Source organism: Nostoc sp. UHCC 0252, assembly GCF_034931145.1.
GTDB lineage: Bacteria > Cyanobacteriota > Cyanobacteriia > Cyanobacteriales > Nostocaceae > Nostoc.
The window spans coordinates 27,209-84,879 of record NZ_JAYGHE010000023.1; the positions used below are offsets into that span (position 1 = coordinate 27,209).

General features: G+C 39.0%; 26 protein-coding genes (1 of these 26 cut by a window edge). 3 read left to right on the plus strand and 23 right to left on the minus strand.

Annotation, left to right across the window (positions count from 1 at the left end):
* Positions 1-49: 49 nt before the first annotated feature.
* Entirely contained in the window at positions 50-769 is a 720-nt protein-coding gene (locus VB732_RS15380) for a DUF4142 domain-containing protein (RefSeq protein ID WP_323231731.1), read from the minus strand.
* Positions 770-1,560: 791 nt separating this feature from the next.
* On the opposite strand from VB732_RS15380, the gene glf reads away from it, so the two are divergent.
* Positions 1,561-4,014, plus strand: a complete 2,454-nt coding sequence (glf, locus tag VB732_RS15385) for a UDP-galactopyranose mutase (protein ID WP_323231732.1) — start codon at positions 1,561-1,563, stop codon at positions 4,012-4,014.
* Between the two features lie 85 nt (positions 4,015-4,099).
* On the opposite strand, the gene VB732_RS15390 is transcribed toward glf, so the two are convergent.
* Positions 4,100-4,387 carry a hypothetical protein gene (locus VB732_RS15390; protein WP_323231733.1) on the minus strand — a complete coding sequence of 96 codons (288 nt, stop codon included), beginning with the start codon at positions 4,385-4,387 and terminating at the stop codon, positions 4,100-4,102.
* A 397-nt stretch (positions 4,388-4,784) separates the two neighbouring features.
* Here VB732_RS15390 and VB732_RS15395 point away from each other — a divergent pair, with 397 nt between their 5' ends.
* Together VB732_RS15395 and galE are read left to right on the plus strand one after the other, a co-directional pair.
* Complete coding sequence (locus VB732_RS15395; protein ID WP_416235751.1) at positions 4,785-7,049, plus strand: family 1 glycosylhydrolase; 2,265 nt, start codon at positions 4,785-4,787, stop codon at positions 7,047-7,049.
* A gap of 223 nt (positions 7,050-7,272) precedes the next feature.
* Positions 7,273-8,259, plus strand: a complete 987-nt coding sequence (gene galE / locus VB732_RS15400; RefSeq protein ID WP_323231735.1) for a UDP-glucose 4-epimerase GalE — start codon at positions 7,273-7,275, stop codon at positions 8,257-8,259.
* Between the two features lie 45 nt (positions 8,260-8,304).
* On the opposite strand, the gene VB732_RS15405 is transcribed toward galE, so the two are convergent.
* From VB732_RS15405 to VB732_RS15505, 21 genes are all read right to left on the minus strand, one after another.
* Positions 8,305-9,333, minus strand: a complete 1,029-nt coding sequence (locus tag VB732_RS15405) for a sucrase ferredoxin (RefSeq protein WP_323231736.1) — start codon at positions 9,331-9,333, stop codon at positions 8,305-8,307.
* Between the two features lie 36 nt (positions 9,334-9,369).
* Complete coding sequence (locus VB732_RS15410) at positions 9,370-10,749, minus strand: cytochrome P450 (RefSeq protein WP_323231737.1); 1,380 nt, start codon at positions 10,747-10,749, stop codon at positions 9,370-9,372.
* A gap of 34 nt (positions 10,750-10,783) precedes the next feature.
* On the minus strand, positions 10,784-14,860 hold the full coding sequence (locus VB732_RS15415) for an amino acid adenylation domain-containing protein (protein WP_323231738.1): 4,077 nt from the start codon (positions 14,858-14,860) through the stop codon (positions 10,784-10,786).
* Positions 14,861-14,911: 51 nt separating this feature from the next.
* Complete coding sequence (locus VB732_RS15420) at positions 14,912-19,471, minus strand: polyketide synthase (protein ID WP_323231739.1); 4,560 nt, start codon at positions 19,469-19,471, stop codon at positions 14,912-14,914.
* Positions 19,464-24,113, minus strand: a complete 4,650-nt coding sequence (locus tag VB732_RS15425; RefSeq protein WP_323231740.1) for a type I polyketide synthase — start codon at positions 24,111-24,113, stop codon at positions 19,464-19,466. Before VB732_RS15425 ends, VB732_RS15420 begins: the two co-directional genes overlap by 8 nt.
* 15 nt (positions 24,114-24,128) lie before the next feature.
* Positions 24,129-25,769 carry a pyridoxal-dependent aspartate 1-decarboxylase PanP gene (gene panP / locus VB732_RS15430; RefSeq protein ID WP_323231741.1) on the minus strand — a complete coding sequence of 547 codons (1,641 nt, stop codon included), beginning with the start codon at positions 25,767-25,769 and terminating at the stop codon, positions 24,129-24,131.
* A gap of 60 nt (positions 25,770-25,829) precedes the next feature.
* Positions 25,830-29,135 carry an amino acid adenylation domain-containing protein gene (locus VB732_RS15435; RefSeq protein WP_323231742.1) on the minus strand — a complete coding sequence of 1,102 codons (3,306 nt, stop codon included), beginning with the start codon at positions 29,133-29,135 and terminating at the stop codon, positions 25,830-25,832.
* Positions 29,135-35,374 carry a type I polyketide synthase gene (locus tag VB732_RS15440; protein WP_323231744.1) on the minus strand — a complete coding sequence of 2,080 codons (6,240 nt, stop codon included), beginning with the start codon at positions 35,372-35,374 and terminating at the stop codon, positions 29,135-29,137. Before VB732_RS15440 ends, VB732_RS15435 begins: the two co-directional genes overlap by 1 nt.
* Positions 35,375-35,378: 4 nt before the next feature.
* Positions 35,379-38,858: an amino acid adenylation domain-containing protein gene (locus VB732_RS15445; RefSeq protein WP_323231745.1), complete on the minus strand. Its 3,480-nt coding sequence runs from the start codon at positions 38,856-38,858 to the stop codon at positions 35,379-35,381.
* Complete coding sequence (locus VB732_RS15450; RefSeq protein ID WP_323231746.1) at positions 38,855-41,602, minus strand: amino acid adenylation domain-containing protein; 2,748 nt, start codon at positions 41,600-41,602, stop codon at positions 38,855-38,857. The genes VB732_RS15445 and VB732_RS15450 overlap by 4 nt, the downstream gene beginning before the upstream one ends.
* Before the next feature lie 58 nt (positions 41,603-41,660).
* Positions 41,661-42,911 carry a diaminobutyrate--2-oxoglutarate transaminase gene (ectB, locus tag VB732_RS15455; protein WP_323231748.1) on the minus strand — a complete coding sequence of 417 codons (1,251 nt, stop codon included), beginning with the start codon at positions 42,909-42,911 and terminating at the stop codon, positions 41,661-41,663.
* Between the two features lie 62 nt (positions 42,912-42,973).
* The gene (locus tag VB732_RS15460) at positions 42,974-43,864 is read right to left on the minus strand and encodes a cupin-like domain-containing protein (protein ID WP_323231749.1); all 891 of its coding nucleotides are present in this window, start codon (positions 43,862-43,864) and stop codon (positions 42,974-42,976) included.
* A 246-nt stretch (positions 43,865-44,110) separates the two neighbouring features.
* Complete coding sequence (locus tag VB732_RS15465) at positions 44,111-45,526, minus strand: condensation domain-containing protein (protein ID WP_323231751.1); 1,416 nt, start codon at positions 45,524-45,526, stop codon at positions 44,111-44,113.
* An 11-nt stretch (positions 45,527-45,537) separates the two neighbouring features.
* Positions 45,538-50,058 carry a type I polyketide synthase gene (locus VB732_RS15470; RefSeq protein ID WP_323231753.1) on the minus strand — a complete coding sequence of 1,507 codons (4,521 nt, stop codon included), beginning with the start codon at positions 50,056-50,058 and terminating at the stop codon, positions 45,538-45,540.
* Positions 50,059-50,219: 161 nt separating this feature from the next.
* Positions 50,220-51,290 carry an HAD-IIIC family phosphatase gene (locus tag VB732_RS15475; RefSeq protein ID WP_323231755.1) on the minus strand — a complete coding sequence of 357 codons (1,071 nt, stop codon included), beginning with the start codon at positions 51,288-51,290 and terminating at the stop codon, positions 50,220-50,222.
* Between the two features lie 3 nt (positions 51,291-51,293).
* Entirely contained in the window at positions 51,294-52,478 is a 1,185-nt protein-coding gene (locus VB732_RS15480) for an acyl-CoA dehydrogenase family protein (protein ID WP_323231757.1), read from the minus strand.
* Between the two features lie 32 nt (positions 52,479-52,510).
* Positions 52,511-53,470, minus strand: a complete 960-nt coding sequence (locus VB732_RS15485; RefSeq protein ID WP_323231758.1) for a cupin-like domain-containing protein — start codon at positions 53,468-53,470, stop codon at positions 52,511-52,513.
* A 73-nt stretch (positions 53,471-53,543) separates the two neighbouring features.
* Positions 53,544-53,795: an acyl carrier protein gene (locus VB732_RS15490; RefSeq protein WP_323231759.1), complete on the minus strand. Its 252-nt coding sequence runs from the start codon at positions 53,793-53,795 to the stop codon at positions 53,544-53,546.
* Positions 53,796-53,811: 16 nt separating this feature from the next.
* A complete protein-coding gene (locus tag VB732_RS15495) occupies positions 53,812-54,666 on the minus strand; it encodes a 3-hydroxyacyl-CoA dehydrogenase family protein (RefSeq protein WP_323231760.1) in 855 nt (284 codons plus the stop codon).
* 53 nt (positions 54,667-54,719) lie between these two features.
* On the minus strand, positions 54,720-56,123 hold the full coding sequence (locus VB732_RS15500; protein WP_323231761.1) for an acyltransferase domain-containing protein: 1,404 nt from the start codon (positions 56,121-56,123) through the stop codon (positions 54,720-54,722).
* Positions 56,124-56,154: 31 nt separating this feature from the next.
* A protein-coding gene (locus VB732_RS15505; RefSeq protein WP_323231762.1) for a non-ribosomal peptide synthetase crosses the window boundary here: on the minus strand, positions 56,155-57,671 show its 3' portion. 3,838 nt of this gene lie beyond the right edge of the window; only the last 1,517 of its 5,355 coding nucleotides appear in the window; its start codon lies off the right edge, out of view — the gene reads right to left on this strand; the stop codon is at positions 56,155-56,157.

Here is a 57,671-nt window from a genome sequence, read left to right on the forward strand (position 1 = left end):
ATTGCTATGCCCTTACTTTGCTACTATCAGTTCTTGTAGATATAGTGTTTTATTGAGGTATTCTAGTACCTCCTCCTGTAGGCGAAGGATTGTTTTCAGGTAGGCTATCGCCTCCTTCTGTACGTCTAGTATTGCCTTGAGGGACTGATGCACCAGAATTAGTAGGCAGATTATTATATGTCCGTGCAACCTGGCTGAATTGATATTTTGTGATCGCACTAGCAGTGTTGAAATGGCTCCTGATGGTTGGTAATCCGCGATTCGCCAATGCTACAAGGTCGGGATTCTGCCCAAGTGCTGCTTCGCGTTGGAAAAGGGCTGCGTTTTCCAGATGAGCATTTACACCGCCCTCATCCATATAGGCTTGGTCAAAGCGATCGCCCTGTAGCTGAGACAGTCGCGCCTGTCCTGCTCGAAATTTTGGCGCAGGAGCATTGGGAGGATTTACACCTAATCGTGAACCAATCCGTGTCAAGTCATTTTTCACCTGTGTTTGCTCTTGAATCTCTGCTGTAGCAAATTGTTTGACTTGAGGATTAGTCGAGCGCTGCAATGCTAATTGCCCCAGCGCGATGTTACCTAAGCCTGCTTGACCTGCATCTATAATGAACTGCCGATCAACCTCGTTAACTTGGGTATTTTGGGTTGGTGTTGTTCGATTGGTTTGAGCGTTCACAAACTCACTATTTGGAAGTAATGCTGAGTATCCCAATGAGACGAAAAATCCGACTGCAACGAGAGCAATAGTAACTAAGGTTCGTTTAATCATGATCCGTTCCTAAGAAAGCTTGGCTAAACCAGCGTGTATTTCCACTAGATCGTTTGCTCAAAATTTTTTTGCGAGATTGATGATTGTGCAAAGAACCTAATATGCCTGGAAAATTACGCTATTTCCAATACTCTTGTCCTTGGGATAAATATCCATCTTTCTTGAGGCATGTTTAGAACCCCAAATAAAAGGTAATTTTTTCTCAAATCAACTTTATCCAATCAAACGATATAAACCATGTTGTTGAGCAATTGCTCAAAAGTCACTATCCAGACCAGACAAATTACACAATATTAGTTAGTTTAGGCGATCGCCAAGAAGTCTAAAATTTATATATATACAATTTAATGTCTTTAGTTTTGAATTGTTAATATCCTATTATTTGAAGGATAAATCGAGTGGAAGCCTTGCTTAAACTGGTTTAGTATCAGAATTTATTAATAATTTTTGGATTGGACATCATCAAATATTTCTGATCTGTAACTATTGTAGTGGATACTTAAACCAGTTAATGTTTTTATACTTCTAATTTACTTTGTTTTAATCTTTACTTACAAAAGTAACGTTCATATAAGCCTTTTGGCGTATATCTAATTATATATTTAGTTAAAAATAACATAGAATTAAGTATTGTTAACGTTATAATTTTAATACTTAAGAATAATACAGTAGTTTTTAATTACTATATTTAGATAGATGAATATGTAATTAAAAAAAGCAAATAATAAGACTAATTCTTACGAGAAACAGAACTTGTTAGTCCAATATTCTGCAAGTTGAGTTAATAATCTATGTCAAGCAATAAAGTGCAATTACAAAACAACGGTGTGAGTCATATCGTGTCACCAACGGTAAACGAAGCAAAATCATCCGAGACAGCGAAATCACAATCGCTAGGCACATCAAAAAATTTATCCTCATTCAACAAAAACTCTCGGTCAACAAAAGCTTTTACCGATACACCTGATATAGTTTGCTTATCTCATCTGCGTTGGAATTTTGTATATCAAAGACCACAACATCTTTTAAGTCGCTGCGCTCAAAAAAAGAGGGTGTTCTTTATTGAGGAGCCAATTTTTAACCGGGAACCATTGGGGCGATTGGATATTAGTGAAGACAAAAGTGGAGTAATAGTTGTTGTTCCATATTTACCAGAAGGTTTAAGTGAAGAAGCAGTAAACGCAGATATAAAAGTACTGCTTGATAGGTTATTTGCAGAACATAATATCTCTAAGTACATTTGTTGGTACTATACGCCAATGGCGATCGCATGGGCAAGCCATTTAGAACCTGAAGCTGTGATCTACGATTGCATGGATGAATTGTCTGCCTTTAAAGGAGCATCCCCTACTTTAAAGAACTATGAAGCAGAACTATTTCGTCGAGCAAACCTAGTATTTACAGGCGGACAAAGCCTTTACGAAAGTAAGGTAAACCAGCATCCAAACGTTTATGCCTTTCCCAGTAGTGTAGATGTACCCCACTTTGGCCAAGGAAGAACCGTTAAAGAAGAACCAGCAGATCAAGCAAATATTCCTCATCCCCGCCTTGGCTTCTTTGGTGTAATTGATGAGCGGATGGATATTGAATTACTAGCTGGAATTGCCGAGGCTCGTCCTGATTGGCATTTAGTCATAATTGGGCCGGTTGTGAAAATAGACCCAGCAACTCTGCCACAGCATGAAAATATTCATTATCTCGGTGGTAAAGACTATAAAGACTTGCCAGTATATCTAGGGGGTTGGGATTTGGCAATGTTGCCGTTTGCGCGAAACGAGTCAACACGTTTTATTAGCCCGACTAAAACACCAGAGTATTTAGCCGCAGGTAAACCTGTAGTCTCTACCTCGATTCGAGATGTGGTGCGTCCTTATGGAGACTTGAAGCTAGTACGAATTGCAGACACGACTGAAGATTTCGTTGCCGCAGCAGAACAAGCATTGCAAGAAGATACCCCAGCATCAGGATGGTTGAGTCGGGTAGATGCATTCTTAGAGCAGATTTCTTGGGATCGGACTTGGGGATCTATGATGCAGTTGATCGATTCTGCGATCGCAACCACACCAGATACCACAACTAATGGTAAAAATGGGAAATCTCCCATCTCAACAGATATCCCAGAAGCACCAAGCATCGTTACCAGAGACTTTATATTTGATTACTTAGTTGTTGGTGCAGGTTTCTCTGGCAGCGTTATCGCCGATCGCTTGGCGAGACATTCCGGTAAAAAAGTATTGGTTGTAGACAAGCGCAACCACATTGGCGGTAATGCTTACGACCATTACGACGACCACGGGATTCTCGTACATAAGTATGGCCCTCATATCTTTCATACCAGTTCCCGCGAAGTATTTGAATACCTCTCACAGTTCACTGCTTGGCGTTCTTACGAACATCACGTTCTAGCCAGCGTAGATGGACAACTCGTTCCCATCCCCATTAACCTTGACACCATCAATAAACTCTATGGAATGAACCTCAACTCATTCCAAGCAGAAGAATTTTTTCAGTCAGTTGCAGAACCGAGAGAACACATCCGTACCTCTGAAGATGTAGTGATTAGTAAAGTTGGTCAAGAACTTTACGAAAAATTCTTCAAAAACTACACTCGCAAGCAATGGGGACTCGATCCTTCAGAGCTTGACAAAACAGTAATTGCCCGAATTCCCACCCGTACCAACCGCGACAGCCGATATTTCACAGATAGTTACCAAGCAATGCCACTGCACGGCTTTACCCGGATGTTTGAGAATATGTTAAATCATCCGAACATTAAGGTAATGCTCAACACCGATTACCGCGAAATCGAGAAGGCTATACCCTGCCGCGAGATGGTTTACACTGGGCCAGTTGATGAGTTTTTTGATTGTCGCTACGGTAAACTACCCTATCGCTCATTGGATTTCAAACACGAAACGCATCACACCCCTGTGTTTCAGTCAGCGCCAGTAATTAACTATCCCAACGAACAACTTTATACCCGCATCACCGAATTTAAGTACCTAACCGGACAGGAACACTCCAAAACTAGTATTGTTTACGAGTTTCCCAAGGCAGAGGGCGACCCCTATTATCCAGTGCCACGTCCTGAAAATCAGGAAATTTACAAACAATACAAAGCCTTGGCTGAGTCAACACCAGGTGTGCATTTTGTGGGACGGCTAGCTACATACAAATATCTCAACATGGATCATTGTGTGGCGCAGGCTTTAGCAACATACAAACAAATAGCGGTTAAGGCTTAAGTTTTTTGATGTTGCTCGTGGGCAGCTGCTGCCCAGCCTACACTTTTTTAAAGTAGAGACGCGATGAATTGCGTCTCTACAAAAGTCAGGTTGGCAATTTTATGTGACTGGCAGATGATTTAGTGGTTACTAAGTACAGCATTTCATTAATTCGTAGCGAATTAAATTTGGCAATACCCTGCAATGCCAATGCATCAACTAACAACGCCAATGTATTGCCTGACAATGGCAATGTATTGCCTGACAACGCTAATGCATCGTCTGACAATGGCAACGTATCGGTTGACAACGCTAATGCATCGTCTGACAATGCCAATGCATCGACTGACAATCCTAATGCATCGATTGACAATCCTAATGCATCCCCTTGCATTAAAAACGCAACGCTACGATTTTATGCAAAGCTGTACCATAGCGGTTCCCATTCAGATGTGGTAGAGCATTACATCACGAGGTGTAGGGGCACGGCAGTGCCGTGCCCCTACGGGTGTACCTCACCTAAACGAGAACCGCTATAAGAAACTGTTGGATCTGAGTATTTCACTAATTGATTCTGAATTCTGTATTTTTCTTCATGCTTTTGTGGTCAACATCCGCAAGTGATAGATATTATATCTGCGTTATCAAAACGCGGAACTATTAAAGTAAGACTTACGCAAAATTACACGCTGTACGGGCAATTCACGAATTGCCCGTACCTGAAAATGAGGTTTCGGCTATTGTTTGCGTAAGTCTTGATAAAAGTAATAAAAGCTTTAGTTGTGTAAATTATGTCTTTTTTCTTTAACTCAAGTGAAGACGTGACAAATAACGTTTTGAGAGAGAATAATTCACAACTCCCCTTGGAAGTGTGGGCTGGTGTAGAGTGTACAGTTAATCGCGTGGGTGATGAGTATTTAGACCAGTTGGAACGCAATGGTCATGCAACGCGCTTAAATGATTTAGATTTGTTTGCAGAACTAGGGATAAAAGCTATCCGCTACCCTGTATTGTGGGAGAAGATAGCACCTAATGGGCTAGAAAATGCCGATTGGTCTTGGCCTGATGAAAGGCTGGGGCGCTTGCGCGAACTTGGCATCCTTCCAATTGTGGGATTAGTGCATCATGGTAGTGGCCCACGAGATACGAGTTTGGTAGACCCAGAATTTCCAGAGAAACTAGCAGTGTTTGCGCGTGCGGTTGCCGATCGCTATCCTTGGGTCACACATTACACACCTGTAAACGAGCCATTGACAACGGCGCGATTCAGTGGAATGTATGGTCACTGGTATCCTCACGGGCGGGATGATTTAACTTTCGCCCGTGCTTTGTTGGGAGAGTGTCGCGCAGTAGCCTTGGCAATGAAGGCAATCCGGGAAGTCAACCCTAGCGCTCAACTAGTGCAAACCGAGGATTTAGGTAAGATTTACAGTACACCTAAACTAGAATATCAAGCAGAATTTGAGAACGATCGCCGTTGGTTGAGCCTTGATTTATTATGCGGTCGAATTAACCCGACTCATTCAATGTGGGGTTACTTAAAGAAGTGTGGTATTAGTGAGGCTGAACTTGAGACATTTTTGCAAAATACCTGTCCTCCTGACATCATCGGGATTAACCATTATTTAACCAGCGAACGTTTTTTGGATGAGCATACAGAAAATTATCCAGCTTGGACGCACGGCGGTAATGGACATGACAAGTATGCAGATGTAGAGGCGGTGCGAGTTTGTGCTGAGGGTTTGGCAGGCCCACGTACATTATTACTAGAGACATGGGAACGCTATCACCTGCCCCTTGCTGTCACCGAAGCTCATATTAGCTGCACCCGTGAGGAGCAGCTACGCTGGCTTTATGAGGTGTGGAATGCGGCAAAAGAATTACAAGCTGAGGGTGTGGATATCCGCGCTGTCACTGTTTGGGCGCTCCTTGGCAGCTACGATTGGAATAGTTTAGTTACAAAAGCTAGCGGCTACTACGAGCCAGGGGTATTTGATTTGCGTTCGCGTAGCGTCTCCTCTGGAGAATCGCCACATCCTCGACCAACAGCGATCGCAAAAATGGTGCAGAATCTAGCAAATGGGCATGAACTAAATCATCCGCTACTTGAAACCCCTGGCTGGTGGCATCGACAACAGCGCCTCTTATACCCTGCAATAAGTTGCAGTGCAATGATAGGGAAAGCGAGGAAAAAAACTTCCTCAATGCCCCCCGCCTCTCCTCGTCCTCTGGCGATCGTCGGTGCTAGAGGAACTCTCGGAAAGGCTTTTGCTCGGTTGTGCGAAGTGCGCGGAATTTCATATCAACTGCTGACGCGCCAAGAAATGGATATTACCGATCCTGCCTCTGTGGATGCGGCGCTTACCCAGTTGAAGCCGTGGGCGGTTGTGAACGCTGCCGGATACGTGCGGGTGGACGATGCCGAAAATGAACCCCATGTTTGCTTACAGGTGAACGCCGAAGGCCCAGCGATTCTAGCTGCCGCTTGCGCTCAACATAACGTGCCACTGCTGACTTTTTCCTCAGATTTAGTATTTGATGGTGCTGTATCTAATCCTTATGTTGAAACTGATACTGTTGCCCCTCTTAATGTATATGGGTGCAGCAAAGTTTTGGCAGAAAAGCTGGTATTGCAGGCTTATCCTGCATCACTGGTGATTCGCACAAGTGCATTTTTTGGCCCGTGGGATGAGTATAATTTTGTCACGATCGCTCTGCGTCAGCTTAGTGCTGGTAATAATTTCATTGCCGCAGAGGATGGAATTGTTTCACCTACTTATGTACCAGATTTAGTTCATGCCAGCCTAGATTTATTAATTGACGGCGAGTGTGGGCTGTGGCATTTGGCGAATAAGAGTGCGATCGCTTGGGCTGATTTCGCGCGGTTAGCGGCTAAACAAGCTGGAGTCAGTATCACCAATCTGGTTTCTGTGCCTACAGAACAACTTGGTTTAACTGCTCCCCGCCCAACTTACAGCGTTCTTGGTAGCAGCCGAGGTGAATTTATGCCATCCCTTGACCATGCAATTTCTCGCTACTTGGAAGAAAGAATCTAGTGGTTCATATCATTAATTTAGATGAGTTTGTAGTAATCACAAAGCGTGCTTCTTTGAAAACTAAAGTCCTCACTACAACCATCTACAGCAGTCCTAAATCATTCGTGAAAAGTTAGATCCCCGACTTCTTAAAGAAGTCGGGGATCTGGACACTGAGAATTTTCACAAATCAAACAGGATTGCTTATATTAACCAAATTTATCTTTACCCCCAAGCCCCAATTATGTCAACCATTTTAGTAACGGGAGGAGCCGGATATATTGGCTCCCATGCTGTATTAGCTCTGAAAAATGCAGGTTATGAAGTAATTGTTCTGGATAATCTATCCAATGGACATCGTGAACTTGTAGAAGATGTTTTGCAGATAAAGTTGATTGTTGGCGATATGAGCGATCGCGCCCTGCTTGATAACATATTCTCAACTCACAATATAGAGGCAGTAATGCATTTTGCTGCTTATATTGCCGTGGGTGAATCTGTCACCGACCCAGCTAAATATTACCAAAATAATGTTGCAGGAACCCTGACACTTTTAGAGGCAATGCTTGCTGCGTCAGTTAAGAAATTTATTTTTTCTTCTACCTGTGCCCTTTATGGTGTACCAAAGTTTGTTCCCCTTACCGAAGAACATCCGCAAGATCCCATTAGTCCTTACGCTACTAGCAAGTGGATGGTAGAACGAATTTTATCTGATTTTGATACAGCTTACAATTTAAAATCTGTACGTTTCCGTTACTTTAACGCTGCCGGTGCTGATCCCAATGGGTTGTTAGGTGAAGACCATGAACCTGAAACTCACCTTATACCATTGGTACTATTAGCTGCTTTGGGTAAACGCGAATCTATTTTTATTTTCGGCACTGATTACCCTACCCCAGACGGTACTTGTATCCGGGATTATATTCACGTAACTGACTTGGCGCAAGCTCATATTTTGGGTTTGGAATATCTACTCAAAGGTGGAGAAAGCGAAGTATTTAATTTGGGTAATGGCAGTGGTTTTTCCGTCAGAGAAGTGATAGAAACTGCTCAAGAAGTAACAGGCAAAGAAATCAAAATAGAGGAACGCGATCGCAGACCAGGCGATCCTCCTATTTTAGTTGGGAGCAGCGACAAAGCAACTAAAGTTTTGGGTTGGCATCCCCAGTATCCCAACGTTAAGGAAATCCTCACCCATGCTTGGCAATGGCATCAACAACGGCATAGATAGGATGTTACAATCCTGCGCTTAAAAGCGTGGGATTCCCTCTAAATCTTATATCTTAACTAAACGGCTAACATGATACTGCTTAACTGCTTTTAGTTCCATCTCTTTTGCTGAGTTCAATGCAACCATCACCTGACCACAAACTTCAACTCTAGCTTCATAAGCACCTGATTCATTGCTACCTGGAACTGTAAAATCAATCCGAACTTCTGCCCAATCAGCATCATCTTCTTCTCCTTGAGCAACCTCTTCTATTGCAAGCAATTGTCCAACTTTCAAGTAGTGAAGCCAAGTCCAACCTAATTGCATCCAAATTTCGCGTTCAGCAATTTGCTCAAATTTGCTCAAACCTGCCCATCCTCGGTAAAACTGACGCAGACCAAAAACCGAATCATCTCTGTTTACTAATAAATTAAGGACTTCTGGTTCTAAATGTCCCCAGAAACACCCTTGGGGAAAATCAGCTAAAGTGGGGGCAAATTGATGACCACCAAAGTGATTGGTTTGCCAAACTCTTAACTTTCCTTGAGAAAGTGGAGCATATTCTTTACGCAATCGCCGATATATAGGATTGCCAAATCTCCCACAAGCAAGGTCAACTTGAGCATGGGTGCAAACCATGAGTTCACGAATGTGACTCGTTTGTTGCTCATACTCGTGAAACTGTGATAAATCGTTGGGCTGTTGCATCAACTGTTTGAGTATTGCCGTTACTAGAACAGTTGCTTTCTGTTCTGGAACAACAAACTCTTGTTTCTCAAACTGAAAAAATAATTTGGCAGGACGATAGTAGTACAGCACACGGGTAAAGCCAGGGTGAGAGTACTCACTATCAGGGGCAATTAACATTGGTCGTATGTTGATTCCCTGCTCCTCAACCTCTTGGAACAAACTTATTAATGCCTTAATTGTTGGATTTTCATAATAAATTTCTTCCGGCCAAGGTTGGGGGATTTCCATAATTAGCCAATAGTCAGAAGCCCCTGCTGTACCAATAGGATCTTCTCCGTTGGCTTTAGAAACTAATGAGCAAAAACGACAATCTGTTGTAAGGGATTGGTGAGTGTTTTGATGCATGTACAGCAGATTTCCTTGGTATTGCATTAAAATTTACTAAACTGAACTAAAAACTGACAGTTTTGACTGCTCTTGATGTTTCCGCCGTCCATGCAGGATCATTTTTACACCACTAGCAGGGGAGCAAAGAAGACCGCCAAACTTGGGGCGTTCTGGCCGTTTACTTACTAGTTCTAATTGATAGCGTGATATAATTGTTGCTAATACAAGCTTCATTTCAAATAAGGCAAAACTTCCACCAATACAAACACGAGAACCACCCCCAAAAGGGAGAAATTCGTAAGGTGAGAACTGTTTTTCTAAAAAGCGTTCTGGCTTAAATTCTTTTGGCTCTGGGTATAAATCTTCGCGTTGATGCGTTGAATAAATATTACTAATAAGTACTGTACCGGGATGTAATTCATAGCCCATCACTTCAACAGGAGATTCTACTAATCGGGGAAATGCAAACAACTGAGTTGGATAAATTCGTAAGGCTTCGTTGCAAACAGCGCTTAGATAAGGTAGTGCAATAATGCTCATCGGGTCTGGGTTTTCACCAAGGCTATCAATTTCTTCAAGCAGTCGTTTGTGAATAGCAGGTAAACGGTGAATCCAATATAGTGACCAACTAATTGCAGTTGCTGAAGCATCTTGAGCCGCGAATATGGGTGACAAAAGTAGGTCACGCACCTCTTCATTACTTAATGGCTCACCTGTTTCATCATGAGCAAATATTAAATCAGAAAGCATGTCAGTGCGTGAAGAATCAGCCACTCGACGACGTTCTTTAACTTCCGAATATAGCAATTCAAAAATCTTCTCTCGAAGATCAAGCATATATCCTTGGGGACTCCACCGACCTAAATCTTGGTTTCCTAAAGGTAATTTTGATATAAATTGAAAGAGTTTGGATTGCTCAAACTTGAACATCGAAACAAACAAATGTTTGATTTTATTGTAGAGTTCGCCTTCACGTAATCCCAGCACAACCTCTATACCTATTGGCAGAGTAATTTCTTCTATGATTGGGTAAGCAACAAAAGGTTTGCCAACCATTTGTTGATTCATAATTTTTTCCGTAAGTTCGCAGATACTTTGCCCACAGGCTTGCATTCGTGTTCCATGAAAAGCCTGCATTAGTAACTTACGCCGATTTTTATGAATTAAGCCATCTAGCTGAAGAACTCCTTGATTTCCTGTGAATAAAGCGAAATCTTGGTTCAATTTTCCAGAAGCTGTAATTTCTTTAGTATTGGTAAAAATTTGCTTGTTACCTAAAGGATTACTAACATAAACTATGGGTGTAGAACCAAGCGTTATCATTACTATGTCACCATAGCGTTTAAAAATAGCATCCATATAGGCAAATGGATTAGCCTCAAATTGTAGATATAGTAACCAAGAAGGAGTTCTAGGTTTTGGGGGTAGTTTCATTAGTATTTATTACTCGCATTGTTTACAACAGATTTCACACAACATTATCGATACAACTTCTAAGATTTTTAGCTAAGTCTTGAATATAAGGTTCGACAAACATCGAAAAATGATCGCCTGTAACTTCAATTACTTCTATAGGCTGTTGAGAAAATTTACCCCAGCCTAGAAATGGATCGTCAGTATACCATTCTGAACTTTCAAAATCGTGAATTATAGCCTCATTCGCTCGCAATAAAGTCATTTTGCCAGAATAAACCTTTGGAATATAATTTCGCATTGCTTGGACATGACCTTTGAAACCTTTATAATGGCGGAGAAAATCTTTAATTTCTGTATCGCTAAAAATGAAGTTTGCTTTTTTATTAATCAAATGAAGCTGCTCATTTAATGGCAAATCTCGTAGTTCTTCAAAAGGTACTGAAAAGTCTATATTATTATCAGTTTTTATTGATTCAGCCATACGGAGTAAAAATTTTGCATCATCATCTTTTGTAAATTCAATGTGTGTTTCTGATAATATGGCATCGATAACAACTAATAAACTTACAGTTTCACCCTGGCTTTGCAATTGCTGGGCTATTTCAAAAGCAAGTACACCCCCGTAACAATGACCACCTAAAAGATAAGGGCCATTTGGTTGCACCTGACGAATTTCTTTCAGGTAACGAGTTGCTGTTTCTTCCACTGAACTAATTTCTGGTTTGTCTCGATCTTGGGTATCCTCCAATGCATAAAATTGATAATCTTCACCAAGTCTTCTGGATAGGTTAAAGTAGTGACTAATACCTCCACCAGCACCATGTATACAGAAAAAAGGTATCTTAGAACCAGAGGAGTTAATTGTAACTAAAGGAGAGTTAGAACTCTGACGGGATGGCTGACTAACAATGGTTGCTAGTTGTTCAATTGTGGGATTTTCAAAAAGAGTGGATAGAGGAAGATTATGCTCAAATCTGTCATGAATTTGAGCCATTAAGCGTACAGCTAAAAATGAGTGCCCACCTAAGTCAAAAAAGCTATCTGTCACCCCAATCGGGTTAGTATTTAAGATATTTTCCCAAAGTTTTACTAATGATAACTCTGTGAAATTACGAGGAGCAACAAAGCTGCGAGTAGTATTTGAGCAAATAACTTCGTCGGTTTTCAGAGAACGCTTGTCTACTTTGCCATTAGGTGTAAGTGGTAGTGCATCCAGTACAACAAAGGCAGAAGGTAACATATAATTAGGCAATTTCTGTTGCAAATAAGGCAAGATTTGTAGAGATATGTCTGGTTTATTTGTTACCAAATAAGCAATCAAACGCGGATTACCTTGAAGATCGTTGCTGGTAATTACAACAGATTCTTGGACATCTGGATGCTGTGTAATGACAGTGGCAATTTCGCCTAATTCTACTCGAAAGCCTCTAATTTTTACTTGTTCATCGCGGCGACCAAAATACTCCAGATTCCCATCCTTGAGACAACGAACTAAATCACCCGTTTTATAAAGCTTTGTTCCTGAAATAAAGGGGTTATCAATAAATTTTTCGTGGGTTAATTCAGGACGATGTAAATAACCCATCGCCAATCCATCACCACCAATGTAAAGTTCACCAATACATCCCAAAGGTGTTGGTTTTAAGTAGCGATTTAACACATAGACTTGGGTATTGTCAATAGGGCGACCGATAGGAATACTGTTTCCTTCTTCGGGGAATAAACTGGTGTCGTAATAGGTGGCATTTGCAGAAACTTCTGATGAGCCGTAAAGGTTAATTAGTTTGGCAAATGGCATTAAGTCTCGAAAATTTTGAGCTAATTTGATTGATAGTGCTTCTCCACTAGTTATCCAAAGTTTTAGCTCTGATAATTTATTAGTTAAATGACTGTAATTATCTAGAAGTAAACGCAGTAATGAGGGAACAAGTATTATCCGAGTAACTTTGTGATGCGCCAGAGTTTCTATAAATAATTGCGGGTCTATTACAGTTACATCATTAATAATTACAAGTGGAATTCCCTTAAGTAAAGGAGCAAAAATTTCCCAAATAGAATCTACAAAGCTAATAGCAGTTTTCTGACAACAAATCTCTCCTGGGGTGAAAGGATAAGTTTTCCAGAGCCAGTGTAAGCCATTGATTGTACCGCGATGAGTGCCAAGAACGCCTTTAGGAGTACCAGTTGAGCCTGAAGTATAAATAATATAGGCTAAATTACCAGCAGTGTTAGTGGGATTTTCTTGACTTTCTTGAGCAATTTCATCTTGGTGGATATCTAAACAAACAGTTTTAGCTGAAGATAATGATATTTTTTCTAATATCTGTTGTTGGGTAATTAGCACCGATGCTTGAGAATCGGATAGCATAAAGCTTAGACGTTCAACTGGATAAGTAGGATCAAGGGGAATGTATGCACCACCAGCTTTGAGGACAGCTAAAATTCCCACCACCATATCTACAGAACGTTCCAGACACATAGCGACGAGGGTTTCATTTCTGACACCCTGTTTTTGTAAATAATGTGCAAGCTGATTAATTCTCTGGTTAAGTTGACGATAAGTAAGTTTTTCAGAGTGGCTAGTTAATGCTAGAGAATCTGGTGTTAGTTGAACTTGTTCCTCAAATAATTGATGCAAAAATACATCTTGAGGATAATTAACATGAGTTTGATTAAACTTAAATAATAGTTGTTCTTGCTCAGAAGGTGTTAGCAGGGATAACTCACTCAAATGTTGCTCTGGATTAGCAACAATATTTGCCAACAAAGTTTGAAAATTGTTGATAAATTGGATAATAGTTGTTGAGTCAAAAATATCTGTATTGTACTCCAAACACCCTGTTAATCCTTCTTGGGATTCAGACATTGATAAGAAAATATCAAGTTGAGCCGTACCACTATCAAATTCCAAAGTACGCAAAGTTAAACCAGACACTTCTTGCACAGTCGTTGGAGTATTTTGCAGCACAAACATGACTTCATAAAGGGGATTCCGACTTAAGTCACGTTCGGGTTGCAATTTTTCTACTAGCATTTCGAAGGGCAAATCTTGATGTGCATAAGCATCGAGAGTTACCTCACGCACTCGATGGAGAAATTCCCGAAAAGTGGGATTACCACTGAGGTTATTACGTAATATCAAAGTATTCACAAATAAGCCCAGCATCCCTTCTAATTCGGCTCGGTTGCGGTTCGCAATTGGAGAACCAATTAAAATGTCTTCTTGGTCTGTATAGCGATTTAATAATATATTAAATGCTGCCAGCAAACCCATAAATAATGTAGCGTCTGCTTGCTGGCTCAATTGTTTCAATGCATCAGTTAGAGATTTTGATAATGTAAAATATTGTTTGGAACCAGTAAAAGATGTAACGGTAGGGCGTGGACGGTCTGTAGGTAATTGTAGTATGGGTAGCTCACCTTGAAGTTGTTGCTGCCAATAATTTAGTTGAGTTGCAAGGAATTCACCTTGAATGCGATCGCGTTGCCAAATTGCAAAATCCCCATACTGTATGGTAAGTTCGGGTAAGGGGGAAGGCTGATTTGTAGAGAAAGCAGCGTACAGCGTTGACAACTCCCGCAGGAACACATCACAAGACCATCCATCTGTAATAATGTGATGCATAGTAACAAGCAAAACATGCTCTTCTTGACTTAAGTGCAGTAAAGTTGCTCTGACTAAAAGTTCTTTAGCTAAATTAAAAGGTTTTTTTGCTGATTCTGCTACAAGTTGCTTCACCTCAGATTCCCAGTTTTGACCTGATAAGTGTTCAAGATTAATGATAGGTAAATCGCAAGTTGATTGGGCTAGAATCTTTTGCGATGGTTCTCCATTTATAAGTTGAAAATTTGTCCGCCAAACTTCATGACGATTGATAATTTCATTCAGACTTTGATGAAGCGCTGTAATATTCAGTTGTCCTTTGATATGGAAAGCAATAGGAATATTGTAGAAAGCACTCCCGTGATAAAGTTGGTCAATAAACCATAACCTTTGTTGAGAAAAAGATAAGGGAATATTTTCAGATGTTTGACGTTTGGGAATAGTATCAGTTTTAGATTTTCCTCCCTTCCATTTCTCTAAAAGGGCTTTTTTCGCAGGTGATAAATTAGAAGATTGTTTATTCATAGTAATAATTATTCGTGAACTACTTCGCTTACTTACTGATTGATGCAGGTATTATGAATTATTTAAAAGTAACTCGACTTCTTCTTCAGATAATTCTTCTATTCTTTCTAACAGAAGTTCTTCAATCATTTCTGTTTGTTTAGCTGGGATCATTGCTTGCAATAAGAATTCTCGTAGCGGTAAGTCTACAGGAAATTTTGCTCGTAATCGAGAAACTAATTGAGTTGCAATCAATGAATCTCCCCCTAAATCATAGAAGTTATCATAGATACCAACTTCTGTAATTCCAAGTACCTCTTGCCATATTTCGGTAATTTGCTTTTCCAACTCATTTTTTGGAGCGATATAGGCATTACTAAGATTAGGTCTAGAATAACGTGAGGATGACTCTAATTTAGTTAAATTTTTGGAATTTTCTAGACGATCAACATTAATTATGTAATTTTTTCTAGTATTAATATCTACTGGAGAAATTAAAATCTGAGTTCCTCTCTCTAGAGAAAATATTCGCTTAAATACTTCTATAGCTTCCGTAGCACCAATCCCTAATTCTGGCCCAGATGATTGACTGGAATTTATTTCTAATTCATCCCAGTTTATAAGATACCACGGCAAAGAATTGTTTCGATTGTGTCGGGTTGTAAAAGTATCTACAAAATGATTAGCTGCCGAATGTAAACCTAATCCAAATCCTCCTAAAATGGAAGATAAAGAAGAAAAAATGATACAAAAATCTAACTTTTGATTCTCTAAGATTTGTTCTAATATATGAAGTCTATCACGTTGAAACTCGAATAATTTTTCCGATTCTATATTGTCAATTTCTGGAATTGAGCCAAAGATATGTTCGCTTTTGATTCCAGTTGAATAAATCACCCCGTTAATTTGACCAATATTCTCAGATGAAAGGCTTTGATGAATTTGTTTCTCATTACTTGTGTCTATAGGGATAACGAACACTTCAGCACCTAATTTTTCTAAAGCTACTAATTTTTGAATTTTGGAACTCACTTCATCTTGCTGAGGATGAGTTTCTAGCCATTGCGAAAAATCATTCTTTTCTGGAAAATCTGAATCCTCAATAAATATGAGTTTTGCTTGTAGAGCTTTTGCTAAATATTCTACAATTACAACTTCTATACTTTCTAAACCACCAGGGAATAGGTAAACACCCTCTTTTCTCAATGGTGTTTTTTCTTCATCTCTGGACTCTAAAGGAATTGGCTCAAATGTTTGTACCCAGCGATATGAATCGCGGTAAGCAACAACCAAATCTGAAGATACAGCCGTTAATTCATTTACTAGTTGCTCAATAATAATACTGTCATAATCTCTTTCTCTTCCCTCTGTGTTCTCTGCGTCTCTGCGGTTCGTAAAACCAACATCAATACATCGACAAGTAATATTAGGATACTCTTGAGGAATTACCTTAGATAAACCTAATATAACTGCTTTCTCAGGGTCAAGTTTTTCATTACCATTAACATCTTGAATGTTATTTGATATAATACAAAGCTGTAAGTCGCTGTTAATATTTAAATTACTAAAGCTCTGTGTTACGAACAAAAGACTATTAAATTCTAAATATTTTTTCGATTGCCGATTTTCAAGTTTGTTAATACTCCATAAATAAGCGATGTTTTGGGGTATTCTACCATGCGAATTTAGCTCCTGGAACAAAGCTTCATAGTCTGCATATTTGTATGGATTAATCGTATAAACTCCATCGCTCAGTTTTTTAAATTGCTCTGCTTGCTTAACCGTAATGATATTTATATTTTGATGAATCAATCGATTAATTAATTCCTCACCTATTCCCAAGTTATCAGTAAAAAATAGCCACGATTCTTTTTGAGAGTTGAATAAATTAGGCAGCAAAGAGCGTTTCCATGAAGGAATATAAAACCAGTCGGCAATATTTTGCTTATTTTTTAAAGAAGGCGATAGTGATTTGACATCAATCCAGTATCGTTGTCGCTCAAAAGGATAGGTAGGTAAAGGTAAACGATGACGTTGCTCGTGAGCATAAAAACCTGACCAGTCTATATCTACACCAGAAAGCCACAAGCGACCTAATGTTTGTAATAAAAAGCTAATATCAGATTGTTGCTCTTTAACATGACGCAATGAATTCAACACTTGTTGTTTAGCATTTTTCTCCAAATGCTGTGTCGTTAAATTGCTTAAAGTTCTTCCTGGCCCCACCTCTAGAAAAACACCTTCAAACTGCTTTATTAATTGAGATATGCCATCAGAAAATCTCACCGTTTGGCGTAAATGTTGACCCCAATAGTTGGGATTTATCGCTTCGGTATCAGTAATCCAATTGCCTGTAACATTAGAAATAAACTTGATTTTTGGGGAATGGAGTTTGCATTGTTTCACCAACTGCACAAACTCTTCTAATATCGGCTCCATCATCGCCGAATGGAAAGCATGAGATGTATGCAACAAGCGACATTCAATCCCTTGAGAAATTAATTGCTTTTGCAGTTCTGCAACTGCTGAATTTGTACCAGAAACAACACATGAAGATGGACTATTAATAACTGCTATTTCTAAGTTTTCTTTTAATAGTAACTGGACATTATTTGCTGGTAATCCCACTGCTAGCATACTTCCTTCAGGCAACTGTTGCATTAATTGCCCTCTTTTTGCCACAATCAGTAAAGCAGACTCTAAGGAAAATACACCTGCGATCGCAGCAGCAACATATTCCCCGATACTATGCCCAATCATTGCTTGTGGTTGCACACCCCATGACATGAATAACTGAGCTAGGGCGTACTCTGTAACAAATAACGCTGATTGGGTGAGGGCTGTTTGTTGTAGTTGCTTTGAAGCGGTTTCAGTATCTTCTTCGTTGGGATAAAGTAGGGAACGGATATCTAGATTAAGGTATGGTTGCAAAATCTCGGCGCAAGTATCTACGTGTTTAGCAAATACTGATTCAATTTCGTACAGTTCTCGCGCCATGTTTGCATATTGCGCTCCCTGTCCTGAAAACATGAAGATGACTGGACAGTGACTTGACTTATGGTGATAACTAGAAATACGTTGAGGATCAAGGAAAGCCAATGTTTTTACTGCATCTTCTGAGTCATAGCAAACTACTGCGCGACGATGCTCAAAAGCCCAACGACCTACTTGTAAAGTATGAGCAACATCAGGTAGGTTAATATCTGGATTTTGCTCCAAATGAGTACGAAGTTGCGCTGTTGCAGTTTCTAGAGCTGTGCTGGTTTTGGCTGAGAGTAATAATAATTGCCAAGGACGTGACGGACTCGAAGCTTCGATTACTGGCGCTTCTTCTAAGATGATATGAGCATTAGTTCCGCCGATTCCGAATGAACTTACACCTGCTCGGCGTGGTGTGCTGTTAGTTTTCCACTCTGATAATTTAGTGTTGACATAAAACGGACTATTGGCAAAGTCTATCTCAGGATTAGGATGTTCAAAGTGCAAACTAGGAGGTATTTCTTGATGTTTTAATGCCAGGACTGTTTTAATTAATCCTGTTACACCTGCTGCTGTATTCAAATGCCCGATATTGGTTTTTACCGAACCAATAGCGCAAAATCCCTTTTGTTGAGTGCGGGCTGCAAACGCCTTTTTTAAAGCACTAATTTCAATAGGATCTCCCAAGGCTGTACCAGTTCCGTGAGCCTCAATATAAGTGATGGTTTCTGGAGCAACCCCTGCGATCGCCTGAGCCTCGGCAATGACCTCAGCTTGACCAACCACACTAGGAGCCGTATAACCTACCTTAGCTGCGCCATCGTTATTGATGGCTGAACCTTTTATTACTGCGTAAATATGATCACCTTCTGTCAAAGCATCTTCTAATCTCTTAAGGACAACCAGACCTATTCCATCCCCGAAAATAGTTCCTTTTGCTTGAGCATCAAAGGCACGACAGTGACCATCAGGAGAAGTTATATCCCCTTCTTGATAAAAATAACCTTGCTTTTGGAGAGATTCTATAGAAATACCACCTGCCAAAGCCAGATCGCACTCGTAGTTGAGCAATCCTTGGCAAGCTGAGTGAACAGCAACTAATGATGTAGAGCAAGAAGTCTGAATATTGATGCTTGGCCCCTTCAGATTCAATTTATATGAAACTCGTGTGGCAGCAAAATCCTGACTGTTGCCGTATGCAATTAAATCCGTCAATTTCATCAATTCAGGGTGGGAACTCAAATTACTCATAAAGTAATTACTCATATTGGTTCCCACATAAACACCAGTCAAACCTTTATCAGATCCAGGTTCATAACCAGCATTTTCCAATGCTTCCCAAGCGCATTCAAGAAGAATACGGTGTTGGGGGTCGATGATTTCAGCTTCTCTTGGCGAAAAATCGAAGAAAGAAGCGTCAAACATCTCAATATCTGACAGACTAGCGCCAGCTTTTACATACTGAGGGTTACTTAGCCACGCTGGATCTACGCCTGAAACTTTTAATTCTTCATCGCTGAAGAAAGAAATTGATTCTTGCCCTTTGCACAAGTTTTTCCAAAATTCGCCAACATTTTTTGCTCCTGGAAAACGACCAACTATACCAATTATGGCTATGCCTTTAATAGAATTGTCCATTTGTTGATTAGACATCTATCTTTCTCCTTTGTTTCATTAACTGTCGTTTTTCCTGCATAGCCGCTTCTTTTTTGCTGGCACGTTCATCAGCTTGTTGAAATATTGGTTTTTCAATTTTATTTCCACTCATATATTCAGCCAAAGCACTTATGGTTGAATATTCAAATAGATCGGCAACTGATAAATTTTTGTTTAATATTTTTAGAATTTTATCTCGAACCTGAATTAGTAAAAGTGAATCTCCTCCTAATTCAAAAAAATTGTCATATAACCCTATATTCTTTATTCCCAGAAGTTCTTGCCAGATAGTAGCTATGTTTTGCTCGATTTCATTTCGAGGAGCAATATATGGATTCTGCAAATCTGGTCTAGAATGTAACAATAGATTGGTTTTTTCTTCTTGCAATGATTCTAGTTTGATCCATTGTTTAATTCTATCTTGAATTTCTCTAGTTGAAACAACAATATGATCACATTGACAATTATTTAAAATAGCTTCAAAAGCTTTTAACCCTTCCTCGAAATCAATGGTTAATTCTGTCAAACTTGTATTTTTTTTATTTGATTCTTCAACGTCCCAACCATCCCAACTTATGCTGCTCCATGAGACAGAATCAGTCTGATTATGTTGATGTGCAAAAGTATCCATGAAAATATTTGCTGCCGAGTAAGCAATATGCCCTAATCCTCCTAAAATAGACGATAAGGAAGAGAACAAAAAACAAAAATCAAGTTTTTTATTTTGCAAAACATTTTTTAATACTAAAAGTCCATGTACTTTTGGTTTAAATTGCTCATCACAACTGCTGCGACTTATTTTTTCTATCGCTTCAAAAGAGTCACCTTTAGTAATTCCAGCAGCATGAATGACACCGTTGAGCGAACCAAATTGTTGTTCAGCTTGAGCGATCGCACTTTGCATTTCTTCTGTGTTGCTGACATCAGCGATCGCCACCAAAACTTCTGCACCTAAGTCTTCGAGTTCTTGAACTTTGCGGATTTTGCAGCTAATACTGTTAGTCTCATCATGAGTAGCTAGCCATTGTTCCCACTCGTCTCGCTGAGGAAAAGCAGAACGTCCTACCAGCAGTAGTTTTGCTTGTACATTTCTAGCCAAGTATTCTGCTAAAAGAAATCCAATCCCTCCGAGTCCACCTGTAATTAAATAGACTCCCTTTTCTCTAAGCCTCGGCTTTTCTAGCTTAGTTTTATCAAATCGCACTGGCTCAAAACTTTGCACCCAACGATTTAAACCTCGATAAGCAATGAGCTTTTCAGAATCAGCAACTGTTAATTCTGCCAGTAAGTTTTCTATAAGTTTTTGTTCTTGCCAGCTTCCGCTTGTAGGAAGAATAACATCGATACTCCGACAGTTTATATTTGAATATTCTTGAGGTATAACTTTAATTGGCCCAAGCAAAGTAGCTTTTTCTGGGCAAATAACTTCAGTTCCTGTCACTGGCTGTAAATTGTTAGAAATAACTGTGATTTGAAAATCATCAGTAATTTCTTGTTTTGCTAAAGTTTGGGCAAGATATAGGAGGCTGTAAAATCCTGTTGTCTGGGCTTGTTCTACTTTTACAATTTCTAATTTTTGGTCAATAGTTGGTGTAATACTCCATAAATGGACAATTGTTTTTGGTAACTTATTGTTTTTAATAAGTTCCTGAATTAAAAGATCGTAATCATGATGATTTTCAGGATTAATCGTATATTGAGACTTACTTATTAAGGTAAATTTTTCACCAATTTTTACTGTAACTACATCTTGATTTTGTTTTTCTAATTGTTTTACTAAGTTGATACCCAAGCCACACTCATCGATAAACACCAAAGTACAAGATTGTGGAGACGTTAATTTTTGATGTTCGAGTTGTACAGGGCGTAAAGAAGGTTTCCAAAAAGGAATATAAAACCAGTCGGCTATATCAGGTTTTTTACCGATTGAGGCGGGAGTGGGTAAGCGTAGCTCGTCACTATCTTGTTGCTTTTGAGGCTCAATCCAGTATCGTTGTCGCTCAAAAGGATAGGTAGGCAAAGGTAAACGATGGCGTTGCTCGTGTGCATAAAATCCTGACCAGTCTATATCTATACCAGAAAGCCATAAGCGACCTAATGTTTGTAATAAAAAGCTAATATCAGATTGTTGCTCTTTAACATGGCGCAATGAATTCAAGACTTGTTGTTTAGCATTTTTATCCAAATGCTGTGTCGTCAAAGTTCTTAAAGTGTGTCCCGGCCCAACTTCGAGAAAAACACCTTCAAACTGTTTGAGCAATTGAGATATGCCATCAGAAAATCTCACCGTTTGGCGTAAATGTTGACCCCAATAGTTGGGATTTATCGCTTCGGTATCAGTAATCCAATTCCCAGTCACATTAGAAATAAACTTGATTTTGGGAGAATGGAGTTTACATTGTTTCACCAACTGCACAAACTCCTCTAATATTGGCTCCATCATCGCCGAATGGAAAGCATGAGATGTATGCAACAGCCGACATTCAATTTCTTGAGAAATTAATTGCTTTTGCAGTTCTGCAACTGCTGACTTTGTACCAGAAACAACGCATGAAGATGGACTATTAATAACTGCGATTTCTAAGTTTTCTTTTAATAGTAACTGGACATTATTTGCTGGTAATGCCACTGCCAGCATACTTCCTTCAGGCAACTGTTGCATTAGTTGTCCTCTTTTTGCCACAATTAGTAAAGCATCCTCCAAGGAAAATACGCCTGCGATCGCAGCTGCGACATATTCCCCGATACTATGACCAATCATTGCTTGTGGTTGCACACCCCATGACATTAATAACTGAGCTAGGGCGTACTCTGTAACAAATAATGCGCTTTGGGTAAGGGCTGTTTGTTGTAGTTGCTTTGAAGCGGTTTCAGTATCTTCTTCGTTGGGATAAAGTAGGGAGCGGATATCAAGATTAAGATATCCTTCCAAAATCTTGGCGCAAGTATCTACGTGTTTTTTAAACGTTGGTTCTACTTCATATAGTTCTCGTGCCATGTTTGCATATTGCGCCCCTTGTCCTGAAAACATAAAGATGACTGGACAGTGGCTTGATTTTCGATGGTAAGTAAAAATACGTTGAGGATCGAGAGAAGCTAGTGTTTCTACTGCATCTTCTGAGTCATGGCAAACTACTGCGCGACGATGTTCAAAAGCCCAACGACCTACTTGTAAAGTATGAGCGACATCAGGTAGGTTAATATCTGGATTTTGTTCCAAATGAGCAGCTAAATTTGCAGTTGCAGTTTCCAAGGCTGTGCTGGTTTTGGCTGAGAGTAATAACAATTGCCAAGGACGTGACGGACTCGAACCTGCAATCACTGGCGCTTCTTCTAAGATTGCATGAGCATTAGTTCCGCCGATTCCGAATGAACTTACACCTGCTCGGCGTGGCATGCCGTTAGTTTTCCACTCCGATAATTTAGTGTTGACATAAAACGGACTATTGGCAAAGTCTATCTCAGGATTTGGTTCTTGAAAGTGCAAACTAGGAGGTATTTCTTGATGTTTTAATGCCAGGACTGTTTTAATTAAGCCTGTCACACCTGCTGCTGTATTCAAATGCCCAATATTAGTTTTTACTGAACCTATCGCGCAAAAGCCTTTTTTATTTGTGCTAGCAGCAAAAGCTTGTGTAAGTGCCTTAATTTCAATCGGATCTCCTAAGATAGTTCCTGTACCATGAGCTTCTATATAACTAACAGTTTCAGGTTCAACTCCGGCTAAAGCTAAAGCTTCTAAAATTACCTGCTTTTGTCCCTCAACACTGGGGGCTGTATATCCAACCTTTAAAAAACCATCATTATTAACTGCTGAACTCTTAATTACTGCATGAATAAAATCACCATCAGCAATGGCATCTTCTAATCTTTTCAAAACTACTACACCTAAACCATTGCCACCATTAGTTCCTTTTGCTTGAGCGTCAAAAGCTCGGCAATGTCCATCAGGAGAATGAATTCCTCCTGGTTGATAGCGATAACCAAGTTTTTGTGGCACTCCAACAGAAACACCACCTGCTAAAACGATATCGCTTTCACCATTCATTAAACTCTGACAAGCTAAATGGACAGCAACTAATGATGTAGAACAGGCAGTCTGAACATTAATACTTGGCCCTTTTAAATTTAATTTATAAGAAATTTGTGTCGGTAAAAAATCTTTCTCATTGCCAATAATAATACTATCTTCTGATTCCATTAAATCCCGATTAGGATATAAATTTGACAGTAAATATGTACTTATTGCAACACCTGTAAACAGACCAATTGAACCACTATAAATTTCTGAGTTATAACCAGCATTTTCTAAAGCTTGCCAAACACACTCCATAAAAAGGCGGTGTTGGGGATCTGTAATTTCGGCTTCTCTGGGAGAAAAGCCAAAAAATGAAGCGTCAAATAACTCTATATCTTCTAATACACCACCTAATTTCACATAACTAGGATCATTCAACAATGTTGGATTTATGCCAGCAGAAACTAGTTCTTCATCTGTAAAACAAGCAATCGATTCTACACCATCCCGCAGGTTTTGCCAGAAAGTATCAACATTTTTTGATCCAGGAAAACGCCCAGACATACCGATAATCGCTATTTCATCATCGTTGAAACTTTGCGAAGTATTTAAGTTATCCATAGTTTTTATAAAATTTCAAATTGATATTTTGGCAGCAATTTGGATTTGATCGTTTAAAACTGCTTGAATGTCTTCTTCAGTAGTCAAAGGATTGGCAATCACTGCCCGCATTGCAACTACAGGATTGTCATTACCAAAATTGATATTTTTTTTGATAGTTCTGGAGATAAAAGTATGACCGATTTGGCGCTGGTTTTTTTGTAAAGATTCATTGACATTATTGATTATTTCATTATCTATATCTGTCAATGCTTTTTTAGCCACCAGCCCTCGGAATTGCTCTGGAATATAGCGATAAATTAATAAATTGGTATCAGGCTCTGCTAGTAATTCAAATTCAGGCATAGCCGAAATACAAGCAGCCATGTATTGAGTTTTTCGGATTCCTTCATCAATTAAAAACTCATATCCCTTAAGTCCAATCAACTTTAAACCAGCATGTAGCAATAAGGCCATGCCTGGACGAGAACCTTCTAAAGCCCGTTTACCTAAATCAAATGATCCCTTACGCATGGTATAACTAGCCTGTTTTTCGATTGAAGAAGCTAGATAGGGATCGCGGAAAAATACCATCCCAATTCCCATTGGTAGATACAATTGTTTATGTCCATCAATAGTGACTGAATCAGCTTTTTCTATACCAGCAAGTTTATGCCGATATTGTTCAGAAAAAATTAGTGGCCCTCCCCATGCAGCATCTACATGGAAGTGGACATTGGCTTCTTGTGCAATCTCCGCAATATCTTTTAGAGAATCAACTCCACCTGAATCTGTCGTACCAGCAACCCCGACAATTGCAATAATTAGTAGGTTTTGCTGACGACATTCTGCAACAGTTTGGCGCAGCGCTGGTAAGTTAATTCGGTTATTACAATCAGCAGGAATTCTGATCAAACCTTGTATACCAATGCTCATCAAATCAGCAGCTTTATCAAAAGAGTAGTGCATTAAGTCAGAGCCAATAATCACTGCTCCTTTGTAGCCATAGAAATCTAAAGCAGCTGCTAAACCTTCTTTTTCTACACCAAGGAATCCATCTTTTGGCCCTAATGCAGCATTTCGCGCACACCAAAGTGCTGTGATATTTGCCACGGTTCCACCAGATACCAAGATTCCTAGTGTACTTAAGTTGTTTTGAATATGTTGAGTGTAGAAACCTTCAGAGAGATTATAAATCTGTCGATGTAACATCGCTAAAGCTTCACGTTCAAAGAAGCTGAGGGATTTAGCGGTTTCTATTTTGACGGCGTTTTGATTCATAGCCGTCATGAGTTTAGCCAAAGGACGCACAAAGCTAGGAAGCGCCGAGGTCATGTGACCAATAAATCGTGGCGAAGATGTATGTATTGAATGGGCAACGACATTGTTGCCTATGTATTTTAGATAGGTTTCAAAGTTAGTTGGTTGGACAGGAATTTTACTGTCTGAAAATCTTTCTAGTAATGAGTCTAAATCAATGTTGGTATTAGAATCAATAGTGCTTAAAAAATCTTGAGATATTTGATCGGTTATTTCATCTATTTGTTTTTCAAGAGAGCTTACCTGATTGCATGAAGCAAACATTTGCATTACTTTCTCTTCTATGCCATCATCTAATGTCTGTTCAGATTCAAAAAAGTAACTTTTATTTAGCATTTCTTGTTTGCTTAATGTCATATTGTGTTTACCGCAATATTTTTTACTTGATTGTTAGTATTAGCGATCGCCTGGTTAAAACTAAACGTTTTTTTGCTGTGTTGCTGCTCGATGCTCTTTTCTCGCTTGTTTTCGTCGCTGTACCGAGGCTGTTCTATTCTCTAAGTTATGAGGATGGCGTGAAACAGATATTTCTTCGCTAGATTCCTGACTAAAATATTTAGCCAAATGGCTGATAGTGGGATATTCAAACATATCAACCAAGGTAAAATCTCGCTGAAATACTTTTTGTAACTTGCTATAAACTTGAATTAAAAGCAATGAATGACCACCAAGTTCAAAGAAATTGTCATGAATTCCTACGTCCCCAATATTTAGTATTTCTTGCCAGATGCTAGCAATAGTTTTTTCTACCTCGGTTTGGGGTGGCTGATAAGCTGCTTCTAATTCAGGTCTTGTTGTATCCGGTGCAGGTAATGCATGGCGATCGATTTTACCGTTAGGTGTCAGTGGCAGCTTATCTAGCATTACAAAAGCTGATGGCATCATGTAGTTCGGCAGCGTTGCTTCTAAATGCTGCCGTAATTGGGACACAACTGCTGATGTCTGCTCTTTTACAAGATCCGAGGTATTAGCAACTACATAGGCGACTAACTGCTTAGATGAGACATCTTTTCTAGCAATTACTGTAGCTTCCCGAACAGATGGATGTTCGTTGATGAGTGCCTCGATTTCCCCCAATTCAATACGGAAGCCGCGAATTTTTATTTGGTTGTCAATGCGATCGCTAAATTCAATTTGACCATCGTTGCGGTAGCGGACGCGATCGCCTGTTTTGTAAAGACGAGAACCTGGCTGCTTACTAAAAGGATTTGGTATAAATTTCTGATCTGTGAGTTCTGGTTGATTCAGATAGCCTCTAGCTACACCAACTCCGCCAATATGCAATTCTCCCCAAACGCCAATGGGAACTGGTTGTAAATCAGCATCTAACAGATATGTTTGCATGTTAGCGATCGCTCGTCCAATTGGCACTTCCCCCTCTACAGTTGCCACATCGCAAATTGTCGCCACTACTGTAGTTTCTGTTGGCCCGTAGCTATTAATTAAACGGATACGTGAATCTACTTGCTCTCGCCACGTCTTAACTGTATCTGGTAAAGCTTTTTCACCACCAATAATAACTAGGCGCAGTGATTCTGGTAACTTTAACGCTGATGTTGCCAGTTCAGACGTTAGTTGATGCCAAAAAGCAGTAGGTAAATCTAAAACTGATACACCATGCTGTTGACATTTTTCATTGAAAGCTTTGATTGAAACCAACATTTCATCAGTTCGCAATACCAAAGTTGCCCCGTTCACCAAACAAGGAAAAATTTCTTCACAAGCGGCATCAAAGCTAATAGAAGCAAATTGCAAGATGCGGTCTTGGGGTTGTATTTGGTACTCTGCGATCGCAGCTTGCACAAAGTTGACCAAAGACTGATGTTGAATGGCGACACCTTTGGGTATGCCAGTAGAGCCTGATGTATAAATTACATAAGCTAAATTTGTCGGAGTGGTTTGATTTACAGGATTTTCTGAGATTCCTGATTGCCAATGAACATCGTCTAAGCAGATGACTTTTGCTGTATGTGCTGGTAACTTACCCTGGAGGTAATTTTGGGTAAATAATACTGACACTTGAGCATCATTTAGCAACATTTCCAATCGTTGCTGCGGATAAGTTGGGTCAATTGGTACGTAGGCTCCCCCAGCTTTTAGGATGGCCAATAACCCAATTATCATCTCCATTGAGCGCTGCATACAAAGCCCTACCAAGACTTCTGGTTTGACTCCAAAAGAACGTAACTGATGTGCTAGTTGGTTAGCTTTTGTGTTGAGTTCCTGATAGGTCAGTTGTTGATCTTCAAAAACAACTGCGATCGCGTGGGGTGTTTTTTCTACTTGCGCTTCAAACAATTCATGGATACATTTATCCTGAGAATACTCAGCTTTTGTATTATTCCATTCTTGAAGAATTTGCTCGCTTTCTTTTGCCGTCAACATCGGCAATTCCCGAAGTTTTCTTTCGGGGTTGGCGATAAATTCTTCTAGCAAGGTTTTTAAATGCCCCAACATTCGGCTAATAATATCACTATCAAAGCGACGGATATCATAAGAAATGGAGAGATTCAATAAATCTGAATTAGGTACTACTCCCAAGGTAAGAGGATAGTTTGTCCAGTCAAATAATGAGCGATCGCTTAATAACTGAGATTCAACAATCCCTATACTTTCAGCAAGCTCTCCTTGATTGTAATCTACTAACTCATTATCAAAAACTAAAATACTATCAAATAGTCGTAACCCACGAGGTATTTCACTCCATTGTTGAATTTTGATTAATGGGCTATATTCATATTCACGCATCTGAACTTCTTCAGCTTGCAGTTTTTTCAACCAAGGTGTGAGCAAAGTATTACTATCCACTTCAACCCTGAGTGGCAGTGTGTTGATAAATAATCCCACCATAGACTCGGCATCTGCTAGCGCAGTCGGTCGCCCCGAAGATGTAGATCCAAAAACTATATCTGAATTTTGGCTATAACGGCTCAACAGCAAAGCCCAAGCTCCTTTAATTAGGATATTTAAGGTAAGCTGATGTTTTCGCGCAAAGGATTTTAAGGCAGTTGTCATAGTTGCTGACAACAAGACTTCTTGCTTTTGATAATCTTCTTTTTGGTCACTAGCAGAAGTTTTCGCTGCAATTATTGGTGTTGGTAGTGTAAATCCTTTCAGCTTTTGCCGCCAAAAAGCCTCTGCTTTGTCTAGGTCTTGTTGGTGTAGCCAAGCAATATATTCTTTATAAGGACGTGGAGATTCTAAATATAAATCTTTACCTTGACAAAAAGCATTATAAAACTCATAGCATTCCTTCCACAGCCAGTTTATAGACCATCCTTCCATTAATATGTGGTGAAAGCTGAAAACAAATTCATAAGTGTCATCAGCCACTTGAATTAATGTTATCCGAATTAAAGGAGCTTCAGAAAGTTCAAAGCCGCGATCGCCATCTGTTTTTAAGAATTCTTTTAGTTGCTTTTGTTGCTCTGAAAAAGATAATTCTCGCCAATCTTGGAATTCCCACGGCAAATCTACTTTTTGATGAACAACTTGGTATGGTTTATCAAGATTATCCCAATAGAAAGAAGTACGCAAAATTGGATGGCGATCTACAACTCGCTGCCAAGCTTTTTGAAAGGCTGAGATATTAAGCTGAGTTTGCAAAGTCAGGCAATTTTGCTCGAAATATACTACTGAACCAGGGGCAGCAATTTTGTGAAAAAGCATACCCTGCTGCATGGGAGAAAGTTCATATATATCTTCAATATTATTTTGTTTCATTAAGAATTCCTCCTACCTGATTGACCAACCTGAGCTAGTAATTTGCTTAAATTGTCTTGATTTATATTTGCTGCCGAAAAATCGGAAGGGGTATACTCTCCTGCTTCTAAAGACTGGCAGTGAGTAATTAAAGATAAAAGTGCTTGGACAAAACTATCAGATAATTTTTCTATTGTCTGACGTTCATGAACATTCTTGCTATAGTACCAATCTAGTTGTAATTGTCCTTCCACAACTGACACAATCAGATGTAATTTATGTTGACGAGTAGCTTGTAAACTACTCATTCCTTCCGGTATTTCTTCACTCAATTGGAATAAAGAATCTTGAGCTAAACTTTTAGCAAGCTGACCAACATAAAGAAACGCTACTTCTGCTTGGGGAATTGACCGAATTTTCTTTTGAATTACCTCATCCTGGCTGAGATAACGTAGCACTCCATAATCAAGACCTTCACCAGAAATGCTACGCAGTTGCTCCTTCACAACTTTCAACGCATCGCCTGGATTATCAGCTTTTTCCAAGTCCAAAAGTACAGGATAGGTAGTAGTAATCCATCCTACAGTTCTAGATATATCAACATTATCTATACCACTAGTACTAACTTCTCGCCCATTTTCTTCTAAGTCAACTAAGAGTGAATTTTCACCCGTCCATTGGGCAAAAGCCTGGACAAAAGCAGTGAGCAAAACTTCTTGGGTATTAGTTCGATAAACTCCTGGAACTTCTTGAAGCAGGGCTTGAGTATCTTTGGCACTCAGCGTCACTGATACAATTTGCTCTGATGCCATATTGTTGATGCTATCAGAATAATCTATTGGCAGAGGAGAAACTTGCTTGTGGCGATCGCTCAACCAGTAATTTTGGGCTTTCTGCAAATTTGCCGAGTTAGCATATTCTTCTAGCCGCAAAGCCCATTGTTTATAAGAAGTTGTCTTTGGTGGCAGTTCAATTGCCTTACCCTGGCGGATTTGCTGATAAGCCGTTTGTAGATCCTCTAGCAAGACTCGCCAAGAACCGGGATCTACTCCCAGGTGATGGGCGACGATGAGCAAGCGGCTGGATTTATTTGCACCCAAGTCAAAAAGTGTTACCCGCACAATTGGCCCTGCTGACAGGTTGAGACTAGTTTGTAGTTGAACAGTAATTGTTTTTATTTCTAGTTCTTGAGCATCTTCTGACAATGCCGATAAATCTATGTGTGTAAATGGGATCTCTTCATAGCCAGCATTCATTGCCTGCCAGCCAGATTCGGAAAACTTGAACCGCAAGCGCAATGCATCGTGGTGTAATAGTAATTGCTGCCATGCTTGCTCTAACACTGCCGGATCGATAACTTCTGCGGCTTCTAAAAAAATTGACTGGTTCCAGTGGTGCGGTTCTGAAATATTCCGTTCAAAGAACCGATGGTGAATTGGTGTAAGGGGTAGTGAACCAGTTACTAAGCCTTGTTCAGCCTGGACAACTTGACTGGTACTGATTACTCCTGCTAATTTAGCGATCGTCTGATGCTCAAATAATTGCTGAGGAGTTAGCCGAAAACCTGCTTTAGCGGCTCTAGCGCTAACTTGAATGCCAAGTACCGAATCCCCACCCAACTCGAAAAAGCTATCGTCGATGCCTACTTGTCCAATGCCAAGAAGTTCTTGCCAGATATGAGCAATAGTTTCTTCTACCTCACTTCTGGGAGCAACATAAGCATTATCTAAATTAGGTCTTACATAAGATGAAGCGGAATTGCTTTTTGATGCAGGTTGAGAATTTTGATTAAACTCTAGTTGAATCCATCTCTTGATACTAGTTTGCAAGTCTACCGTGGATGTAACTATCTGTGTAAATTTACTTGCAGATAAGGCACGTTTAAAAACCTCTAGTCCTTCTTGCCGCGTCATCATCGAGTCAGCACCTTTGGGCAAAAGAGGCAAGGGAGCAGGGAGCAGGGAGCAAGGGGGAAAACTGAGACGAAGCTTGTACTCCGCCTCAGTAAGAGCGACCACCGAAGGAGGGGCTTCATACCCATGTTCCGCTCCGCTCCACGGCAGAGAGGAAGGAGCATTCCCCCTGCCCCCTGCCCCCTTCCCCTCTGCCTCTTTGGGCACAGTCATTGATTCCGAGAACTCTTGAGTTATCCAGTCGCCATAATTGATACTCAACCAAGGAACAAGACTTGTTTGATTATGTTTGTGTACAAAAGCATCCGTGAATATGTGCGCTGCTGGATAGGCAGCCATGCCCATTACGCCCAGAACTGATGCTAATGACGATATGACTACGCAGAAATCGAGTTGCTTTTCTTGTAGTATTTTTTCTAATACAAATAACCCGTAGCCTGTGGAGCGTAATTGAGTTTCACACTCAGTTTTGCTTATTTGTTGAACAGTGTTGTACACTCTCACGGTTGCGGTATGAATGACACCATGAATCTCACCAAAGCGGTTTGATGCTTGAGTCATTACTGCTTGCATCTGTTCGAGATTAGCAACATCAGCGCGACAAATCAAAACTTCTGCACCCAAGGCTTCTAATGCTTGGATTTTCTGGATTTTGCGGCTGATCTCATCGTTATCATCATGCGTCGCTAGCCATTGCAACCACTCTGTTTTTGTGGGCAAACCTGAACGGCCTGTGAGAATTAGTTTAGTGTGCGCTGTTTGGGCAAGATATTCTGCCAACACCAAGCCAACATCCCCCAAACCACCAACAATTAAATATACTCCCCCTTCTCTGATAGGAATTGTTTCTTGATTTGGTTCTTCGAGTTGTATTGGTTCAAAAGTTTGTATCCAGCGATGTTTGCCACGGTAAGCAACTATATTTTCAGGTGCAGTTTGAGTAAATTCTGTTACAAGTTGCTCTATAAGTTGATTTTCTTGGCGTGTCCCTGATTCAGGAATAACTACATCAATTTGACGACAGGTGATGTTCGGATACTCTTGAGGAATCACTTTACAAATTCCCAAGACAGTTGCCTTTTCGGGACACAACTGTTCATCACCGTTCACTTCTTGGATATTGTTGGTTGCTACCAAAATTTGGATATCGGTAACTTCTTGTTTGCCCAATGCTTGCGCTAAGAAAAGTAAACTATAAAAACCTATATTTTGGCATTCTTCAAAAAACTGATGGGATGATTGCGCGTTGGGGATAAGACTCCAAAGATGGACGAAATGCCATTCTGCGATCGCATTTGATTTAAAATTCCATAGTTCCTTCACCAACGCATCATAGTCACGGCTCGATTGGGGATTAATTGCGTAAGAGTTATCACTGAGTTGCTTAAACTTCTCTCCCACAGTCACCGTAATTACATCATGTCCTTGCAATTCAAACTGTTTGGCAATTTTTGAACCAAATCCAGCAGTATCAATAAAGACTACATAACTTAGCTTTGATGTTGATTTACCTCCTAGATGGGGCGAGCGTTTCCAAGAAGGGATATAAAACCAGTCAGCAATATTTGGTTTTTTGTGTAATGCTTGTGGCGATGCAATCGCTAACTGAGCTTCAGGATTAGCATCAATCCAGTAACGCTGACGTTCAAAAGGATACGTCGGTAGGGGGATGCGATCGCGTTGTTCACGAACATAAAAACCAGACCAATCTACTTTTACCCCTGCCAACCAAAGGCGGCCTAATGTGTTCATTAAAAAGGCGACATCTGACTGTTGCTCGTAGGAATGGCGCAGGGAGGGCAGCATCACAGATTTAGCTCTATCGTCACTTTCTAGACATTGCGATGCAAAACTGCTCAATGCTTGACCAGGGCCAACTTCTAGCAAAATCGGATTATCTTTTTGCCATAACTGTTTTACCCCATCAGCAAAGCGGACTGCTTGACAGAGGTGTTTTACCCAATAACTGGGATCTGTTGCTTGGTCTGCGGTAATCCAAGTTCCTGTAACGTTGGATAAATAAGGAATTTTTGGAGGTTTGAGGCTGAATGTGTTAACTAAATCGTGAAAAGTTGGTGCGATCGCTTCCATCATTACAGAATGGAAAGCATGAGAAGTCTGTAAACGTTTACCAACTAAACCCCGTTCATTTAACTGTCGTTCTAATTCTTCAATCGCATCGGTGAAACCTGCAATTACACATAACGATGAGCCGTTAATTGCAGACATGGAGATTTTATCATTTAACAGAGGCTTTATTTCTTCTTCTGAAAGAGCGATCGCTAGCATTGCCCCACTTGGTAACTCTTCAATCATTTGCGCTCTTTTAGCTACCAAAGTTAAAGCATCTTCCAGAGATAAAACCTCGGCTAGAGTCGCTGCTACATATTCCCCGATGCTGTAGCCAATCATTGCCGAAGGGCGAATTCCCCATGATATCCACAACTGAGCTAAAGCGTATTCAATGACGAAAATAGCTGGTTGGGTGAGAAAAGTTTGATTCAGCTTTTGACTGCTGGCATCAGTTTGTTCCGTTCCACGACCTAACATTTTTCGCAAATCTAGCCCAGCAGAGAGAGAGCTTGGTTTCTTTCCATTCTGAGGATACAAGACATCTCGCAAATCAAGACCAAGATGGGGTTTGAGGAGTTCGCAGCATTGGTCAACCGAGGCGCGAAATGTTGATTCAGTTTGGTAAAGTTCCAAAGCCATATCAACATAGTGAGTTCCCAACCCAGAAAACATAAAGGCAACAGAGCGTTCCTGAGTTTTCTGAGTACTGGTTAAAACTCGCTTTGGTTCTTGAAGCGCGTTGACAGCATCTTGCATATCTCGGCAGACAACTGCACGCCGATAATCGAAAGTTCTCCGCCCAACCTGCAATGTATAAGCGACATCGGCAAGGTTTAAATCGGGATGTTCTTGCAAATAATCAGCTAAATTCGTGGTAGCCGTTTCCAGTGCTGAACTAGTTTTGGCAGATAACATTAACAGTTGCCAAGGACGAGAGGAACTCGAAACTTCCGCAACTGGGGCTTCTTCAACAACCAGATGCACATTAGTTCCTCCTAACCCAAAGGAACTAACTCCCGCACGTCGGGGGCTGCCATTTGTTTCCCATTCCGCAAGTTTGGTATTGACGTAAAAAGGACTATTGGCAAAGTCAATTTCGGGATTAGGGGAAGTGAAATGTAAGCTAGGAGGTATTTGTTTGTGCTTGAGTGCGAGAACGGTTTTGATTAATCCCGTCACACCAGCCGCAGTATCCAAATGCCCAATATTAGTTTTAACGGAACCAATGGCGCAGAATCCAATATTTTCGGTACTAGAGCGAAAAGCTTGTGTCAAAGCAGCAATTTCAATCGGATCTCCTAAAGCTGTTGCAGTCCCGTGAGTTTCTATATAAGTGATAGTTTCTGGTTCTACTTCAGCGACTATTTGGGCTGTTCTAATTACCTTTGCTTGAGTATCGATGCGGGGCGCTGTGTAGCTGACTTTGAATGAACCATCATTATTGATTGCCGATCCTTTGATTACAGCATGAATGCGATCGCGATCGTTCAAAGCATCTTCCAATCGTTTCAACACGACAATGCCCACACCCTCACCGCCCACAGAACCCTGGGCATCAGCATCAAAAGCCCGGCAATGTCCATCGGGAGATAATATCCCCCCTTCTGTGTATACATACCCATCTTTTCTGGTGGCGCTGATAGCAACCCCACCAGCTAAAGCGATATCACATTCGCCATTGAGTAGACTTTGACAAGCTAAGTGGACAGCAACCAATGAAGTTGAGCAAGCAGTCTGCACCGCATAACTTGGCCCTTCTAAGTTGAGTTTGTAAGAAACGCGAGTAGTTAAGAAATCTTTATTACCTGCAAGAATTAATTGCTGAGGATCGATAGAGTTGATGATATTTGGATTGAGATAAATATTAAGTAAATAGGTGTTCAAAGCAGAGCCACCATAAACCCCAATCGCACCTTGATAATTTTGGGAATCATATCCCGCATTTTCTAAGGCTGACCAAGCACACTCTAAAAAAATTCGATGTTGTGGATCTGTTATTTCTGCTTCTCTGGGATTATAGCCAAAAAATTCGGCATCAAAAAATTCTGCATCTTCTAATACACCTTGTGCTTTGACATAATTAGGGTCATTTAATATAGATGAACTTATCCCTGCTGACAATAATTCTTCATCAGTGAAAAAGGAAATTGATTCTACGCCATTTTGCAGATTATCCCAGAATTCATCAATATCTTTGGCTCCCGGAAAGCGCCCTGATAAACCGATAATTGCTATTTCTGAGCCAGTGAGAGAATTTGTTGTAGTAATATTCATAATTTTAAATAATATTTCCTATAGATTTAAGTTTTTGTAACCGCTTTCTTTGTTGAGTTTTTCCATCTGTAATTTTTTCGATGACAATATCTGCCACAGAAGAAGATGGTTGTTGTTTAACTTGATTTAAATAATTTGCTAAAGAGTTGATAGTAGGATATCTAAACAGGTCGAGTACAGATAAATCTCTCTGAAATATTTCTCGTAACTGATTATGAACCTGAACTAAAAGTAATGAATGACCACCAAGTTCAAAGAAATTATCATGAATTCCGACATCTTCAAGTTGAAGTACTTTTTGCCAAATCTCAGCAATAGTTTTTTCTACCTCAGTTTGGGGTGGCTGATAAGCTGCCTCTAATTCTGGACGCGCTGTATCGGGTTCGGGTAATGCTTTGCGATCGACTTTTCCATTAGGTGTAAGTGGGAATGCCTCTAGCAATACAAAAGCTGCTGGCATCATGTAACTTGGTAGCTTTGACTCTAGAAAGCTTCGCAATTCAGGAATTTCAAGTGTTTGCTCGATTTGCGGGACTACATAAGCAACTATTCGTTGAGATTCGGCTACCACAATTACAGTTTCGCGTACTGCTGGGTGTTGACTAATAAGTGCTTCAATTTCTCCCAATTCAATACGGAAGCCGCGAATTTTCACCTGATCGTCAATCCGTCCCAGGTATTCAATGTCTCCATTGGGGAGATAACGCGCTAAGTCGCCGGATTTGTAAAGGCGTGCGTTGGGGCGATCGCTAAAGGGATGGGAAATAAATCTTTCAGTTGTTAATTCTGATCGATTTAAATAACCCCGTGTCACACCAGCACCACCAATGTACATCTCACCCTTAACTCCAATGGGTACTAGTTGGCGATATTGATCTAATAAATAAACTTGCAAGTCAGGAATTGGACGACCAATAATACTTCCTAATCCTACTTCTAAGTCTGCCTTTGTCAGTGGACGATATGTAACATGGACGGTTGTTTCTGTAATGCCGTACATATTTACTAACTGGGGAAACTGGTCGCCATGACGTTCAAACCAAGGTCTTAAGCTTTCCAGTTGCAGCGCTTCTCCACCGAAGATTACCAATCGCAGATTTAGCCCTTCGGCAGTTCCCAAAGATTCCTCTACCTGTATGAGTTGAGAAAAAGCAGAAGGCGTTTGGTTAAGTACCGTCACTTGCTGCTTTAACAGCAATTTGTAGAAATCTTCTGGCGAACGACTTAGCCAGTAAGGTGCTATAACTATTTTGCCGCCATACAGCAGCGCCCCCCAAAGTTCCCAAACGGAAAAATCAAAGGCTATGGAATGGAACAGTGTCCAAACATCATCTTGATTAAATTTATACCAATGTTCCGTTGCTGCGAACAGACGAACTACATTGCTGTGATTGACTAACACGCCCTTGGGTTGACCCGTTGAGCCAGATGTATAAATGATATAAGCCAAGCGATCGCTTGTACATCCACTGATTGGATTTTGCGGGCTTTCCTGAACGATCCTTTCCCAGTCAGTATCTAAACAAACAACATTAGTTTGATGCTGTGGCAAATTCTCTATGAAATGCTGCTGTGTTAGTAATACTGAAACCTGAGCATCCTGCAATATGAAAGCTAAACGTTCTGATGGATACGCTGGGTCAAGTGGTACATAAGCTCCACCTGCTTTGAGGATGGCTAAAATCCCAATAATTGTAGATAGCGATCGCTCTACACAAATCCCCACCAATACTTCTGGCTTTACTCCCAACTTTTGCAAGTAATGGGCCAATTGATTAGCTTTGGTGTTGAGTTCACGATAGCTCAATTGCTCATCTTCAAATACCACTGCTACTGCATCGGGTGTTTGTTCTACTTGCAGTTCAAATAACTCATGAATACATTGCTGTTGAGGATATGCAACCTCTGTATTATTCCATTCCAGCAGTAATTGATGTTTTTCAGGTTCTGTTAGCAGTGATAATTCTGAAACCCGTAGCTCTGAATTAGCAACAATACTTGTGAGCAAGGTCTGTAAATGCCCCACCATCCGAGTAATAGTGCTGTCATTAAATAAATCAGTATTATATTCTAAAGCTCCAACTAATCCCCCTTCTGTCTCCTTCATGTCAAGGGTTAAATCAAACATTGCTGTGTTTGCGTGATTCTCCAGGAAATTCAAAGTTAAACCTGAGAGTTCTAACGCAGACATCGGGGTATTTTGAAGAACAAACATCACTTGAAACAAAGGCGCATGGCTTAAATTTCGCTGTGGCTGTAATTCTTCAACTAACAAATCAAAAGGTATATCCTGGTGGCTGTATGCTTCTAAAGTCGTCTCACGTACACGTCTCAACAATTCTCTAAAAGTGGGATTGCCAGTGAAATCAGTACGCAGCACCAGGGTATTGACAAAAAAACCGATTAGTGGTTCGATATCTTTGCAGTTACGATTTGCGATCGCAGAACCGACCAAAATATCTTCTTGACTGCTGTAGCGATGTAATAAAGTTTTAAACCCTGCTAACAAGGTCATGAAAAGAGTAGTATCTTGATTCCGGCTGAGTGTCTTTAACGCCTCAGTTAAATCAGTGGATAAAGAAAATGATTGTCTTTTCCCCCGGAAAGTCTGAATTGGTTGTCGGGGATAATCTGTAGGCAATTGCAAGACAGGGAGATTACCACTAAGCTGTTTTTTCCAGTACGTGAGGAGATTGTCAAGAACTTCTCCCTGCAACCCTTGGCGCTGCCAAACAGCAAAATCTGCATATTGAATAGGTAATTCTGGAAGCGGTGAAGCTTGATTTAGAGAAAAGGCTTCATAAAGCGCAGCTATTTCCTGAATAAGTACTCCCATTGACCACCCATCAGAAATGATGTGATGCATGGTAAACATGACTACATACTCTTCTTCAGCTAATTTCAAGAGAGTACATCGCAGCAATGGTGTTTGAGCTAAGTTGAAAGATTGTGAGGCTTCTTTAATCAGAAATCTTTTAACTTCAGCTTCTTGCTCTACTTGCGGTAATTCTTGTAAATTAATAACAGGTAAACTTAAAGTCAAGCTGGGGTGAATGACTTGAATGGGTTGCCCTTGTTGTGAAACAAAAGTAGTTCTTAAAACTTCATGTCGTCGGACAACTTCGTTAAGAGTATTTTCCAGCGCTGTTATATTGAGCAAGCCTTTAATATGAAGTGCCGCAGGTAAATTATAAAAGTTACTATTTGGTTGCAACTGGTCAATAAACCAGAGTCTTTGTTGAGCAAAGGAGAGAGGGAGATTACCCTCTCGTGGCACTGGATTAATTAGATAATTATCAGAATTTACATCTACATTGTTATTGCCAATAAAAGCAATAATTTCTTCTTTGCGTTCAGCTAATTCTGCTTTAATAGCTGATGTCAGCACATCTTTAGGAGCGTTACAACGCAAGCGATTTTCTTCAACCCATAGCTTGATATCGAGACGACAAAGTTCAGATAAAAACTCTTCAATAGTTTTCATATTTCTATCTCCTCGCGCTCTTGGTGTACCGCATCCAGAGAAACTACTTGTAGCTGTTGAACTGTCAGCATTTTCTCGATTCGCTCTACCATTTCAGCTACGGTAGATCCTTCAAATAAACTCCGTAAAGGTAACTCTATTTTAAATACTTCCCGTAATCGAGAAATAACTTGAGTCGCCAATAAAGAATGTCCACCTAAATCAAAGAAGTTATCATGAATACCTATATGCTCTCGCTTTAATATTTGCATCCAGATATCAGCAACTATCTGCTCTGTTGGAGTACGAGGTGCAACAAAACTGACTTCCGATTCATTCTGAAACTTTGGTATAGGTAATGCTTGACGATCTACTTTCCCACTTGGGCTTATAGGCAAAGCTTCAAGCACTAAAATAGCAGAAGGAATCATATAAGCTGGTAGCTTTTGTTTAAGTAAATCGCGTAATTCTTGGACTAGTTCGCTACTAGTTTGCTCATTTTGATGCCACTCCTGACTAGGAACAACATAAGCCACTAAATATTTATCATTAGGGTTTTCTTCTCTAACTACAACTACAGCTTCTCTAACAGCCTGATGCTGACCGATAAATGTCTCAATTTCTCCAAGTTCAATCCTAAAACCACGAATTTTTACCTGATGGTCAATGCGTCCAAGAAATTCTATATTTCCATCAGGAAGCCATCTTCCCAAATCTCCAGTCTTATAGATTAAATCTTTGCGATTTCCTGGTAATTTCTGACTCCCATCTGTAAAAGGATTAGGAACAAAACTTAAATTAGTTTTTTCTTGATTTTTCCAGTATCCAGCACCTACACCAATTCCCGATACACAAATCTCTCCAGCAGCGCCAATAGGTAATAGTTGCATTTGCTTATCAAGAATGTAGAGATTTAAGTTTGCTAATGGTTTACCTATTGGAACTGTTCGTTGATTTTCATCAAAAGGCTTGTCAACAATAAACTGGGTGATATCATCAGCAGCTTCAGTTGGGCCATAGGCGTTAACAATTTTGATAGAAGGGTATATTTTCAGCCACTTATTTACCCAACTAACCGATACTGATTCTCCTACAACCATCATCCATTTCAAATCAGGTAATTCTCTTTCGGTAATTGGTAGCTGGGAAGTATATTCAAGTAAGCTCCCAAATAACGCTGGTACTAATTCAACAACTGTAATTTTTTCTGATTTTAGTACTTTAAATAGTTTATCAGGAATGGCAACAGTTTCAATATCTACTATTACCGTCTTCCCCCCAATTAAAAGCGGGGCTAAAAATTGCCATACAGAAATATCTGTAGAAGCAGGAGCGCTTTGAAGAAAACAAAAATCTGACTTTAAATCTAACTCATCAAATTGGGCATAGATATGATTTACTGCCCCATCATGTCTGACAATTGCCCCCTTTGGTAATCCTGTAGACCCTGAAGTATAAAGCATATAAGCTGGGTCATTAGCATCATTAATATGTTGGATATTATCAATCGTCAGATTATCAAAATCAAGTTTACTATATACCTTCAAACCTGTTTTATTTACAGTTTCTATTTGGCCAGATAAAATATCATCTAAACAAATAATTGATTCTAATTTTAGACAATCCTTTACTAAGTTAGGTAACAAGTTTATTAATGAGTAATCTGTGGCGATAAATCTAACTTCGCTATTAGATAGCATATATTTAATTCGATTTGGTGGGTAAGTACTATCAATGGGTACGTATGCTCCACCTGCTTTATATATCGCCAGGATAGCAATGAGAAAATTGATATCGCGGTCTTTAAAAATTCCTACAAACTCTCCTTTACGGACTCCTAATTTTTGCAATAATTCTGCTAACTGATTAGCTTTATTATTGAGTTCCTGATAAGTTAATTTAGTTTCTTGATGAACTACAGCTATGTTGTTTGGACTTTGAGATACTTGTTTTTCAAATAATTCATTTATTGTCTGACTAACTGGATATATTTTAACTTTATTGTTGTATTCCTTGAGAAGTTGTTGCTTGTCATTATTTCGTAATAAAGCAATATCCGATATGTTAATATCAATGTTATTAATAATATTTTCAAGCAGATTAATATAATATCTACTCATCAATCTTATATTTTCAGCTTGAAATAGCTGTTCGCTATATTCAATAGTAGCAATAATAATTTTATCATCAGACTTAAAAGAAATAGTTATGTCATTATTTAGTTCAGCGAAATCTGTTTGAGAATGGATATTTTCTAATAAAATTACTATATCAAAAATCGCAGAGCGGTTAGGATTTTTTGGTATCTCTAACAATTTAATTAATTCATCAAAATCAGAGATTTGATGACTGTAAGCACCTATTATAGAACTTTGGACTTGAAAAAGAAAATTTTTGAATGAAATTTCAGGTGTAACCTGATTACGTAAGGGAAGAACCTTACTATTTATGCCATTCTTAGCGATTTTGTCCGATAAAGGGATTCCGATAATAACATCATCATTCCCAGTATATTTTTGCAAAAATATATTTAATGTAGATACAAGTATTATGTAAATTGATAAGTATGAACCCTTACATAGCTTAATGATTGCTTGAGATAAATCCTTGGTTAACTCAAAGCTAAAAGATTGATTTTTGCCACTATAAACCAAAGGTCTCACATAGTCGAGCATGAGATTTGTTTCTGGCAATTCTCCCGATAGTTGGTTTATCCAATAGATTTTTTGGCTAAATAAGTTAGTTGGCTCTAAATCTCTGCTCATACCTTTCCTTAAATTTAATTGATTACCGGATAATAAGTTCTAGTACCTCAATATAGTTTTATACACATTCACTAAAAGCTTTCTCAATGACTGAGCAACCATTTTGTAATGTAGACATATCTATTACTAACGGAGGCAATATTTTAATGACAGTATCATTCCTACCCGCTAATTCAACTATTAATCCGAGTTCAAAACAACGCGATGTTATGCTTCTAGCAAAAGTATTACCACCAAAATTTTTCACATCAATCCCCCAAATCATGCCGATTCCCCGGATTGTTATATTCTCACTAATTGATGCTATTTTCTCAGTGAGAAAGTTTTTCAAAAAAAGCTCTTTATTTTTGACATCCTGTTCCAGATTACTACTTTCTCTATATTCTAAAGCAGCAGTCGCTCCGATAAATGCTAATTGATTACCTCTAAAAGTACCATTATGTTCACCCGGTTCCCATATATCACACTCTGGCTTAATTAATAATAGTGACATGGGAAATCCATAACCACTAATAGATTTAGAGAGTACTACAATATCAGGAACTATACCTGCTCTTTCAAAAGAAAAGAAAGCCCCTGTTCTACCGCAGCCGACTTGAATATCATCGCAAATTAATAAGATATCATGATCGTTGCATAATTTTCTGAGTCGCTGCATCCATTCAATAGGAGCTACAACAACTCCACCTTCAGCTTGCACTGTTTCAAAGATAATTGCTGCTGGTTTTTCAATTCCCGAATTTACATCATTTAATACTGTTTCTATATATTCTATTGTGTCAAAGCTTTCCATAAATCCATAGGGATAAGGCATGAAAGTTACATTACTTGCTATACCAATTGCCCCTGCTCTAATTTCAGTATTGCCGGTAATGGATAGGCTACCTAAAGTCATTCCATGATATGCCCCCATGAAGGAGAATATACCCGATCTTTGCTTGACTTTTCGTGCTAACTTTAAAGCCGCTTCGACAGCATTGGTTCCTGTCGGCCCACAAAATTGAATGCGATAATCTAACTTTTTAGAACTTAGTACTAACTCATCAAACTTAGCTAAGAATTTCTCTTTAGCTGAAGTATACATATCTAAGCCATGTGCGATTCCATCGGCATCTAAATATGACATGACTTTTTGTTTTATATAGTCATGATTATGTCCATAATTTAAAGCCCCTGCTCCGGCAAAAAAATCAATATACTCTTTACCTGAGTCAGAATAAATGATAGAACCTTTAGCTCTATGAAATATATCAGGAAAATTACGACAATAGCTTCTGACGTTGGATTCACACTTCTCAAATATATTCATGAGATTCTTTTGTTAGAATTACAAATTGAGGATGTACACTTCATATCTTTGTCATAGTCTTTTTAAGAAACATAATTTAGATAAGATTTATAGAATTTAAAAATAATCTGAGGAGGTACTTTGAATACTAAACCCATAGTTAGTAAAAAGTTATAGTATAAGTTTTGAACTGGCATTCCTTTTTTGATAGCTGCCATAGCCTTCAGCGAACTCTTATGAGTATGCCAATCGATATTAAAAGAAATTGACATATCTAAACTTCTAACGTGATGTAGCGTTCCAGGGGGCATATATAAAATATCGCCAGGATTTACAATAAATTTAATCGGTCTGGCATTTTTATAGTCAGGATATTTATTAAAATCTGGATTTTCTGGATTAACTAAAAACCATCGCCAGCCTTTGCGATAACAATATTTACCATCTTCAGGTATCAATATTGTAAATTCTTTCCGTCCAACAAGTTGAAAAAAGATATTATTAGTCAGAAGACAATCAAAATGTAGTGGAGTAAGGCTATTAGAAGCACCGATAAAAAATTGACAGTAGCGCCACCATTTGTACCGATACCATTTTGGTAAATAATCTAAAGGAAATGGTTGAACATCTTCTATTAGTGAAGGTATTAAGCTAAATAGTGGCAAGTCATGACAATAGGGTGGTAAATTAGTTTTTTGATTGCTTTCTTCATATTCTTTAATTAATTCTACATATTTTTCCATTGTCAAACTGCATAATTCAATTCCCTTCTTACTACTAAATTTCTTTGCATATATTTTTAAATTAGGAGATAAGTTTTGCAAATATTCTAAAGACCATTTATCAAAGCTCTCCCAATTTTTAATCGCTCCTGAGATGACAACTGGTTTTCCACAGTTAACATAATTTGACTTAAATTCCTGACTAGTTAGTTTATATCTTCGCTCTATTTCATTTGTATTTGAGATGATCATGCTTTCTACCTTTTCTTGTTTACAAACATTTAATTTTCCACTTAATTAATTTGTGGCGATGCCAAAAAGAATATTATCTGAATAAATAATCTTTACTTCTCAATACGGTTCAGTTAAGGGCTACTGGCAAAAATTTGGGGTTTTTGAGACGCGATAAATCGCCGTCTCTACAAGGGTTTTGGTCTTATGTCAAATGTATTGCTTTACCTCTTTGATTTATTACACTGTGCTGGAAGAATAATTAATTTAATTTGACAAAGCAAAAGCCCAATCAAATGATGCTTCTTGTTCTAAACCTGAAGCTATTTGCTGTTGCTCTGGTGTCAACAAAGGTAAGTTTTTAATTTTAAAGTGAGGGTTAGTTATCAACCCTTGCAGCAGCATTTCAACATCTTTGAGGATGCCAGTAATTGTAACAGTATCAAATCTTCTAGAATCATAAGAAATAGCGATTAATAACTCTTTGTTTGGATAGACAACCAAATTCAGAGGATAGTTATTTCGGTAATATAATTCTGTGTGTTGAAATTCTATATTTCCCTGCCAATCTCGGATAAATTCGCTGACTGGGAAGTTTTCAAGCACTACAATACTTTCAAACAGAGTTAATTTTTTAGGAATTTCACTCCAGTTGTGAACTTCTGTTAATGGAGTATATTCATAATCGCGTACCTCAACTAATTGAAGCTGAAAGCGTTGTAACCATGATAGAAAAAGCTGTTCAGGATCTATATTTACATGGATGGGCAAAGTATTAACAAACATACCAACCATTGATTCCACTCCATGCAAATCTGCTGGTCGTCCGCTAACAGTGCAGCCATACAATATATTATTGCGACAAGTATAGCGACTAAGAAGAATTGCCCAAATACCATTAATTATGGTAGCAAGGGTAAGACGGTTTTGTTTAGCAAAAAACTGTAGGGCTTGTGTATTAGTTGATGATAACTGAATTATTTCTTCACTATACCTTACTTCCTGGTTAGATGATTGGTCAATTTCATCTATTTTTTCCATATAAGTCAAAGGAGTTGGTGCTTTGATACCTTGTAATGCTTGCCGCCAAAAAAGTTCAGCTTTCGATATATCTTGTTGCTGTAACCAATCAATGTAGTCCCTAAAAGGACGAGTAGGTGCTAAAGAAATTTCTTTATCTTGACAAAGCATTCCATAAGTTTCCACAAACTCTTGGAATACTAGCGAACCACCCCAACCATCAATAATGATGTGGTTAAAACTCCAAATATATATATACTTTTCATCCGTAGAGCGGATTAAAGTATGACGCATCAAACATGGTTGAGAAAAGTCAAAACTTTTTTGGCGATCGCTAACAATAAAAGCGTCAAGTTGCGTCTTTTGTTCAACTGAATTTATATTAGACCAGTCATAACAACTTAGGGGCACTTTTACTTGATTGTACACAATTTGTAGCGGATTTTCAATTTCTTCCCAATAAAATCCGGTACGTAAAATGGGATGGCGGTCAATAACAAGTTGCCAAGCTTTTTCAAACGCTTCTACGTTCAGATTGCCACTTATAGTAAAGACATGCTGGAAAAAGTATAAGGACAATTCGCTATCAAACAAACAGTGAAATAGCATACCTTTTTGTACAGGCGTTAGTTCGTATATATCTTCAATACTTTTTGTTTCCATTTAGGTGCTTTTTACCTCTTTTGGTTAATTTTTAAGAGTAAATTATCCAATTGTTGTTGGTTCAATTTGGCTCTAGGAAAATCAGATGGTGTATATTTTTCAGACTCTACAGGCTGATCCTGAATCGGTGTGAGGTGTAACTCTTTTGCTACTAAATCTTGTTCGGGTTGGATAGTGTCAGTAATACACAAATCTATTGCTAATTCAGCAATTGTCTGGTAATGAAAAAACTGTTGAGATGTTAATTTTAAACCTGCTTGGTTAGCTTTGGCAGCAATTTGAATTGTATTGATTGAATTCCCTCCCAACTCAAAAAAGTTGTCGTGGATACCTATCTTGTCAATTCCCAAAATTTCTTGCCAAATATCAGCTAGTATTTGCTCAATTTCGTTTTCGGGAGCAATGTAATCATTACCTAAATTCGGGCGGGGGTGTTTGGCTTTGGAAAGATTAACTGTAGATAACTTTGAATCCAAAAGCCTTAATTTCTCTTGTAAATACTGAGGAGAATTATTTTGCTTAATTAAAGCTGGTAAATCTTGGGTTGAAACAACAATATGAGGTAGCCTAATTCCCAGAATGCGATTAAAAGCATCGATACCTTCTTGAGGTAATATGCCTTTTTTTATACTTTCGGCACGTTCTTGTTTAATATTATCTGGTAATACAGTTTCTACCGCAAACCCAACTTCTTGCCACGTATCCCAACTGATTGATGTTGTTAATCGATTAGAGGTGGAACTATGACAGTGAGCATAAGCATCTAGAAAGGCATTAGCTGCACAATAATCTATCTGTCCAAATTCACCCAAAATAGAAGTTTTCGATGAACAAAGCACAAAGAAATCTAGATTTATATTCTTGAAAACCTCTTCTAATATGAGTGTACCTTTGACTTTTGCTTCTAAAACATTGCTGGCTATGTCTCGTGTTTTGAGTTGGGTAACACCACCACCAGCAATACCAGCTGCATGGATTACACCATTAATTTGACCGAATTTCTCTAATGCTTGAGCAATTACTAATTGTATTTGTTCAGAATTAGTTACATCGGCGCTTTTAACTTCCACCTCTGCCCCCAATTCTTCAAGCGATCGCACTTTTTGGATCTTCCGACTGATAGAATCTTTGCTATCATGGGTTTCTAGCCATTTTTCCCATTCACCGCGCTCAGGAAGTCCCCCTCTTCCAATGAGGATTAACTTAGCTTTTAGTGTCTTTGCAAGATGTTCTGCTAATACTAAACCAATTCCCCCAAGTCCCCCAGTAATTAGGTAAACTCCACCTGTTTTTAACTTAGTGTTTCCAGCAATGCACTCATCTAATGGCACTGCTTCAAAGCTTTGAATCCAACGGTGAGAGCCACGGTAGGCAACAATTTCATTACTTTGTTGTAGTGTTAATTCTGCTACCAAATTATCTATAGTTTTTTGGGATAAAGGAGTTTGAGCAGAATGCATTACTAAATCAACACTGCTGCAATTGATATTCTGATATTCCTTGGAAATTACTTTGCACGGCCCTAATACTGTAGCTTTCTCTGGGCATAAATTTTCATCGCCGATGACATTATGTACATTACTAGTTACAACCATCAGCTTGAGAGAATCCCAAATATCTTGTTTTCCTATTGCTTGTGCTAAAAATAGCAAGCTATAAAAGCCGAGATCCTGATAATCTACAACCTCATTGTTGAGCAAAGAATCATTAGGTATGACGCTCCAAAGATGAGCGATCGCATTTGGCTTAAAATCCTGCTTTTGCAGTTCTTGAAGTAATGTATCATAATCATCTTGTTGCTGCGGATTGATGATATACATCCGTTCATTGAGCTTGCTAAACCGTTCACCTACTTGCACTGCGATCGCATCTTGATGCTGTTGTTCAAGTCGTTGGACAAATTCAGTTCCTACTCCATAATCATCTACAAAAACTAAGCAGCGTAACTTTTCTGTAGTCGCTTCTTTTTCTTGGAGAAACTCAAGGGGTATGGATTGTTTCCATACTGGAATATAAAACCAGTCAGCAATATCTGGTTTTTTATCTAATGATTGCTGTAATGCTGTTGGTGAAATGGAATCTAGCTCAATAGAGTAACGCTGATTTTCAACGGGATGAATTGTCGAATTTTTATCTAATGGTATTGAGTCAATCCAGTAACTTTGACGTTCAAAGGGATAGGTTGGTAAGGGGAAACGATGACGGCGTTCGTTGTCGTAAAAACTTGGCCAATCTATCTTAATTCCCGACATCCACAGGCGGCCCAAGGTGTTAACTAAAAATGCTATATCTGAATGCTGTTCGTGAGGATGAGGTATTGAAGTCAGCACAGTTAATTCTTCAGGGTTCCAAGTTTTTCCACAACCAATTTCTAGTAGAATTCGTTGATTGTCTTTCAGTAACTCTGGAATTTCTGCATTTAAATTGATTGGTTGCTGTATTTGCGCCCAATAGTTAGGATCTATTGCTTCAGTTTGAGTAATCCAAGTGCCACTAATATTAGATATAAATGGAATTGTTGGAGGATTGAGTTTGACCTTTTTTAATAACTCCGTGGAAGACTCACTAGTCACTAATGCCAAGGCATCTTCAAGAGAAAAAATACCAGCTAAAGTTGCAACGACATATTCACCAATACCTTGTCCAATCATTGCTTGAGGAGAAATCCCCCAGGACATCCACAACTTAGCTAAAGCATACTCAATAACAAACAGGGCACTTTGAGCAAAGCGAGTTTGTTGGATCTCTACTGCGGTTTTCTGCTCAGATTCGTTGGGATAAATTAGCGATTGCAAATCTAACTCTAGATGTGGTTTTAATATCAGGCAGCACTGTTCTACCTGCTTGCGGAACATCGGCTCAGTTTCGTAAATTTCTCTGCCCATGTCTGCATACAGCGCACCAACTCCTGGAAACATGAAAGTCACGGAACGAGTTCCTGAGTCTTGAAATTGAGTGATAACTCGTTCTGAGGCTGGCTGATTCAATGCCTTAATTGCATCTTGGGTATCGGCACAAACTAATATTTGCCGATAATTAAAGTCTCTACGCCCCATTTGCAAGGTATAAGCTACATCTGCAAGATTCAAATCGGGATGTCGCATTAGATGTTGGCTGAGATTCTGCGTGGCAGTTTCTAACGCAGACTCGGTTTTTGCAGAGATGACTAACAATTGCCAAGGGCGGGAAGGGCTAGAAGCTGGAAGCGTTGGGGCTTCTTCTAGAACTACGTGGGCATTAGTTCCACCCATCCCTAAAGAACTAACACCGGCACGGCGCGGAGTCGAGCCTGTTTTCCATGCCGTTAGCTTGGTGTTGACGTAAAAAGGACTATTGGCAAAATCAATTTCAGGATTAGGCTGTTCAAAGTTTAAGCTTGGCGGAATTAACTCATGCTTGAGAGCCAAAGCCGTTTTGATTAATCCTGCAACTCCGGCGGCGGCATCTAAATGTCCAATATTCGTTTTGACTGAACCAACGGCGCAAAAATTCTTTTTCTCGGTACTGGCACGAAAAACTTTAGTCAGTGCGGCAATTTCAATCGGATCGCCCAAAGCTGTACCGCTACCGTGAGCTTCAATGTAGCTGATTGTCTCCGGTTCTACCTCTGCTAACATTACCGCTTCCGCGATCGCTTCTGCTTGTCCATCGACACTAGGGGCTGTGTAGCCAACTTTCATCGAACCATCGTTGTTAATTGCCGCACCTTTAATCACAGCATATATGCAATCACCATCTGCGATCGCATCTCTGACTCGTTTAAGAACAACTATCCCTACACCGTTACCAACTGTTGTTCCCTGTGCTGTAGCATCAAAAGCATGACAATGACCATCAGGAGATAGTGGCCCTCCTGGTTCATACAAATAACCAGTTTTTTGGGGCAATCGGATAGAAACTCCTCCCGCTAAAGCCATGTCGCATTGATAATTTTGCAAACTTTGACACGCGAGGTTAATAGCAACTAATGATGTAGAACAAGCTGTTTGAACAGTAAGACTTGGCCCAGTTAAATTTAATTTATAAGAAACCCGCGTAGAGAGAAACCCTTTATCATTGCCAATCAACTTTTGGTATGATTGCGCTGATCCTAATTGCTCATTCTTCAAATCAAAAGATAAATAATTATTTAAGCTAGCACCAGCATAAACACCGATTCTGCTTTCACACTTAGTTGAGTCGTAACCAGCATTTTCTAAAGCTGACCAAGCGCATTCCAAAAACAGACGATGTTGAGGATCTGTTGCTTCCGCTTCTTTCGGATTCAGGTCAAAGAATGCAGCATCAAATAAATCGATATTTTCTAAAACACCGCCAATTTTCACATAATTACTATCATTAATAAATGCCGGAGGTACACCAGCATTGATTAACTCTTCATCTGTAAATAAAGATAATGACTCCACGCCATCTTGCAAATTTTGCCAAAAAGATTCTATGCTGATGGCTCCAGGAAAACGCCCCGCCATCCCGATAATAGCAACTCCTTCCATTAATTCATAATTTTTTTCACTATCGTCTTGTTTATTCATATCATTAAACCTTTATTGTTTTCCCTGGTTTAGAAACCAAATTAAAATCGAATACCAATTATCTCTCTCTGCGTTTTCTGCGCCTCTGCGGTTCCTCTAAGAGGCGTGATAAATCGTCGTCTCTACAAGTGTTTTGGTTTTACCTTAACTGGAACAACAATCTAATCGATTACTTGAAATTGTACATACCCAGGAACAGCCTGAATTCGAGTTAAATCATTTTCAAAAATAACTGAATTGCCATTTTTCTCAACTTCCTTAAACCCAGCAAACTTATAAGATATGTACATCATTCTATTGCGATCGTTTGGTACAAACTCAGCCAAAAGACGAACACCATTACTTTGAGCCAAACTCATAACATGATTCAACATAATTGTCCCTACGCCTCTCGACATAACGCGACAAGACATTAGCAAAAGCTTAATTGTCCATGACTGAGGCTGACATTCAATCAGAATCAAACCGATTTTCCCATAGCTTCCATACTTATCTTCCAAGGTGGCAATTAGCAGTTTATGGTTTTCTGATTGGCGAAAATGATTGAGTTCGTCATAAGAGTAGGTATAACCAGTTGTGTTTAATTGGTTGGTTCGTAGTGTTAACTCTTCTGCACGCTGTAAATCTTCTTCTTGAGCAGAAGAGATAGTAAAATTCATATTGAGAGTAGCCAAGAATTCGTCGGTTGTGCCAATAAATTCTTTTTCGGCATTTTGCCGCTCAATATCACTAATATACATCAACCTTCTAATTCGTGAATCGTCCGTGATAAAACGGGGATTCATGATTGGCATATCTAGAATATTGCCTATTTGATCTGCATTTATACACAGGATTTCTGGGCAGGAAAATTTAACTTCTTCTAGCTCAAATAGTTGGTCATCGATAAATGCGATCGCATCCATTCCAATATTAAGCAACTTAGCAATTTCTTGTAAAGAAGAAGCCTTAGAATTCCAATTTATTTGGGGATATAAAAAATACTCTTTTAAACCAAACTCTTCTAATTTAGCTATTGTTGTAGAGTAATCATTCTTACTAGCTATAGATTGTAATATACCACGATTATCTAACGTGTGAATAAGATTTATTATATTTTCTCGTAAAGAGACTTCCTTATCTTCCAGCAAAACTCCATGCCAAATGGTATTATCTAAATCCCACACGACACATTTAACGAATTTTTTGTCTTTTTGCTTAATATTTAAGTCTTGTTCTTGAATACTAATCATATCTTACACTTTTTCAGCTAATTTATTACCTAAACCACTAGTAACAGTTGCAAAAAGATAATCTTGATAACCTGACTCTGCAATAGTAATTTCTTGAATTTGAGTACTACCTTCAATAATTTCCATAATTTTAGAGTCTCGTAGATACCTCTCAACTGGGTAGTCACTACTACAACCATTACCACCATGAAGTTGGACGGCATCATTAGCTATTTTCGTAGCTACTGTAGATGCAAAGTACTTAGCAATAGAAGTCTCTGTAATCGAGTTAGGATCGTTAATATCTTTGAGATAACCAGCTTGATAACATAACAGTCTTGCTGCTTTTACTTGAGTCATCATTTGAGTAATCTTTTGACGGATTAATTGATGTTCTTTAAGGTAAACGCCAAACTGTTTCCGTTCATTTGTATACTTAAGACAAGCTTCTAAACAAGCTTGAGCAATACCTACACAGCCTGATGCTACGCTATATCTACCATAATCAAGGGCAGTAGAGGCAATGTAGGAAAATCCAAAACCTAATTTACCTACTAAATTTTCTTGAAGAATTTGACAGTTATTAAACTGCAATTTTGCTGACATTGAAGCCCTAACACCTAAAATGCCGGACATTGGTTTGACTGAAAACCCTGGAGTATTTTTTTCAACTAAAAAAGCGGTGGGTTTACCCTCGCACTTCGCAAAGACTAAAAAGATATCTGCTATTTGCCCGTAAGTAATCCATTTTTTATGTCCATTTAATATATAAGCATCACCTGTAAGCGTTGCTGTTGTTTCTACACTTTTAGCATCGCTACCTACATTGGGTTCGCTTAATGCAAAAGCAGCGATGATTTCTCCAGATGCAAGTTTGGGAAGCCAATACTGTTTTTGAGATTTATTACCCCATTTACACAAAGCATGAGAAACCATGTTATGAACTGTTAGCAAACTCCTAATAGAAGAACATCCCCGACCAATTTCTTCGTTGAGAATGCCATAGGTAATCATGTCCATTCCTATACCACCATATTCTTGAGGTAAGATAGCACCGAGAAAACCACGTTGAGCTATTTTCTGAATTATTTCTGGCGGCGTAAATTCTTTTCTATCCCATTCCCCAGCATTAGCAAATATTTCTTGATTAACAAAAGCTTTAAATTCAGCTTGAGCGTTTTTTTGTTGAGCAGATAGTTCCAGTTGCATAAATATAGCTTGTTGTAATGATTTATAGATAGTTATTTTGAGTTTCTCTCTCGAATACTCTCTGTAAAACTACCTGGAAAAATCAGAGATTTTAGCAGAGCAATAGAAGTCCATAGTCCATCTGGAGAAGAGATTGCATGATAGAAATAATGAGGAGCGATATTTAACATAGTCGATAACATATTTTTTTGTTTTAAATAATCTTTAAGTTCAATATCGTAGAAGAATGACAATGATATATTCTCATCTACTGCTGTTACATAGTGCCACCAATAAGGTGGTATATATAGCATTTCTCCCGCTTGAAGTACGACTTCTATTTTTTCTTGCCAAGGAAATTTAGGAAATAATTCTAAGTTTGGGATATTTGGATCTACCTTACTATAATCTGCTAAACCAAGACTATCCTCAAGAGGTGGATAGAATGACAAATAATTTGAAGGAGGAAATAAAAGTATTTTTTTCCTGCCCCGAATTTGAACAAAAATATTATGAAATCCATCAAAGTGAAGGACAGTAGTTGAAGAGAATTTTTTACTAGCTAACCCATGCCAAAAGCTAACTAATGGCTTTCTGTTGAAATATTCTGGATAATTTACATCTTTAACAATTTCAGAAAAAGACTTTTCAAAAACTGCACTTGGTAAATAAAAAGTTAAATCAGAATCGTTTTTGTTTTGATGTACTTTATTTATATAGTTATTGATGTATTCTTTGTACTCCATGTCTTTTGTTGTGTTATCATAACCAACTTCCCGCGCGAAACTATTATAATCATCAAAAAACTCTTTCTTGAAAAACTGGATACTAACTACATTATTTCCACAGTGCTTAATTAGATAATCATTAGACCAATCTTTACAAGCATTCCAATGTCTGGCAACATCTTGAATTACAAAGGGTTGATATTTATTCCAAGCTTCTAAAAATTCTTCCGTACTAGGATTTTGAAGTTGTAAAATTGATTTGCAAGTTTGAACTTTCATAACCATCCTAATATCCTTCTTTTCCTAAAGCTTTATGCAGTTTTATGACTTTCATAATGAATGTTGAATTTTTATTTATCTACTGATGAATTACAAGAGATGTCTTACGTTCAACTAAATTAGCTATAGAGTTGATTGTGCGAAAGTTTTCAAACTCTAAGTCTTCATTTTCAATAGCAACCTGAAACTCTTGCTCTACAAACAAAACAAGTTGCATGGCAAACATAGAATTGACAAAGCCCAAAGCAAAAATGTCTTCATCTTGTTGTAAATCATGATTCCCAAAAAATTTGGAAAGAAAAGTTTTGATTTTAGCTTTAATTTCGTTCATGATTGATATTCCCTATTTATTGATATACGTAAAATCCTTGACCACTTTTTCTACCATGCAACCCGGCATCTACCATTTTTTTGAGTAAAGGGGATGGTCTGTACTTGCTATCGTTAAAGTTTTCGTGCAAGACTTCGATAGAAAATAAGATGGTATCTAGACCAATCAAATCTGCTGTTTCTAAAGGCCCCATTTTGTGACCAAAACAGCTTTTAAAGATTTTGTCTATATCTTCTGCTGTCGCAACTTGGTCTTGTAAGAGAAAAATAGCCTCGTTAATAGTTAACATCAACACTCGGTTAGAAACAAAACCTGGTGAATCATTAACAAGGATGCATTCTTTACCCATCTGAGTCAACATTTGCTTTGCTGTCTCAATTGTTGTTTCAGAGGTATGATATCCACGAATCATCTCTACCATCGGCTTCATCGGTACAGGATTCATAAAGTGAATCCCGACAACTTTATCGGCACGTTTGGTAACTGAAGCTATTCGAGTAATGGGAATTGCTGATGTGTTAGCAGCAAATACACAATCTGCTGGACAGATAGAATCTAGGAGCGGATATACCTCTTTTTTAATATCCCATTTTTCGGTGGTATTTTCTACAACAAAATCTGCATTCTCTAAAAATTTATAGCTGGTTGAAAACTCTATTTTCTCAATGATACTATCTGGAGACTCTTGGCGATCGCTTTTTTTGAAAAAACCCTGAAAGCGGATATTATTCCTGATTTCATGTTTAGCTTTATCCAGAACATTTTCGGAAATATCTACCAGAATAACTTGATGATCAGTTTGAGCAAGGTTTTGTGCAACCCCTATTCCCATCACGCCTGCACCAACAACACCTACTGTTTGAATATTCATAACTTCAACTCATCTCCACTTGGATATTCTTGTATTTCAGGTAGTTCTTTGTATTAAAAGAGATACGCGGGTAAAGGAATAGGATGACGATGTTCCTGTGCATAAAATCCCGACCAATCTATTTGCACTCCTGCTAGCCAAAGCCTACCTAATGTTTTAAGTAAGAATGCTAAGTCTGGTTTGCGATCGTAGGAATATCTTAGAGAGGGCAAGATAATTTGGCTGACTTCGGGATTATTTTCTATACATTGCATTGCAAAGCTACCTAGAGTTTGTCCAGGGCCGACTTCCAACAGAATTGGATACTCTTTTTTCCACAAATCTTGTATACCTGGAGCAAACAAGACGGGTTGACACAGATGCTTAACCCAATAGTCGGGATTTGTAGCTTCTGCTGCTGTTATCCAAGTTCCTGTAACGTTAGATATGTAAGGAATTTTTGGTGGTTGGAGATTAAACGTTGTTACTAACTCACGTAAGTCAGAGGTAGCACCCTCCATCAGATGAGAGTGGAAAGCATGAGAAGTTTCCAGACGGCGGCAAGCTAAACCTCTTTGAGTCAACTGTTGTTCTAAAACTTCTATAGCTGTGGTTTCACCCGCGATTACCCCCATAGATGGGCCATTGACGGCAGAGAGCGAGAGTTTGTCATTGAGTAGAGGAAATATCTCTGTTTGCGAAAGTGGAACTGCAAGCATCGCTCCGCTTGGCAACTTTTGAATCATCTGCGCTCTGGCGGCAATCAGAGTTAAACCTTCGTCTAAAGACAAAACCTCTGCTAAAGTCGCTGCCACATATTCACCAATGCTATAGCCAATCATTGCCGCCGGACGAATTCCCCAGGATATTAATAGCTGTGCTAAGGCATATTCAATGACAAAAATAGCTGGTTGAGCAAGGTGAGTTTGATTGAGTAAAGATGTTGCAGCTAATATTTTCGCATCAGCTGGTGTCTGACTGCGACCTAACATTTTTCTCAAATCCAAACCGGGAGAATTTTCTTGAGGTGACTGCTGATATTGTTGGGTTCTATGGGGATAGATTACATCTCGCAAATCTTGACCAAGAAGAGGTTTAAGAAATTCGCAACAGTAATCAATTTGCTTTTGAAATAGGGGTTCAACTTGATAAAGTTCCCAAGCCATGTTGACGTAATTAGTACCAAGTCCAGGAAACATAAAAGCTACAGGACGTTTTTTGGTTTCTTGGATGTTGGTAAGTACCCGTTTGGGATCTTCAAGGGCAATGAGAGCATCTTCTATATCCCGACAAACAACCATCCGCCGATGCTTAAAAGTTTGTTGTTCGCATTGCAATGTATGAGCAATATCGGCAAGATTTAAGTCACAATTCTGCCTCAAATAATCTGCAAGGTTTACAGTAGCGGTTTTTAGTGCTGAGTCAGTCTGAGCAGAAAGTAACAATAACTGCCAAGGACGAGAAGGGCTATTAAGCATTTTTGAAAAACTCCAAACTTTTCACTTCATCTTAGTGAGAATTATTTCGTGATTTCCTCATCAGTAATTGTTTTTTGATATTGTTCGCTTCTTTTTGTTTTTGAATGCGTTGGCGCATTGGTTCAAATACAGATTTATCTTCTGTTGTTTGACTTAAATATTGCGCTAATGAGTAAATAGTTGGGTTCTGAAACATGGTGACTACTGATATATCTCGCTGCAAAATCGTCCGCAGTTTGTTATTTACTTTCAGCGTTAATAGTGAATGTCCACCAAGGTCAAAGAAATTATCATGAATACCTACTTTATCTAGATGCAGTACTTCTTGCCAAAACTTGGCAATCTGCTGTTCCATTTCAGACTGAGGTGGCTGGAAGGATGCTGTTAACTCTGGACGCAGTTTTTCAGGTGGTTTTAATGCACGACGGTCTATTTTGCCGTTGGGTGTCAAAGGTAAAGCATCTAAGAGGACAAAGGCAGAAGGAAGCATATATTCGGGCAGTTTTTCTTTGAGAAATCCCCGTAGTTCATTTATAGAAGGCGTAGCATTTTCATGAGTCACAAGATATGCAACTAGGCGATAGTCATTTGGTATATCTTCCCTAGCTAATACTACAGTTTCTCTTACCTGTGGGTGTTTCTCTAATAAAGCTTCAATTTCTCCTAGTTCAATACGGAAACCACGAATTTTTACTTGATGGTCAATTCTGCCCAAAAATTCAATTTTGCCATCTCTTCGGTAACGCGCTAAATCTCCAGTTTTATAAAGGCGTTTTCCTGATTCAAATGGATTAGGAATAAACTTTTCTCTAGTTAATTCAGGTCTATTCCAATAACCTCGCGCCAGCCCCTCACCGCCAATATGTAATTCACCTGGAACTCCTATAGGAACTAATTGCTGATGTGAATCTAAGATATAGAATTGAGTGTTGGCAATGGGACGACCAATAGAACTAACACCCTGTTGTTGTTCTTGAGATACCTTTTGTACTGCCGACCAAATAGTGGTTTCTGTGGGGCCATATAAATTCCATACTTCTTGACCTCGTTCTAGCAACTGATTTGCAAGTGAAGAGTCAAGGGCTTCACCACCACAAAGAATTTTCATGGTATTGGGCTTTTCCCACCCAGAAGTTACTAGCATTCTCCAAGTTGCAGGTGTGGCTTGCATAACTGTTACACCATTGGAGACTAACTGCTTTAACAACTGGGTACTATCGGTGATAACCTCTCGATTAACTAATACTAAACGAGCGCCAACAACCAGTGGTAGATACAATTCTAGTGCGGCAATATCAAAAGATAAGGTGGTGACAGATAGAAGAATATCTTCCTTTGCTAGTCCTGGAGTTTGACGCATGGTACTTAAGAAGTTAACCACAGCGCGATGGGGAATTTGCACTCCTTTGGGTTTTCCTGTAGAACCAGACGTATAAATCACATAAGCTAAATCTTCTGCGATCGCACTACTAACTAAATTTTCTGGACTGTAATCAGCAAACGCTATACTGTCGGTGTCGATACATACTAGTTGCGCCGAATGTGATG

Bases quoted from the DNA above. Each gene is read 5' to 3' on its own strand.
- VB732_RS15420 (WP_323231739.1), bottom strand. From the start codon at position 19,471: ATGTCTAATCAACAAATGGACAATTCTATTAAAGGCATAGCCATAATT.
- VB732_RS15450 (WP_323231746.1), bottom strand. From the start codon at position 41,602: ATGAGCAGAGATTTAGAGCCAACTAACTTATTTAGCCAAAAAATCTAT.
- VB732_RS15405 (WP_323231736.1), bottom strand. From the start codon at position 9,333: ATGCATCAAAACACTCACCAATCCCTTACAACAGATTGTCGTTTTTGC.
- VB732_RS15410 (WP_323231737.1), bottom strand. From the start codon at position 10,749: ATGAAACTACCCCCAAAACCTAGAACTCCTTCTTGGTTACTATATCTA.
- VB732_RS15440 (WP_323231744.1), bottom strand. From the start codon at position 35,374: ATGAATATTACTACAACAAATTCTCTCACTGGCTCAGAAATAGCAATT.
- VB732_RS15465 (WP_323231751.1), bottom strand. From the start codon at position 45,526: ATGGAAACAAAAAGTATTGAAGATATATACGAACTAACGCCTGTACAA.
- VB732_RS15480 (WP_323231757.1), bottom strand. From the start codon at position 52,478: ATGCAACTGGAACTATCTGCTCAACAAAAAAACGCTCAAGCTGAATTT.
- ectB (WP_323231748.1), bottom strand. From the start codon at position 42,911: ATGAATATATTTGAGAAGTGTGAATCCAACGTCAGAAGCTATTGTCGT.
- VB732_RS15390 (WP_323231733.1), bottom strand. From the start codon at position 4,387: ATGCAAGGGGATGCATTAGGATTGTCAATCGATGCATTAGGATTGTCA.
- VB732_RS15470 (WP_323231753.1), bottom strand. From the start codon at position 50,058: ATGAATAAACAAGACGATAGTGAAAAAAATTATGAATTAATGGAAGGA.
- VB732_RS15395 (WP_416235751.1), top strand. From the start codon at position 4,785: ATGTCTTTTTTCTTTAACTCAAGTGAAGACGTGACAAATAACGTTTTG.
- galE (WP_323231735.1), top strand. From the start codon at position 7,273: ATGTCAACCATTTTAGTAACGGGAGGAGCCGGATATATTGGCTCCCAT.
- VB732_RS15485 (WP_323231758.1), bottom strand. From the start codon at position 53,470: ATGGTTATGAAAGTTCAAACTTGCAAATCAATTTTACAACTTCAAAAT.
- VB732_RS15475 (WP_323231755.1), bottom strand. From the start codon at position 51,290: ATGATTAGTATTCAAGAACAAGACTTAAATATTAAGCAAAAAGACAAA.
- VB732_RS15460 (WP_323231749.1), bottom strand. From the start codon at position 43,864: ATGATCATCTCAAATACAAATGAAATAGAGCGAAGATATAAACTAACT.
- VB732_RS15445 (WP_323231745.1), bottom strand. From the start codon at position 38,858: ATGAAAACTATTGAAGAGTTTTTATCTGAACTTTGTCGTCTCGATATC.
- VB732_RS15495 (WP_323231760.1), bottom strand. From the start codon at position 54,666: ATGAATATTCAAACAGTAGGTGTTGTTGGTGCAGGCGTGATGGGAATA.
- VB732_RS15500 (WP_323231761.1), bottom strand. From the start codon at position 56,123: ATGCTTAATAGCCCTTCTCGTCCTTGGCAGTTATTGTTACTTTCTGCT.
- VB732_RS15490 (WP_323231759.1), bottom strand. From the start codon at position 53,795: ATGAACGAAATTAAAGCTAAAATCAAAACTTTTCTTTCCAAATTTTTT.
- VB732_RS15425 (WP_323231740.1), bottom strand. From the start codon at position 24,113: ATGGATAACTTAAATACTTCGCAAAGTTTCAACGATGATGAAATAGCG.
- VB732_RS15415 (WP_323231738.1), bottom strand. From the start codon at position 14,860: ATGAATAAACAATCTTCTAATTTATCACCTGCGAAAAAAGCCCTTTTA.
- panP (WP_323231741.1), bottom strand. From the start codon at position 25,769: ATGACATTAAGCAAACAAGAAATGCTAAATAAAAGTTACTTTTTTGAA.
- VB732_RS15435 (WP_323231742.1), bottom strand. From the start codon at position 29,135: ATGAAACAAAATAATATTGAAGATATATATGAACTTTCTCCCATGCAG.
- VB732_RS15380 (WP_323231731.1), bottom strand. From the start codon at position 769: ATGATTAAACGAACCTTAGTTACTATTGCTCTCGTTGCAGTCGGATTT.
- glf (WP_323231732.1), top strand. From the start codon at position 1,561: ATGTCAAGCAATAAAGTGCAATTACAAAACAACGGTGTGAGTCATATC.